The organism is Xylophilus ampelinus (genome assembly GCF_003217575.1).
GTDB lineage: Bacteria > Pseudomonadota > Gammaproteobacteria > Burkholderiales > Burkholderiaceae_C > Xylophilus > Xylophilus ampelinus.
This window is the reverse complement of sequence record NZ_QJTC01000023.1, coordinates 1-56324: the sequence shown is the minus strand read 5'-3', so window position 1 is coordinate 56324 and position 56324 is coordinate 1. Positions and strand designations below refer to the sequence as shown.

51 protein-coding genes and 2 tRNA genes (1 of these 53 running past the window's edge) are annotated in these 56324 nt (G+C 70.7%); 26 read left to right on the top strand and 27 right to left on the bottom strand.

What is annotated here, in order from left to right:
- The 3 genes from DFQ15_RS13915 to DFQ15_RS13905 form a co-directional block, all read left to right on the top strand.
- On the top strand, positions 1–942 hold the 3' portion of the coding sequence (locus DFQ15_RS13915; RefSeq protein ID WP_110466555.1) for an AAA family ATPase. Its footprint begins 72 nt before the window's first position; only the last 942 of its 1014 coding nucleotides appear in the window; the start codon falls outside the window, past its left edge; it ends in the stop codon at positions 940–942.
- Complete coding sequence (locus DFQ15_RS13910; protein WP_110466554.1) at positions 923–1927, top strand: DUF58 domain-containing protein; 1005 nt, start codon at positions 923–925, stop codon at positions 1925–1927. Before DFQ15_RS13915 ends, DFQ15_RS13910 begins: the two co-directional genes overlap by 20 nt.
- A 126-nt stretch (positions 1928–2053) precedes the next feature.
- Positions 2054–3082: a VWA domain-containing protein gene (locus DFQ15_RS13905; protein WP_233504531.1), complete on the top strand. Its 1029-nt coding sequence runs from the start codon at positions 2054–2056 to the stop codon at positions 3080–3082.
- A 110-nt stretch (positions 3083–3192) separates the two neighbouring features.
- On the opposite strand, the gene DFQ15_RS13900 is transcribed toward DFQ15_RS13905, so the two are convergent.
- From DFQ15_RS13900 to hepT, 4 genes are all read right to left on the bottom strand, one after another.
- Positions 3193–3393: a hypothetical protein gene (locus DFQ15_RS13900; RefSeq protein ID WP_110466552.1), complete on the bottom strand. Its 201-nt coding sequence runs from the start codon at positions 3391–3393 to the stop codon at positions 3193–3195.
- Positions 3394–3725: 332 nt separating this feature from the next.
- A complete protein-coding gene (gene lolD / locus DFQ15_RS13890; RefSeq protein WP_110466551.1) occupies positions 3726–4406 on the bottom strand; it encodes a lipoprotein-releasing ABC transporter ATP-binding protein LolD in 681 nt (226 codons plus the stop codon).
- 37 nt (positions 4407–4443) lie between these two features.
- Positions 4444–5697, bottom strand: a complete 1254-nt coding sequence (locus tag DFQ15_RS13885; RefSeq protein ID WP_110466550.1) for a lipoprotein-releasing ABC transporter permease subunit — start codon at positions 5695–5697, stop codon at positions 4444–4446.
- A gap of 35 nt (positions 5698–5732) precedes the next feature.
- The gene (gene hepT / locus DFQ15_RS18155; protein WP_310593144.1) at positions 5733–6584 is read right to left on the bottom strand and encodes a type VII toxin-antitoxin system HepT family RNase toxin; all 852 of its coding nucleotides are present in this window, start codon (positions 6582–6584) and stop codon (positions 5733–5735) included.
- Positions 6585–6719: 135 nt separating this feature from the next.
- On the opposite strand from hepT, the gene DFQ15_RS13870 reads away from it, so the two are divergent.
- Entirely contained in the window at positions 6720–7673 is a 954-nt protein-coding gene (locus tag DFQ15_RS13870; protein ID WP_110466549.1) for a phosphoglycerate mutase, read from the top strand.
- Entirely contained in the window at positions 7670–9445 is a 1776-nt protein-coding gene (gene recJ / locus DFQ15_RS13865; protein ID WP_110466548.1) for a single-stranded-DNA-specific exonuclease RecJ, read from the top strand. The genes DFQ15_RS13870 and recJ overlap by 4 nt, the downstream gene beginning before the upstream one ends.
- Positions 9446–9552: 107 nt before the next feature.
- Here recJ and DFQ15_RS13860 read toward each other — a convergent pair whose 3' ends face one another.
- The 5 genes from DFQ15_RS13860 to argH form a co-directional block, all read right to left on the bottom strand.
- Positions 9553–11058 (bottom strand): Do family serine endopeptidase, encoded by a 1506-nt coding sequence (locus DFQ15_RS13860; protein WP_110466547.1) that lies wholly within the window; start codon positions 11056–11058, stop codon positions 9553–9555.
- 60 nt (positions 11059–11118) lie between these two features.
- A complete protein-coding gene (locus DFQ15_RS13855; protein ID WP_110466546.1) occupies positions 11119–11790 on the bottom strand; it encodes a chorismate--pyruvate lyase family protein in 672 nt (223 codons plus the stop codon).
- A 60-nt stretch (positions 11791–11850) separates the two neighbouring features.
- Positions 11851–13185 carry an ATP-binding protein gene (locus tag DFQ15_RS13850; RefSeq protein ID WP_110466545.1) on the bottom strand — a complete coding sequence of 445 codons (1335 nt, stop codon included), beginning with the start codon at positions 13183–13185 and terminating at the stop codon, positions 11851–11853.
- An 8-nt stretch (positions 13186–13193) separates the two neighbouring features.
- Positions 13194–13853 (bottom strand): response regulator transcription factor, encoded by a 660-nt coding sequence (locus DFQ15_RS13845; protein ID WP_110466544.1) that lies wholly within the window; start codon positions 13851–13853, stop codon positions 13194–13196.
- Positions 13854–13920: 67 nt separating this feature from the next.
- Positions 13921–15342, bottom strand: coding sequence for an argininosuccinate lyase (gene argH / locus DFQ15_RS13840; protein ID WP_110466543.1), 1422 nt, complete (start codon positions 15340–15342; stop codon positions 13921–13923).
- Between the two features lie 53 nt (positions 15343–15395).
- On the opposite strand from argH, the gene DFQ15_RS13835 reads away from it, so the two are divergent.
- The gene (locus DFQ15_RS13835) at positions 15396–16460 is read left to right on the top strand and encodes a sensor histidine kinase (protein WP_110466542.1); all 1065 of its coding nucleotides are present in this window, start codon (positions 15396–15398) and stop codon (positions 16458–16460) included.
- Positions 16461–16505: 45 nt separating this feature from the next.
- A complete protein-coding gene (locus DFQ15_RS13830; protein ID WP_110466541.1) occupies positions 16506–17252 on the top strand; it encodes a LytR/AlgR family response regulator transcription factor in 747 nt (248 codons plus the stop codon).
- A 149-nt stretch (positions 17253–17401) separates the two neighbouring features.
- On the opposite strand, the gene DFQ15_RS13825 is transcribed toward DFQ15_RS13830, so the two are convergent.
- Both DFQ15_RS13825 and DFQ15_RS13820 read right to left on the bottom strand, forming a co-directional pair.
- Positions 17402–18391, bottom strand: coding sequence for a ZIP family metal transporter (locus DFQ15_RS13825; protein ID WP_110466540.1), 990 nt, complete (start codon positions 18389–18391; stop codon positions 17402–17404).
- Between the two features lie 135 nt (positions 18392–18526).
- A complete protein-coding gene (locus DFQ15_RS13820) occupies positions 18527–19426 on the bottom strand; it encodes a dienelactone hydrolase family protein (protein WP_374941031.1) in 900 nt (299 codons plus the stop codon).
- A gap of 160 nt (positions 19427–19586) precedes the next feature.
- On the opposite strand from DFQ15_RS13820, the gene DFQ15_RS13815 reads away from it, so the two are divergent.
- Positions 19587–20504 (top strand): NAD-dependent epimerase/dehydratase family protein, encoded by a 918-nt coding sequence (locus tag DFQ15_RS13815; protein WP_110466539.1) that lies wholly within the window; start codon positions 19587–19589, stop codon positions 20502–20504.
- Between the two features lie 84 nt (positions 20505–20588).
- On the opposite strand, the gene polA is transcribed toward DFQ15_RS13815, so the two are convergent.
- The gene (gene polA / locus DFQ15_RS13810) at positions 20589–23513 is read right to left on the bottom strand and encodes a DNA polymerase I (RefSeq protein WP_110466538.1); all 2925 of its coding nucleotides are present in this window, start codon (positions 23511–23513) and stop codon (positions 20589–20591) included.
- A gap of 114 nt (positions 23514–23627) precedes the next feature.
- On the opposite strand from polA, the gene DFQ15_RS13805 reads away from it, so the two are divergent.
- The 4 genes from DFQ15_RS13805 (at position 23628) to DFQ15_RS13790 (ending at position 26672) form a co-directional block, all read left to right on the top strand.
- The gene (locus DFQ15_RS13805; protein ID WP_110466537.1) at positions 23628–23996 is read left to right on the top strand and encodes a hypothetical protein; all 369 of its coding nucleotides are present in this window, start codon (positions 23628–23630) and stop codon (positions 23994–23996) included.
- Between the two features lie 64 nt (positions 23997–24060).
- On the top strand, positions 24061–25041 hold the full coding sequence (locus DFQ15_RS13800) for a homoserine kinase (RefSeq protein ID WP_110466536.1): 981 nt from the start codon (positions 24061–24063) through the stop codon (positions 25039–25041).
- Positions 25042–25063: 22 nt separating this feature from the next.
- Positions 25064–25891, top strand: coding sequence for a BPSS1780 family membrane protein (locus tag DFQ15_RS13795; RefSeq protein WP_146228753.1), 828 nt, complete (start codon positions 25064–25066; stop codon positions 25889–25891).
- 4 nt (positions 25892–25895) lie between these two features.
- Positions 25896–26672, top strand: coding sequence for a FecR family protein (locus DFQ15_RS13790; RefSeq protein WP_110466534.1), 777 nt, complete (start codon positions 25896–25898; stop codon positions 26670–26672).
- A gap of 48 nt (positions 26673–26720) precedes the next feature.
- Here DFQ15_RS13790 and DFQ15_RS13785 read toward each other — a convergent pair whose 3' ends face one another.
- Positions 26721–29132 carry a UvrD-helicase domain-containing protein gene (locus tag DFQ15_RS13785; protein ID WP_110466533.1) on the bottom strand — a complete coding sequence of 804 codons (2412 nt, stop codon included), beginning with the start codon at positions 29130–29132 and terminating at the stop codon, positions 26721–26723.
- 231 nt (positions 29133–29363) lie between these two features.
- Between DFQ15_RS13785 and DFQ15_RS13780 the strand changes: the two genes are divergently transcribed.
- The 3 genes from DFQ15_RS13780 to DFQ15_RS13770 all read left to right on the top strand — a co-directional run bounded on the left by DFQ15_RS13780 (position 29364) and on the right by DFQ15_RS13770 (position 31628).
- A complete protein-coding gene (locus DFQ15_RS13780) occupies positions 29364–30101 on the top strand; it encodes a hypothetical protein (RefSeq protein WP_233504529.1) in 738 nt (245 codons plus the stop codon).
- Positions 30102–30423: 322 nt separating this feature from the next.
- Positions 30424–31401 carry a GMP reductase gene (locus DFQ15_RS13775; RefSeq protein WP_110466565.1) on the top strand — a complete coding sequence of 326 codons (978 nt, stop codon included), beginning with the start codon at positions 30424–30426 and terminating at the stop codon, positions 31399–31401.
- A 151-nt stretch (positions 31402–31552) separates the two neighbouring features.
- Positions 31553–31628 (top strand) — tRNA-Lys (locus DFQ15_RS13770).
- Here DFQ15_RS13770 and DFQ15_RS17590 read toward each other — a convergent pair.
- Positions 31612–31764 carry a hypothetical protein gene (locus tag DFQ15_RS17590; protein ID WP_199399889.1) on the bottom strand — a complete coding sequence of 51 codons (153 nt, stop codon included), beginning with the start codon at positions 31762–31764 and terminating at the stop codon, positions 31612–31614. The genes DFQ15_RS13770 and DFQ15_RS17590 overlap by 17 nt on opposite strands.
- A 113-nt stretch (positions 31765–31877) precedes the next feature.
- On the opposite strand from DFQ15_RS17590, the gene DFQ15_RS13765 reads away from it, so the two are divergent.
- Positions 31878–33857 (top strand): helicase-related protein, encoded by a 1980-nt coding sequence (locus tag DFQ15_RS13765; RefSeq protein WP_199399888.1) that lies wholly within the window; start codon positions 31878–31880, stop codon positions 33855–33857.
- Between the two features lie 159 nt (positions 33858–34016).
- Entirely contained in the window at positions 34017–34271 is a 255-nt protein-coding gene (locus DFQ15_RS13760) for a helix-turn-helix domain-containing protein (RefSeq protein ID WP_110466532.1), read from the top strand.
- A gap of 247 nt (positions 34272–34518) precedes the next feature.
- Here the strand turns inward: DFQ15_RS13760 and ku are convergent, their stop codons facing one another.
- Positions 34519–35388, bottom strand: coding sequence for a non-homologous end joining protein Ku (gene ku / locus DFQ15_RS13755; RefSeq protein ID WP_110466531.1), 870 nt, complete (start codon positions 35386–35388; stop codon positions 34519–34521).
- A 140-nt stretch (positions 35389–35528) separates the two neighbouring features.
- Here ku and DFQ15_RS13750 point away from each other — a divergent pair, with 140 nt between their 5' ends.
- The 3 genes from DFQ15_RS13750 to DFQ15_RS13740 all read left to right on the top strand — a co-directional run bounded on the left by DFQ15_RS13750 (position 35529) and on the right by DFQ15_RS13740 (position 37750).
- Positions 35529–35858 (top strand): hypothetical protein, encoded by a 330-nt coding sequence (locus tag DFQ15_RS13750; protein WP_146228752.1) that lies wholly within the window; start codon positions 35529–35531, stop codon positions 35856–35858.
- A 200-nt stretch (positions 35859–36058) separates the two neighbouring features.
- Complete coding sequence (locus DFQ15_RS13745; RefSeq protein ID WP_110466529.1) at positions 36059–37219, top strand: SMP-30/gluconolactonase/LRE family protein; 1161 nt, start codon at positions 36059–36061, stop codon at positions 37217–37219.
- Positions 37220–37276: 57 nt separating this feature from the next.
- Positions 37277–37750 (top strand): hypothetical protein, encoded by a 474-nt coding sequence (locus DFQ15_RS13740; protein ID WP_110466528.1) that lies wholly within the window; start codon positions 37277–37279, stop codon positions 37748–37750.
- A 158-nt stretch (positions 37751–37908) separates the two neighbouring features.
- Here the strand turns inward: DFQ15_RS13740 and DFQ15_RS13735 are convergent.
- Both DFQ15_RS13735 and serS read right to left on the bottom strand, forming a co-directional pair.
- Positions 37909–37998, bottom strand: a tRNA-Ser gene (locus DFQ15_RS13735).
- Positions 37999–38014: 16 nt separating this feature from the next.
- Complete coding sequence (gene serS / locus DFQ15_RS13730; protein WP_110466527.1) at positions 38015–39370, bottom strand: serine--tRNA ligase; 1356 nt, start codon at positions 39368–39370, stop codon at positions 38015–38017.
- Positions 39371–39413: 43 nt separating this feature from the next.
- On the opposite strand from serS, the gene DFQ15_RS13725 reads away from it, so the two are divergent.
- The gene (locus DFQ15_RS13725; RefSeq protein WP_110466526.1) at positions 39414–40085 is read left to right on the top strand and encodes a CBS domain-containing protein; all 672 of its coding nucleotides are present in this window, start codon (positions 39414–39416) and stop codon (positions 40083–40085) included.
- Here the strand turns inward: DFQ15_RS13725 and ispH are convergent.
- Positions 40082–41077 (bottom strand): 4-hydroxy-3-methylbut-2-enyl diphosphate reductase, encoded by a 996-nt coding sequence (gene ispH / locus DFQ15_RS13720; RefSeq protein WP_110466525.1) that lies wholly within the window; start codon positions 41075–41077, stop codon positions 40082–40084. The genes DFQ15_RS13725 and ispH overlap by 4 nt on opposite strands.
- Complete coding sequence (locus DFQ15_RS13715) at positions 41074–41547, bottom strand: FKBP-type peptidyl-prolyl cis-trans isomerase (protein WP_110466524.1); 474 nt, start codon at positions 41545–41547, stop codon at positions 41074–41076. Before DFQ15_RS13715 ends, ispH begins: the two co-directional genes overlap by 4 nt.
- Before the next feature lie 122 nt (positions 41548–41669).
- On the opposite strand from DFQ15_RS13715, the gene radC reads away from it, so the two are divergent.
- Both radC and DFQ15_RS13705 read left to right on the top strand, forming a co-directional pair.
- The gene (gene radC, locus DFQ15_RS13710; protein ID WP_110466523.1) at positions 41670–42347 is read left to right on the top strand and encodes a RadC family protein; all 678 of its coding nucleotides are present in this window, start codon (positions 41670–41672) and stop codon (positions 42345–42347) included.
- Positions 42344–43033 carry a Smr/MutS family protein gene (locus DFQ15_RS13705; protein WP_110466522.1) on the top strand — a complete coding sequence of 230 codons (690 nt, stop codon included), beginning with the start codon at positions 42344–42346 and terminating at the stop codon, positions 43031–43033. Before radC ends, DFQ15_RS13705 begins: the two co-directional genes overlap by 4 nt.
- Before the next feature lie 72 nt (positions 43034–43105).
- On the opposite strand, the gene DFQ15_RS13700 is transcribed toward DFQ15_RS13705, so the two are convergent.
- From DFQ15_RS13700 to apbC, 8 genes are all read right to left on the bottom strand, one after another.
- On the bottom strand, positions 43106–43318 hold the full coding sequence (locus DFQ15_RS13700) for a hypothetical protein (RefSeq protein WP_110466521.1): 213 nt from the start codon (positions 43316–43318) through the stop codon (positions 43106–43108).
- Positions 43315–43719, bottom strand: coding sequence for an FKBP-type peptidyl-prolyl cis-trans isomerase (locus DFQ15_RS13695; RefSeq protein WP_110466520.1), 405 nt, complete (start codon positions 43717–43719; stop codon positions 43315–43317). The genes DFQ15_RS13700 and DFQ15_RS13695 overlap by 4 nt, the downstream gene beginning before the upstream one ends.
- A 279-nt stretch (positions 43720–43998) precedes the next feature.
- Positions 43999–46518 (bottom strand): ABC transporter permease, encoded by a 2520-nt coding sequence (locus DFQ15_RS13690; protein WP_110466519.1) that lies wholly within the window; start codon positions 46516–46518, stop codon positions 43999–44001.
- Between the two features lie 162 nt (positions 46519–46680).
- Positions 46681–47568 carry a formate dehydrogenase accessory sulfurtransferase FdhD gene (fdhD, locus tag DFQ15_RS13685; protein WP_110466518.1) on the bottom strand — a complete coding sequence of 296 codons (888 nt, stop codon included), beginning with the start codon at positions 47566–47568 and terminating at the stop codon, positions 46681–46683.
- The gene (locus DFQ15_RS13680) at positions 47565–47891 is read right to left on the bottom strand and encodes a hypothetical protein (protein WP_199399887.1); all 327 of its coding nucleotides are present in this window, start codon (positions 47889–47891) and stop codon (positions 47565–47567) included. The genes fdhD and DFQ15_RS13680 overlap by 4 nt, the downstream gene beginning before the upstream one ends.
- The gene (locus DFQ15_RS13675) at positions 47888–50236 is read right to left on the bottom strand and encodes an FdhF/YdeP family oxidoreductase (RefSeq protein ID WP_110466517.1); all 2349 of its coding nucleotides are present in this window, start codon (positions 50234–50236) and stop codon (positions 47888–47890) included. Before DFQ15_RS13675 ends, DFQ15_RS13680 begins: the two co-directional genes overlap by 4 nt.
- Positions 50237–50270: 34 nt before the next feature.
- Positions 50271–51905 (bottom strand): OFA family MFS transporter, encoded by a 1635-nt coding sequence (locus DFQ15_RS13670; protein ID WP_110466516.1) that lies wholly within the window; start codon positions 51903–51905, stop codon positions 50271–50273.
- Between the two features lie 332 nt (positions 51906–52237).
- Positions 52238–53332 (bottom strand): iron-sulfur cluster carrier protein ApbC, encoded by a 1095-nt coding sequence (apbC, locus tag DFQ15_RS13665; protein ID WP_110466515.1) that lies wholly within the window; start codon positions 53330–53332, stop codon positions 52238–52240.
- Positions 53333–53497: 165 nt separating this feature from the next.
- Here apbC and DFQ15_RS13660 point away from each other — a divergent pair, with 165 nt between their 5' ends.
- The 3 genes from DFQ15_RS13660 to DFQ15_RS17920 all read left to right on the top strand — a co-directional run.
- Positions 53498–54475, top strand: a complete 978-nt coding sequence (locus DFQ15_RS13660; protein WP_146228751.1) for a hypothetical protein — start codon at positions 53498–53500, stop codon at positions 54473–54475.
- A 67-nt stretch (positions 54476–54542) separates the two neighbouring features.
- The gene (locus tag DFQ15_RS13655) at positions 54543–55853 is read left to right on the top strand and encodes a hypothetical protein (RefSeq protein ID WP_146228750.1); all 1311 of its coding nucleotides are present in this window, start codon (positions 54543–54545) and stop codon (positions 55851–55853) included.
- Between the two features lie 232 nt (positions 55854–56085).
- On the top strand, positions 56086–56324 hold a 239-nt coding region (locus tag DFQ15_RS17920; protein WP_233504528.1), incomplete at its 3' end, for a cysteine peptidase family C39 domain-containing protein.

The following is a 56324-nucleotide window of genomic DNA, read 5'->3' as shown; positions in this document are numbered from 1 at the left end:
ATCGTCGTCGGCCAGGACCGGTTCCTGGAGCGGGTGATGGTCGCGATGCTGGCCCAGGGCCACCTGCTGGTCGAGGGCGTGCCGGGCCTGGCCAAGACATTGACGATCAAGACGCTCGCCCAGGCGCTGCAGGGCAGTTTCAAGCGGATCCAGTTCACCCCCGACCTGGTGCCGGCCGATTTGGTGGGCACCCGGCTCTACAACCAGAAGACCGGCGACTTCAGCACCGCGCTGGGCCCGGTCTTCGCCAACCTCTTGCTGGCCGACGAGATCAACCGCGCACCGGCCAAGGTGCAGAGCGCCCTGCTGGAGGTGATGCAGGAGCGGCAGGTGACGATCGCCGGCGAGACGCACCGGGTGCCCGAGCCCTTCCTGGTGATGGCCACCCAGAACCCGGTCGAGACCGAAGGCACCTATCCGCTGCCCGAGGCCCAGGTCGACCGCTTCATGATGAAGGTGCTGGTCGACTACCCGAGCGACGAGGACGAGTTCGTCATCGTCCAACGGGCGATGCAGCCGCCCTCCCCGGTGGTGCCTGTCGCCACCACCGCGCGACTGGCCGAACTGCAGGCCCAATGCCGCCGCGTCTACATCGACCCTTCCCTGCTGCAGTACGCGGTGCGCCTGGTGGCCGCCACCCGCCGGCCGGAAGCGGTGGGCCTGAAGAACTTCGGCCACCTGATCGCCTACGGTGCCAGCCCGCGCGCCACCATCGGCCTGGCCGAGGGCGCCCGGGCCCTGGCGATGCTGCGCGGCCGCGACTACGCCCTGCCCGAGGACATGGCCGACCTGGTGCCCGACGTGCTGCGCCACCGCATGGCCCTGTCGTACGAGGCGCTGGCCGAAGGCACCACCGCCGACGCCCTGATCGCCCGCCTGATGGCCCATGTGCCGGCCCCAGCCAAGCCGCTGCACCACGAATATGAAAAACGCGCCGCCTGAGACCCGGGCCGCGCCGCTGTCCGCCGGCAGCGCCGATGCATCGCTGCGCCGGCTGGAGTGGACCGCGCTGCGCCGGCTCGACGGGCTGTTGCAGGGCGACTTCCGCACCGTCAAGCGCGGCGCGGGCCTGGACCTGGCCGACCTGCGCGAATACCAGCCGCAGGACGACGTGCGCCACATCGACTGGAACGTGACCGCCCGCACCCAGGTGCCGCATGTGCGCATGTTCAACGAAGACCGCGAGATGGCCGCCTGGTTCGTGGTCGACCGCAGCGCGTCGATCGACTTCGGCTCCGGTGCGCGCACCAAGCACACGGTGCAGGTCGAGTTCGTCGGCACCATCGCGCGGTTGCTGACCCGGCACGGCAACCGGGTCGGCGCGCTGCTGGGCGGCGGACCGCGGGCCGAGCGCTGGATACCGGCGCGCGGCGGCCGGGCCCAGGTGCTGCATCTGCTCCACCACCTGCAGTCGACCGGGGCGGCGGGGTCCACGTTGGCGAATCCGGTCCGCCGATCGCAGCAACCGGCGTCGCCACCCGCTGTCAGCGCCCTCGGCCAGTGGCTGGAAACCGCCGCCCGCGCCCTGCGCCAGCGCGGCACCGTCTTCGTCGTGTCCGACTTCATCGCCGAGCCGGGCTGGGAGCGGCCGCTGGCGCGGCTGGCCGAACGGCACGACGTGGTGGCGGTGCGCCTCTTCGACCCGCTGGAGCGCGAGCTGCCCGACATCGGCCTGGTGGCGATGCGCGACGCCGAAACCGGCGAGCAGCTGCTGGTCGACACCCACGACCGGGTGTTCCGCCAGAGCTTCGCCCGCGCCACCGCCGCCCGCGAGGATGCGCTGCACGCCAGCCTGGCCGCGGCCGGCGTCGATACGCTGGAGCTCTCCACCGCCGACGCGCTGGTCGATTCAGTGCTGCATTTTTCCGAACTGCGGCGCCGACGCTCCTGCCAGCGCGGCGCACCCTCGCGCGCGGGCGCGGCCTGACGCGCCGCCCGACCCGACCTTTCTGCCGGCCCACCCATGCCGACCGACACCGCCCCTCTCCCCTGGCTGGACCGCCTCGCCGGCGGATGGGCCGCCGTGCCCCGCCCGGATTTCCTGTGGGCCGAGATGCTCTGGCTGCTGCTGGCGGTGCCGCTGCTGGTGCTGCTGTACGTCTGGCTGCAGGGCCGCCGCCGCGAGCTGGCGGTCCGCTACGCCAGCCTGTCGCTGGTGCGCGAGGCCGCGGGCAAGGGCCCCGGCTGGCGCCGCCACCTGCCGCCGCTGCTGATGCTGCTGGCCTTCACCGCCATGCTGCTGGCGGCCGCGCGGCCGGTGGCGGTGATCTCCCTGCCCTCGCAGCAGCAGACGGTCATGCTGGCGATCGACGTGTCGGCCAGCATGCGCGCCACCGACGTCAAGCCCAACCGCATGGTCGCCGCACAGGAGGCGGCCAAGTCCTTCATCGCCGAGCTGCCGCGCCACGTGCGGGTCGGCATCGTCGCCTTCGCCGGCAGCGCGCAGGTGGCCCAGCTGCCGACACAGTCGCGCGAGGAGCTGGTCCGCGCGATCGACGGCTTCCAGATGCAGCGCGGCACCGCCACCGGCAACGGCATCGTGGTGTCGCTGGCCACCCTGTTCCCGAACAGCGGCATCGACATGTCGGCGATGGGCGCCCGCGACCGCACCGGCCCGCGCGCCGCGCCGCTGGAGCGCGCCGGCGAGCCGCCCCCCGCCGCGCCGCCGCCGCCGGTAGCCCCCGGCTCCTACAGCTCGGCCGCCATCGTGATGCTGACCGACGGCCAGCGCACCACCGGCGTCGATCCGCTGGAGGCGGCCCAGCTGGCGGCCGACCGGGGCGTGCGAGTCTTCACCGTCGGCGTCGGCACCCGCGAGGGCGACATCATCGGCTTCGAAGGCTGGTCGATGCGGGTGCGGCTGGACGAGGACACCCTCAAGGCCGTCGCCGCCAAGACCCAGGCCGAATACTTCTACGCCGGCACCGCGGCCGACCTGAAGAAGGTCTACGACATGCTCAGCTCGCGGCTGACGGTGGAGAAGCGGGAGACGGAGATCTCCGCCCTGTTCGCGCTGGCGGCGGCGGCGCTGGCACTGCTGGCGGCCACCCTGTCGATGTGGTGGTTCCACCGGGTGGCGTGAACCGGGCAACCGGCCCGTTTCAAATAGAAAGTGCCTGTAGCCGGCGTAATACGCCGACCACCCGCTATAAATTCGATAGCAATCGCCCTGGGGCGTTCGGCACGGCGCCGTCAGCCGCCGATCGAGATCTCGCCCTCGTCGGTGTCGTGCCCACCGCCCTGGCGGAGGCCCGGCCGGTCTGCGGCAGCCTTGTCCTTTCCGCTGTCGGCGGTGCCCGGCCGCAGGCTCGGCTTCAGGTCCTTGTCGTCGACGTTCTTGGCTTCGCGGACCTGGTCGTCGGTCGGGAAAATCTGCGGTTCGGATGCGGGCATGGTGGCTCCTCGTGCGGTAGTTCGGTTCGGCTGTACAGCCTAGGACCATCGCCCTGTCGCCGCTTGTCGAGTTGTAAGAGCGGCTAACACAACCCAGCGAAGCGGTTCTGGCTAGGCGCCGCATCGCAGACAGTACGAGTAGTACGACAAGGTGCGGCCACGACGCCAGAAGGGTTGTGTTAGCCGCTCCAAGTGCGGACGCAACCGGCGTTGCGACGGCGGCCTGCATTCGTCCCAGGGACACCGCGGGCCCGGCTCCGCCGGACCGCCGGTGTCGCCCCCTCGCAGGGGGTGCGCGCTGCGACACGCGGTGCGCGCAGCCTGGGCGTGGGCTAATCCTTTACGAATCTGCCCGATACCAGCCGCATCCGCCGGTCGCAGCGCTGGGCCAGGGTGTCGTCGTGCGTCACCACCACGAAGGCGGTGCCCTGGTCGCGGGCCAGCTGGAGCATCAGGGCGAAGACGCCGTCGGCGGTGCTGCGATCCAGGTTGCCGGTGGGCTCGTCGGCCAGCACGCAGGCCGGCTGGGTGACCAGGGCGCGGGCGATGGCCACCCGCTGGCGCTCGCCGCCCGACAGCTCGGCCGGCCGGTGCTGCACCCGGCCTTCGAGGCCGACCGCGGCCAGCATTTTGTCGGCGGCGGCGGCGCAGGCCTCGGGCGACTCGCGGCGAATGCGCAGCGGCATGCCGACGTTGTCGCGCGCGCTGAACTCGGGCAGCAGGTGATGGAACTGGTAGACGAAGCCCAGGTGGCGGTTGCGCATTCGGCCCTGCTCGGCGGCGTCGAGCGTCGCCAGCGGCCGGCCCTGCAGCACGACGGTGCCCGCGCTCGGCGCGTCCAACCCGCCCAGCAGATGCAGCAGCGTGCTCTTGCCGGAGCCCGAGGCGCCGACGATCGCCAGCGTCTCGCCGGCGTGCACGTCCAGGTCCACGCCGTGCAGCACGGTCAGGTCGATGCGTCCTTCGTGGAAGCGCTTGGTCAGGCCGCGGGCCTGGATCACGGGTGTCGGCATGGCGAGAGTTCGGGAGTCGGATTCGGCGCGGCGGGGCTCATTCATAGCGCAGCGCCTCGGCCGGGTTGACGCGGCTGGCGCGCCAGCTCGGGTACAGCGTGGCCAGGAAGGCCAGCACCAGCGAGATCACCGCGATCGGCACGATGTCCGACTGCTGCGGATCGCTCGGCATCCGGCTGATCAGGTAGACGTCCTTGGGCAGGAAGCTGGCGTGGAACAGCTGCTCGAGCGCCGGCACGATCACGTCGATGTTGAACGCGATCGCCAGGCCCAGTGCCAGGCCGCCGAAGGTGCCGATCACGCCCACCATCGCGCCCTGCACCACGAAGATGCCCATGATGCTGCGCGGGCTGGCGCCCAGGGTGCGCAGGATCGCGATGTCGGCGCGCTTGTCGGTCACCGTCATCACCAGGGTCGAGACCAGGTTGAACGCCGCAACCGCCACGATCAGGGTGAGGATGATGAACATCATGCGTTTCTCCAGCTGCACCGCCGAGAACCAGGTCCTGTTCTGCTGCGTCCAGTCGCGGATCAGCAGGTTGCCCGACAGGCTGCCCGCCAGTTCCTGCGCCACGGTGCGGGCCTCGTGCAGGTCCTTCAGGCGCAGGCGGATGCCGCTCGGGCCTTCCAGGCGAAAGATGCGGGCCGCGTCGTCCTGGTGGACCATGACCAGCGCCGAGTCGTATTCGTAGTGGCCCGAGTTGAAGGTGCCCACCACCGTCATCTGCTTGAGCCGCGGCACCACGCCGGCGGGCGTCACCTGGCCGTTGGGCGCCACCAGCGTCACCGAATCGCCTTCGCGCACGCCGAGGGTGTGGGCCAGCTCGACGCCCAGCACGATGCCGAACCGGCCCGGCACCAGCTTCCGCAGCGTCGCGCCCTGATCGGGGCCGAGGTCGGTCACCTCGCCCTCGTGTGCCGGGTCGATGCCGCGCACGATGGTGCCGCGCATGTCCTCGCCCCGCGCCAGCAGCGCCTGGGTGGCGATGAAGGTGGTGGCCCCCGCCACCGCCGGGTTGCGGCGGGCCTCGGCCATGGTGCGGGCCGGGTCGTCCAGCGCCACGCCCCCGGGCGCGACGATCTCGATGTGCGAAACCACCGACAGCATCCGGTCGCGCACGTCCTTCTGGAAGCCGTTCATCACCGACAGCACGATGATCAGCGCCGCCACCCCCAGCGCGATGCCCAGCATCGACACGCCCGAGATGAAGGAGATGAACCCGTTGCGCCGCGTGGCGCGCCCGGCCCGGGTGTAGCGCCAGCCCAGGGCCAGCTCGTAGGGGATTTGCATGGAAGTGCGCAATGCCTCGGTGGAAAAGAGATGTCTTAGAAAGCCGGCGGCGGCCGCGCGGTGTCGCGCAGCAGCAAGGTCTGCGCGAACGCGGTGAAATCCTGCAGGTGGTTCTGGATCACGGCCAGGGTGATCGACAGCTGCAGCTTCTGGTAGTCGTGCACCGCCACGTTGCGAAAGCCCACCATGCGCTGCAGGGACGTGCTCAGCGCGTCGTCGATCGCGCCGGCCCGTGCCAGCAAGGCGAAGACGTCGCGCGCACCCTGCGGAACCCCGATCCGTTCGCGGCGGACCAGGTGCTGGCCCATGTCCAGCGCGGCTTCGCAGGCCCGTTGGATGTTGAGAATCGCGGCGTCCTGCCGGGTGGAGTCGGTCGCGAAGCCGGTCGGATCGTCGGCGTACTCTTCCCGAATACGGACGATGCAGCGCTCGATGGCCGCGGCTCTGTTGAACAGACCTGCATCGCCATAGACGAGCCCCTCGCGTGCGATGTCGGCCAGCAAGCCGGCGCGCGCTTCGTCGAGCGCGGTCTTCTCGCTCAGGACGAAGGCCTCGTACAGGCCGGCGCGCACGTCGGCGGCCCACCAGCGCTCACCGGTGGTCAACACCTGGTACTGCATGACGGTGGTGGCGGCGCGCAGGTCGAGCAGGTCGACTTCGCAACCAGCCAGGCCGACCAGGTCGGACACCAGGTGCCAGAGCAGCACCGGATCGGCATAGCCTTCGACGAGCACCGCCAGGTCCAGGTCGCTCTGCGCGTCGGCGGTGCCGGCGATGCGACTGCCGAAAGCGTAGATGCCGATGGTGCCCGGTACCCGGTCGCGCAGCAGCGCCACGATGGCATCGCGGGGAAGGTCGGCAGTTGGGGTGGGGACGGCGGGCTGCATGGCGGGACGGCCGATTGTCTGCGAATCGGCGGCCGGTTCCGGTGACCGGCTGCAAGCGGCGGTGCCGGCCTTGTGCCCGCCGGGCCATTGCGGTGGGGCGGGCCCGGCGGTCGCCCCGGGCGCGACAATCGGCGGATGCATCTACTGATCCCGTTCGCGGCCGCCGACGCAGAGGGCTGCGCAGCCCAGCGGCGCGGCCTGCGGCTGCCCCACCTGGAGCGGCTCCTGGCCCGCCTCGCCCCCGACGGCACCGACACCGGCGACGAATTCAGCCTGTCGCCGCCGCACGAGCGCGCGCTGGCCGCGCTGCTCGGCATAGCCGATGGAGGCGACGGCCGCATCCCCTGGGCCGCGCAGGCGGTGGCGGCCGAGGGCGGCGACCCGGGCGCCGACGCCTGGGCGGTGATCACCCCCTGCCACTGGCGGGTGGCGCCCGACCACATCGCGATGCTCGACCCGCTGCAGCTGGAGCTGGGCGAGGAGGAATCCCGCGCGCTGCTGGCTTTGATGGCGCCCTACTTCCTGGAAGACGGCATCGCGCTGGACTACGTCGCACCGACCGCCTGGCGCGCCCGCGGCGAGCCGCTGCGCGGCCTGGCCACCGCGTCGCTCGACCGGGTGCAGGGCCGCAGCCTCGACCTGTGGATGCCCGACGCGCCCGCGGCGCGGCTGGTGCGCCGGCTGCAGGGCGAGATGCAGATGCTGCTCTACACCCACCCCATGACCGACGCGCGGGCGGCGCAGGGCCGGCTGGCGGTCAACGCCTTCTGGGTGAGCGGCACCGGCGATCGGCCGGCCACCGCGCGCACCGAGGTGCCGGGCCTGCGGATGCCGCAGGGCCTGCGCCAGGCCGCGCTGCAGGAGGACTGGGCCGGCTGGGCCGCCGCCTGGCAGGCGATCGACGCGGCCGAGGTGCGCCAGGCGCTGGAGACGGCCGAGGCCGGCAGTCCGGTCGCCCTGACGCTCTGCGGCGAGCGCAACGCGCAGCGCTTCGAGGCGCGGCCCCGGGGAGCCTGGCAGCGGCTTTCTCAAGGAATTTCGGGTGTTTTAGGCCGCAAGCCGTCGCTGTTCGCCGGCCTCCAGCTATGAAAATAATAGCAAGGGACATTCCGCTCCGCAGCGCCTGGGCGCTGGAGCAGGCGGGCCTGCACCCGCTGCTGGCCCGGCTCTACGCCGCCCGCGGCGTGCTGCACCAGCACGAACTCGACGACGGCCTGGCGCGGCTGCTGCCGCCGGCCGGGCTGCTGGGCATCGACGCCGCTGCCCGGCTGCTGGCCGACGCGATCGCCGCCGACCTGCGCATCTGCATCGTCGCCGACTACGACTGCGACGGCGCCACCGCCTGCGCCGTCGGCGTGCGCGGCCTGCGGATGCTGGGCGCGCGCCATGTGGACTACCTGGTGCCCGACCGGGTGGTCGACGGCTACGGCCTGACCGCCAGCATCGCCGAGCGGGTGCATGCCCGCGGCTGCGACCTGCTGCTGACGGTCGACAACGGCATCGCGAGCGTCGAGGGCGTCGCCGCGGCGCAGCGCCTCGGCATGCGGGTGCTGGTGACCGACCACCACCTGCCCGGCCCGGTGCTGCCGGCCGCCGACGTGCTGATCAACCCCAACCAGCCCGCCTGCAGCTTCGAGAGCAAGTGCATCGCCGGCTGCGGCGTGATGTTCTACGTGCTGCTGGCGCTGCGCGCCGAGATGCGGCAACGCGGCGTGTTCGATGCGCCCGGCGCCACGGCGCCGCCTGCGGACGGCGCCGGTGCCACCCCGCGCACCGGCCTGCCGCAACCCAAGCTCGACACCCTGCTGCCCCTGGTCGCGCTGGGCACCGTGGCCGACGTGGTCCGGCTGGATGCCAACAACCGCCGCCTGGTCGCCCAGGGCCTGAAGCGCATCCGCAAGGGTGCGATGCCGCCGGGCATCGCCGCGCTGTTCGTCGCCGCCGGCCGCAAGGCCGCGACCGCCACCACCTTCGACTTCGGCTTCGCCCTCGGCCCGCGGATCAACGCCGCCGGCCGGCTGGCCGACATGACGCTCGGCATCGAACTGCTGCTGACCGAGGACCCGGCCCGCGCCGCCCAGCTGGCCCAGACGCTCGACGCGATCAACCGCGAGCGCCGCGAGATCGAGGGCGGCATGCGCGAGCAGGCGATGGCCGCCGCCGAGGCCCTGTTCGACGCCGACGCCGCCGGCGCGGAAAGCCTGCCGCCCGCCTTCTGCGTGTTCGACGAGAGCTTCCACGAAGGCGTGGTCGGCATCGTCGCCTCGCGCCTCAAGGACCGGCTGCACCGGCCCACGTTCGTCTTCGCCGCCAGCGCCGCGCCGGGCAAGGGACACGAGATCAAGGGATCGGGCCGGTCGATCCCGGGCTTCCACCTGCGCGACGCGCTCGACCTGGTGGCCAAGCGCCATCCGGGTGTGCTGCTGACGTTCGGCGGCCATGCGATGGCGGCCGGCTGCACCATCGCGCGGGAGCATTTCGAGACCTTCCGCGACGCCTTGGCGCAGGTGGCGGGCGAATGGCTGGATGCCGCCACCCTCACCCGCCGGCTCGACACCGACGGCCCGCTGGCCGCCGAATACCGGCGCGCCGAAATGGTGGACACGCTGCACCGGGAGGTTTGGGGCCAGGGCTTCGCCGCACCCACCTTCAGCGAGGAGCTGCAGGTGCTCAGCCAGCGCCTGGTCGGCGAGAAGCACCTGGCGCTGAAGCTGCTGCACCAGGGCCAGCCGGTCGACGGCATCTGGTTCGGCCATACCGAGGCGCTGCCGCCCCGGGTGACGCTGGCCTTCCGACTCGATGCGGACGAATGGCAGGGCGTGCGGCGGGTGCGGTTCCTGGTCGAGGGCGCCGACGCCTGAGAAAGTGCGAGAGAACCTACTGCGCAGCCCGATTGCGCAGCTGCGGTTCTTTCGCACTTTCTGTTGCCACCGCAGCGTCCGCCTTCTCCTGCGACCGCCGCGCTCTCTCAGCCCAGGTGAACCGGCACGAAGATTTTGCTGTCGCCGCGCTGCACCAGCAGCGCGACCGACTTGTCGGACTTGCCGACCACCGCCCGCACCTGCTCCACGCTGCGCACCGGCGTGCCGTTGACCGCCAGCAGCACGTCGCCCGCCTGCACGCCGGCCAGCTCGGCCGCGCCGCTCGCGTCCTGCACCAGCAGGCCGCCGGCCACGCCGGCCTCGGCCCGCTCGTCGGGCTGCAGCGGGCGCAGCGCCAGGCCCAGGCGGCCCTGGCCGGCCTCGGCGTCGGCACCGGCCACGTCGGTGCCCTTGGCCTTCATCGGCGCCAGGGTGGCGGTGACCTGGCGGCTGTCGCCCTTGCGCCAGACCTCCATCGTCACCTTGTCGCCGGGCACCGCCAGGGCGATGTTGGCCGGCAGGTCGGCCGACGAGACCACCGGCTGGCCGTTGATCCTGCGGATCACGTCGCCGCTCTCCAGGCCCGCGGCCTCGGCCGGACCGCCCTTCTCGACGCTGGCGACCAGCGCGCCCTCGGGCGTCGGCAGCCTGAAAGAATCGGCCAGCGTCTGGTTCACCTCCTGCACCGCCACGCCGAGCCGCGCATGCTCGACCTTGCCGTGCGCCACGATCTGCTGCTGGACCTTGCGGGCCAGGTCGATCGGGATCGCGAACGACACGCCCTGGTAGCCGCCGGTGCGGCTGTAGATCTGCGAGTTGATGCCCACCACCTCGCCGCGCGCGTTGAAGAGCGGCCCGCCGGAATTACCGGGGTTGACCGCCACGTCGGTCTGGATGAAGGGCACCGCGCTGTCGTCGGGCAGCGCCCGGTTCTTGGCGCTGACGACGCCGGCGGTCACCGTGTTCTCGAAGCCGAAGGGCGAGCCGATCGCCAGCACCCATTCGCCGACGTTCAGGTCGGCCACCTTGCCGAGCGCCACCACCGGCAGGTCGCGGGCCTCGACCTTCAGCACCGCGATGTCGGTCTTGGTATCCGCGCCGAGCACCTTGGCGCGCAGCTCGCGCCGGTCGGTCAGCTTGACGGTGACCTCCTTGGCGTCCTTCACCACATGGGCGTTGGTGAGGATCACGCCGTCGGAGCTGACGATGAAGCCCGAACCCTCGCCGCGCATCGGCACAGCATGCGGCCGGACGCGGCGCCCCTGCACGCCGCCTTGCTGTTGCTGCTGCTGGAAGCGGCGGAAGAAGTCGAAGAACGGATCGTCGGGCAGGCCGTCGGCCTCGGCACCGGCCTCGTCGCGATCGGCCGCCTTGGTGGTGCCGACCACGCTGATGTTGACCACCGCCGGGCCGTAGCGCTTGGTGATGCTGGAGAAGTCGGGCAGCGCGATGGCCGCGCCGGGTGCGGCCGCCAGCACGGCCGGCACCGGCTCGGCCCGCACGTGGCTGTGGGCGAATTCCACCGCGGACACGCCGGCACCGCCGATGGCGCCGGCCGCCAACAGCGCCACGACGAGGCGGGTGGGGGTCTGGGTCAGGGAATCGAGTCGCATAGTCACTCCTGGTGGTCGGATGGGATGCTGCAATGGTGCGATCCGGGCCTTAGACCAGTCTTAGCCTTTCAGGCCGGACTCTCCGCCTTTCGGCCGCCACCGGACCGGACGCGCCCGCGGCTGCAACCCCAGCCGCCCGACGGCGGGCGCCAGGCATTCGGTGAGCAGCAAGGGCGCGCCACGCCGCGCGAAGACCGACACACGGGCCAACACCGACCGGCTTCCCCACGCCTGGCCGGTGGCCTGCTGCCAGCGCCGACGCACGCCCGCCGCGACCCGCGAAGCCGGTGCGAAGCGCACGAAGGCGAAACCCGAGCGCCGGGCCGCGGGCCGCCCGAACAGCAGATCGGCCAGCGCACGGCCGCCCAGGCCGCGCACCGCCTTCCAGCTGCCGCGGGCATGCGGCTGCCGCAGCACCGACCGGGCGAACACCACCGGCATGGCGCCTGCCGACAGCAGCACCTCGCGCACATGACCGTAGCGGCGGCGCGGCCCCCCCAGCCAGGCGGCTTCCGCGGGCAGCAGGCGGAGACGGCCCTGGCGCAGCACCTGCACCGAGACGCTGCCGCCGGCGGCCGCCAGCCGCGCGCTGAGCGAGCCGCCGGTCCGCAGCCACGCGGCCCGGCGGCCCGATGCCGGCTGCGGCAGGCCGGCGTGCCGCACGGCGTGGGTGGGCGTGCCCGGCGTGCGTGCCGGCGGCGGCAGCGCCGGCAGCGGCATGCGGCTACGCATCGCATCCGCCCTGACGCGCAGCACACGGCGACCGCGGTGCCAGCGCCGTGCGCGCCCGCGTCATACCGCCGCCGGCCACAGCACCTCGATCCGCAGCCCGCCCAGCCTCGCGGAGCGGTCCAGCCGCAGCACTGCCCCGTGCCGGTCGGCGATCGCCTTGACGATCGCCAGGCCCAGGCCGCTGCCGCCGGCGGTGGCCTCGGGGCTGCGGAAGAACCGGTCGAACACCCGGTCGCGGTCGGCCTCGGCGATGCCGGGGCCGCTGTCTTCCACCGCCACCAGCAGGCCGGTGCCGGGCTCGGCGCGCAATTCCACATCGACCCGGCCGCCTTCGGGCGTGAACTTGATCGCGTTGTCGAGCAGGTTGCGCAGCAGGATCGCCAGCGCATCGGGGTGCCCGTGCACCGTCGCCGCATCGGCCCGGGGCACGCCCAGGTCGATGCGCCGGGCATGGGCCTGCGGCAGCCACTCGGCCACCGTCCGGCGTACCAGGGCCTGCAGGTCGAGATCGACCGGGGTCGCCACCTGCGCGCTGCCGGCGTCCTGCCGCGCCAGCACCAGCAGCTGGCCGACGAGCGCGATGGCCCGGTCGATGCCCTGCCCCAGGCGCCGGGCGGCGCGATCGCGCGCGGCGTCGTCGGTGGCACGTTGCAGGCCCTGCACCTGCAGCTTGAGCGCGGTGAGCGGCGAGCGCAGCTCGTGCGCCGCATCGGCGACGAAGTTGCGCTGCGCGGCGAAGGCGTCGCGGGTGCGGTGGAACAGCAGGTTCAACTCTTCGACCAGCGGCCTCACCTCGTCGGGCAGGCCGTCTTCGGGCAGCGGGTCGAGGTCGTCCGCCGCACGGCCGGCCACCTGGCGCCGCACCCGCTCCACCGGCGCCAGGGTGCGGGCGATGATCCAGGCCACGGCCAGCATGAGCAGCGGCGCGGTGAGCAGCGCCGGCAGCGTGGCGCGCAGCGCCTGGGCCCGCGCCCGGTCCTGGCGGGCGTCCATGTCCTGCGCGATCTGCACCGTCTGCAAGGGCGTCTGGATCGAGTAGACGCGGTAGCGGACGCCGTCGACGTCGATGTCGGAGAAGCCCAGCACCGCATGCTGCGGCAGCGTGGCCCGGGCCGAGCGGTAGAGCTGCACCCCGTCGGGGCCCCAGACCTGCACCAGCAGGTCGAGGTCGCCGCGCTCGTCCAGGCCCTCCAGCGCGCCGAGCGGCACGTTGCTGCGCAGCGACTGGGCCACCTGCTGCAGGTGCAGGTCGTTGCTGGCGTCGGCCTCGCGCAGCGCGCCGCGGTAGGCGCCGGCCGCCAGCACCGCGCTCGCCACCAGGATGCAGGCCAGCACCAGGCCGAGCAGCCGGGTGCGCAGCGAGCGGGGAGCCAGGCGGTGCAGCAGCGGGACCATCGCGAAACTCAGTCCTTCGGCACCAGGTAGCCCAGGCCGCGCACCGTCTGGATGAGATCGGCGCCCAGCTTCTTGCGCACGCCGTGGATGTAGACCTCGACCGCGTTGCTGCTGACGTCGTCCTTCCAGCCGAAGAGCTTGGCCTCCAGCTGGGTGCGGGAGAAGACCACGCCCGGCCGCGCCAGCATCGGCTCCAGCACCGCCCATTCGCGGGCCGACAGGCTCACCGGCTGGCCGTGCAGCGTGGCCTGATGGGTGGCGGGGTCGAGCGTCACGCCGCGCTGCGAGAAGGTGGGGCCGGCCTGGCCCTCGCCGCGGCGGATCAGGGCGCGGATGCGGGCCAGCAGCTCGTCGGTGTCGTAGGGCTTGACCACGTAGTCGTCGGCCCCGGCATCCAGGCCGGCCACCCGGTCGGCGACCGCGTCGCGGGCGGTGGCGACCAGCACCGGCACCTTGTCCTGGCGGGCGCGCAGGCCGCGCAGCACCTCCAGCCCGTCGCGCCGCGGCAGGCCGAGGTCGAGCAGCACCAGGTCGTAGCGCTCGTTACGCAACGCCGTATCGGCCATGTCGCCGTCGCGCACCCAGTCGACCGCGTAGTGTTCGGCGCGCAGCAGGTCGAGCAGCGCCTCGCCGATCATGGTGTCGTCTTCGACCAGCAACAGCCGCATGCCATTCCCCAGGATTGCACAAAAGCCGGATTCTGCGCGGTGCGGCTGAGGCGGGTCTGAGGCCGCCTCAGCCCAGGCGGGCGCGGTGGCGCGCCACCTGCTGCCGCACCGGCGCCGGCGCGGTGCCGCCCAGGGTGCTGCGGGCGTTGAGCGAGCCGCGCAGGCTCAGCACCTCGTACACGTCGGCCTCGATCTTCGGGTTGAAGGCCTGCAGGGCTTCCAGCGGCAGCTCCGACAGGTCTACGCCCTGGGCGATGGCGGTCTTCACCGCATGGGCGACCGCCTCGTGCGCGTCGCGAAAGGGCAGGCCCTTCTTGACCATGTAGTCGGCCAGGTCGGTCGCGGTGGCGTAGCCGTGCTTGGCGGCGCGCTCCATCGCCTCGGGCTTGACGGTGATTCCGCCGACCATCTCCGCGAAGATGCGCAGCGTGTCCTTGAGCGTATCGACGGTGTCGAACAGCGGTTCCTTGTCCTCTTGGTTGTCCTTGTTGTAGGCCAGCGGCTGGCCCTTCATCAAGGTGATCAGCCCCATCAGGTGGCCGACCACCCGGCCGGTCTTGCCGCGGGCCAGCTCGGGCACGTCGGGGTTCTTCTTCTGCGGCATGATCGACGAGCCGGTGCAGAAGCGGTCGGCGATGTCGATGAAGCCGAAGCTCTGGCTCATCCACAGGATCAGCTCTTCCGACAGGCGGCTGACGTGCACCATCGCCAGCGACGCGGCGGCGATGAATTCGATCGCGAAATCGCGGTCGCTCACCGCGTCCAGGCTGTTCTGGCAGACGCCCTCCATCTCCAGCGTGCGGGCCACCCGCTCGCGGTCGAGCGGATAGCTGGTGCCGGCCAGCGCGGCGGCGCCCAGCGGCAGACGGTTGACCCGCCGGCGGACGTCGGCCATGCGCTCGGCGTCGCGGGCGAACATCTCGACATAGGCCAGCATGTGGTGTCCGAACGACACCGGCTGGGCCACCTGCAGGTGGGTGAAGCCCGGCATGATCACCTCGGTGTTGCGGTCGGCGATGTCGACCAGAGCCCGCTGCAGGTCGGTCAGCAGGCCGTCGATCAGGTCGATTTCGCCGCGCAGCCAGAGCCGCACGTCGGTGGCCACCTGGTCGTTGCGGCTGCGGCCGGTATGCAGTCGTTTGCCGGCATCGCCGACCAGTTGCGTCAGGCGCGCCTCGATGTTGAGATGGACGTCTTCCAGGTCGAGTTTCCACTCGAAGGCGCCGCTTTCGATCTCGCTGGCGATCTGCGCCATGCCGCGCTGGATGCGGGCGTGGTCGTCGTTGTCGATGATGGCCTGCGCGGCCAGCATCTCGGCATGCGCCAGACTGCCGCGGATGTCGGCCTGCCACAGACGTTTGTCGAAGAATACGCTTGAGGTGTAGCGCTTCACCAGGTCGCTCATCGGCTCGGAAAACAGGGCCGACCACGCCTGCGATTTCTTGTCAAGCTGGTTGCTGGAGGATAGCGGGGTAGAGCTGGATGCCATGGAGGTGGTAATAATATGTTACGCGAACAACCGGGCGTGCCGACTGCCTGCTCATGAAAGAACCGCCAATTTTATCGGTGCCTCCACCACCCGTCGCCGCTGCCGCCGCGGCGGCGCAGCCCTTGCCGTCCGGGCCGTTCGATGCCTGCCGGCTGGGCGTGGTGCTGCGTGCGGTGCTGCTGGTGGAGACCGTGGTGGGCACCGGCACGATGTTCGGCGCGGCCGATGCGCTGGACTGGCTCTATCGCCTGGCGACCCTCACCAGCGCGGTGCTGCCCGCCACCCTGGGCTGGCTGCTGGCCGCCTGCAGCCTGCGCCGCCTGCTGGCCCGGCTGAACGCCGCCGGCCAGTACGCCACCAGCGCGGCCCTGGGCGCGGCGGCCGGCATGGCCGCCTGCGGCCTGCATGCCCTGACCCGAATGGACAGCGCGCTGCCGCCGCCCTGGTTCGCCTCGGCCTGCGCCGGCGCGCTGGTGGCGGTGGTGCTGGTGGTGGGCCTGGCGCTGCGCGCCCAGGGCCGCACCCCGGCCGCGGTGACGGCGCAGCTGGCGGTGCTTCAGGCCCGCATCCGGCCGCACTTTCTGTTCAACACCCTCAACAGCGCCATCGCCCTGGTGCGGGCCGAGCCCTCGCGCGCCGAGGCGCTGCTGGAAGACTTGAGCGACCTGTTCCGCCACGCGCTGGTCGAGCACGGCGACTCGACCACGCTCGGCGAGGAGATCGCTCTGGCCCGGCACTACCTGGCGATCGAGCAGGTGCGCTTCGGCGACCGGCTGCGGGTCGAGTGGATGCTCGACCCGGCCGCCGACGGCGCCCGCGTGCCGCCGCTGCTGCTGCAGCCGCTGGTGGAGAACGCGGTGGTCCACGGCGTCGAGGCCACCGGCCACCGCACCCGGGTGCGCGTCTCCACCGAGCGGCGCGGCAGCGTCGTCGTCATCAAGATCCTTAACAGCGTGCCTCCCGAATCGCCGGAACGCCCGGCCAGGGCGCGCGACGGCCACGGCATCGCCCAGGCCAACGTGCATGCCCGGCTGGCCCTGCTCCACGACGTGGAAAGCGATTTCCGTGCCGAGCGCCGCGGCGACGCCTACCTGGTACGCATCCGCCTGCCGGCCTGAGCGCACCGCGCCCCCCTTCCATTCCTCGACCGCACTTCCACGATCATGACTCTCGACATCCTCATCGTCGACGACGAACCCCTGGCGCGCCAGCGCCTGCGCACCCTGCTGGCCGACTGCAGCGCGCCCGCCGCGGCGCATGTGGACGAGGCCGGCGACGCGGCGCAGGCGCAGGCCCTGCTGCAGGCCCGGCGTTTCGACGTGGTGCTGCTCGACATCAACATGCCGGGCACCGACGGCCTGGCGCTGGCGGACACCATGCGCGCGCTGCCGCAGCCGCCGGCGGTGGTCTTCGTCACTGCCCATGCGGAGCACGCGCTGAACGCCTTCGAGCTGGACGCGGCCGACTACCTGACCAAGCCGGTGCGCCTGCCCCGCCTGAAGCAGGCCTTGTACAAAGTCAAGCGCACCACCGGCACCGCGACCGGCCCGGACCCCACGGCCCCGCCGGAGCCGCCGTCGCTGCTGATCCAGGACCGCGGCCGGACCGAACGGGTGCCGCTCGACGAGGTTCTGTACCTGAAGGCCGAGCTGAAGTACGTCACCGTGCGCACCGCCCTGCGCAGCTACATCCTCGACGGATCGCTGCAGGACCTGGAGGAACGCTTCGCGCCCCGCTTCATTCGCATCCACCGCAACGCCCTCGTCGCCCGGCGCGCGGTGCGGGCGCTGGAGCGGCATTACGACGCGGTGGAAGGCGAAGGCTGGGCCGTGCGGGTACATGGCGTGCCGGAGGCGCTGGCGGTCTCGCGCCGGCAGATGTCGGCGGTGCGGGAGGCGCTGTCGCACTGACGGCGCGAGCGATCCGGCGGTGTCCCGACATCGCACGGCCGCAGCCGACCGTCCGATCGGACAGCCCCGGTTTCGAAGGCGAACCGGCCTGGAGCCGGCAAAAGACGCCGGCGTCCTGCTAGGGATTCAGGAGCTTGGCAACGAAAGCACTACCGGCTTGTCGCGGGCGGAGCAAGCCTCCCGGGCGCCGCACCCGATGCGCCCGACGCTCCCCGCTCCGCCGCATGGTCGTGGTCCGCATGGCTTGCGTGTCCGTGGCCCTCGTGTCCATGGCCATGGTCGTGGCCGCCGTGGGCCAGCCGGCTCGCCGCCGTCACCAGCGCGATGCCGGCCAGCAGCCACGCCACCTGGGCGAAGGTCTGGCGGGCGGTCAGGCGCTTCTGCAGCTGGGGGATCAAATCGGCCAGGGCCACGTAGAGGAAACTGCTCGACGCGACCACCAGCAGATAGGGCAGCAGGCCGTGGATCTGGTCGACCAGGAGATGGCCGCCCAGGCCGCCCAGCACCGTCAGGCCACCGGCCAGCGAAACCTTGACCAGGGCGGCGCGGCGGTTGGAACTGGTCTGGCGCACCACGATCAGGTCGCCCATGTGGTGCGGCACCTCGTGCGCCAGCACCGCCAGCGCGGCGACGAAACCCAGGCGGATGTCGGCCGCGAAGGCCGAGGCGATCAGCACGCCGTCGCCGAAGCAGTGGACGCTGTCGCCGGTCAGCACCGCCCAGGCACCGGCGCGCTCACCGTCGGCCGGCACGTGGCGATGGTGGTGGTGCCCGGTGGCGTGGCCTTCGTGGCCGTGGCCCTCGCCGTGGCCGTGCTGCGCATCGGCGGTGTCCGGCCCCGCGCCGTGCTCGTGGCCGTGGTGCCACAGCTCGGCCTTGTCGAGCAAGAAGAAGAACACCAGCCCGACCAGCAGCGTGGCGAACAGCACCTGCGGCGGGACGGCGCTTTCGAAGGCCTCGGGCAGCAGGTGCATGAAGGCCGTCGCCAGCAGCGCGCCGGCCGCCAGGCTCAGCAGGTGACGGGGCCCGACGCCCCCGGGCGCCCGCCCCCCGACGCCCAGACGCAGCAAGGCGGCCGCCACCCACACGCTGCCGATACCGGCCACCAGCGTCCCCACCAAAATTGCTATCAAAGTCATAGCTATAAGTCGTTTTCAAACAAGGGCAAGCGCCCTATTTTTTTCAAAGAATCGCCTGGCAGAAAAAAACCGCCCGGCAAGGCGGGCGGTTTCGCGTACGGCCCGGTGCGGCGGAAGCCACTCCGGGATAGGGCGTCAGACGACGCCGTGGGTCTTGAACCATTCGAGCGCCCGCTTCCAGCCGTCTTCCGCGGCTTCCTTGCGGTAGCTGGGGCGGTAGTCGGCGTGGAAAGCGTGGCCGGCTTCCGGGTACACCACGAACTGCGACGCCTTGGCGGCGGCCGAGCCGGCCGCCAAAGATGATTTCATTTTATCAACAGTATCGAGCGGTATGCCGGCGTCGGCGCCGCCGTAGAGGCCCAGCACCGGCGCCTTGAGGTGGGCGGCCACGTCCACCGGATGGCGCGGCGTCAGGTCGCTGGCCTGGCCCACCAGGCGGCCGTACCAGGCGACGCCCGCCTTCACCGGGCCCTGCGCGGCGTAGAGCCAGGTGATCCGGCCGCCCCAGCAGAAGCCGGTGATGCCGGCGCGCGACACGTCGCCGCCGTGGGCCGCCGCCCACTTCAGCGCACCGTCGAGGTCGGCCATCACCTGCGCGTCGGGCACCTTGGAGACGATCTCGGCCTGCAGCCGCGCCATCTCGGTGATCTTCTGCGGATCGCCCTGGCGGGCGAACATCTCGGGCGCGACGGCCAGGTAGCCCAGCTTGGCCAGGCGGCGGCAGGTGTCGCGGATGTACTCGTGCACGCCGAAGATTTCCTGGATCACCAGGACCACCGGCACGCCGGTCTTGCCGGCCGGCGCGGCGTAATAGCCCGGTACCCGGAAGCCCGCCACCTCGTAGTCGAGGGCACCGACGCGCAGGCCGTCGGCGGGCGTGGAGACCACCGTCTGCGCCACGATCGGCAGCGTGGCGGCGGCGTAGCCCACGCCCAGCGCCGTCTTCAGCGCGGTGCGCCGGCTGGCGCCCTGCTCGGTACTGCGGCCGGGCAGCAGGGAATCGAAGTCGGATTTCATGTCGTCGTCGCGCAGCATCGGTTTCTCCAGGGTTGAAATGAGCCGCCAGTGTAGGCGGCGACCGCGTGTTGCCACGTGCATACGGAGGCGGTCTACATTCGGAATACCTCCCCTGCGCCGGTCGGCGGGTACCGCCCTCGCCTGCCCTTGTCCGATTCGTTCCCGAAAGGCTCCGCCCATGTCGAACATCTTTCTCACCGGCGCGACCGGTTTCGTCGGCCGGCACCTGGCCGCGCGCCTGCGGGCCGACGGACACCGGGTGGTCGAAGGCATCTCGCCGCGCCGCGAGCCCTCCGGCCCCGACCAGTGCGCGGTCGATTTCACCCGCGACCTGTCGGCGGGCGACTGGCTGCCGCGGCTGGCCGGCATCGACGCGGTGGTCAACGCGGTCGGCGTTCTGCGCGACAGCCCGCGCCAGCCGATCGCCGTCCTGCACCGCGATGCGCCGCGGGCCCTCTTCGACGCCTGCGCCCGGGCCGGCGTGCGGCGGGTGGTGCAGGTCTCGGCGCTGGGCGTGGACCAGGGCGACACGCAATACGCCAGCACCAAGCGCGCGGCCGACACGCATCTGCTGGCCGTGGCCGCCCGCGCGCCTACCGACGGAGGCACGGCCCTGTCGGCCTGCGTCGTGCGGCCGAGCGTGGTCTTCGGCAAGGGTGGCGCCAGCAGCGCGCTGTTCATGAACCTGGCGAAGCTGCCGGTGGTGGTGCTGCCGCGCCCGGTGCTGAACGCGCGGGTGCAGCCGGTCGCGGTGCAGGACCTGGCCGAGGCGATCGCCGCCCTGCTCGGCCGTGCCGCCGACCGCCAGGGCGTGGTCGAATGCGCCGGCCCCGAAGCGCTCCCGATGGGCGACCTGGTCGCCAGCCTGCGCGCCCAGTCCGGCCACGGCAAGGCGGGTGTGCTGCCGCTGCCCGAGCCGCTCACCCGGCTCAGCGCCCGGCTGGGCGACCTGGTGCCGGCATCGCCCTGGTGCAGCGAAAGCCTGGCGATGCTGGGCACCGACAACGTGGCCGACGCGACTGTTTTGCAAGGGTTGCTGGAGCGGCCGGCCGTGCACTACCGCGACCTGGTAGCCAGGGCCTGGAACGGGCGGTAGAGCAAGGCGGGCGCGCCAGCGTCCGGTGCGCGCCAGCGGGAAGCGGGCGGAAGCGACGCGGCCGCCACCGGCCGGCCCCGCCGCTCAGTGCGCCTTGTCCCAGTTCGGCCCGAAGCCGATCTCGGCCAGCAGCGGCACCTTCAGGTCGGCCACCTCGGCCATGATGCGCGGCACCGCGGTGCGCACCCATTCCACCTCGGCCTCGGGCACCTCGAAGACGAGTTCGTCGTGCACCTGCATCACCATCTTCGTGCCGCGTTGCTCGGCGTCGAGCACCCGCTGCACCTCGACCATGCTCTTCTTGATCAGGTCGGCCGCGGTGCCCTGCATCGGCGCGTTGATCGCGGCGCGCTCGGCGCCGCCCCGGCGCGGGCCGTTGGGCGAGTTGATCTCGGGCAGATAGAGCCGGCGGCCGAAGACGGTCTCGACATAGCCCTGCTCCTTGGCCGACTGGCGGGTCTCGTCCATGTAGACCTTCACCCCCGAGAAGCGCTGGAAATACCGGTCGATGTAGGCGGCCGCGGCCTTGGTCTCGATGGCCAGCGCCTTCGACAGGCCGAAGCTGCTCATGCCGTAGATCAGGCCGAAGTTGATCACCTTGGCATAGCGGCGCTGCTCGCTGCTCACCTGGTCGACCGCCACGCCGAACACCTCGGCCGCGGTCGCACGGTGCACGTCGATGCCTTCGGTGAAGGCGCGCAGCAGGGCCGCGTCGCCGCTGATGTGGGCCATGATCCGCAGCTCGATCTGGCTGTAGTCGGCGCTGGCGATCACGCTGCCCGCGGGCGCGACGAAGGCCTCGCGCACGCGGCGGCCTTCCGCGGTGCGGATCGGGATGTTCTGCAGGTTGGGGTCGTTGCTGGAGAGCCGCCCGGTGACCGCCACAGCCTGCGCGTAGTGCGTGTGGACCCGGCCGGTGCGCGGCAGGGCCAGCAGCGCCAGCTTGTCGGTGTAGGTGCCCTTGAGCTTCGAAAGGCCGCGGTGCTCCAGCAGCTTGGCGGGCAGCGGGTAGTCCTCGGCCAGCTTTTCCAGCACCTCCTCGTCGGTGCTGCGGGCGCCGGTGGCGGTCTTTTTGACGACCGGCATGCCGAGCTTGTCGAAGAATATCTCGCCCAGTTGCTTGGGGCTGCCCAGGTTGAAGGGCTGGCCGGCGATCTCATAGGCCTCGGTCTCCAGCTGCACGATGCGCTGGCCCAGGTCGTGGCTCTGCGCCTGCAGCACCGCGGCGTCGATCAGCACGCCGTTGCGCTCGACGCGGTAGAGCGCCTCGCTGCTGGCCATTTCCAGGTCGTAGATGCCGCGCAGCGCGTCGTTGCGCTCCAGCTGCGGCCAGAGGGTGCGGTGCACGTCGAGGGTCTGGTCGGAGTCCTCGCAGGAGTATTCGGCGGCCTTGTCGATCGCCACCTGGCCGAAGGGGATCTGCTTGGCGCCCTTGCCGCAGAGGTCTTCGTAGGCGATGCCGCCGCGGCCCAGGTGGCGCTCGGCCAGGCTGGCCAGGCCGTGGGGCTTGTGCACTTCGAGCACGTAGCTCTGCAGCATGGTGTCGTGGGCGTAGCCCTGCACCTCGACGCCGTGGTTGGCGAAGACGTGCCGGTCGTACTTCACATGCTGGCCCAGCTTGGGGCGGCTGGCGTCCTCCAGCCACGGCTTGAGCCGGGCCAGCACCTCGTCGCGCGGCAGCTGGGCCGGGGCGTCGGGGTAGTCGTGCATCAGCGGCACGTAGGCGGCCTCGCCGGGCTCGACGCTCCAGCTGATGCCGACGATCTCGGCGCGCATCTCGTCGAGCGAGGTGGTCTCGGTGTCGATCGCGACCAGGTCGGCGGCCTGCACCCGGGCGAACCAGGCGTCGAAGGCCGGCCAGTCCAGCAGCACGTCGTAGCGCAGGTTGCTGGCGGCCGACGCGGCCGCATCGGCTTGTCCCGCCGGCTCGTCGAACAGGCCGGGTTCCTGGCCGACTTCGCGGCCGGGGCGCCGCTTCTTCCGGCTTTCCTCGATCAGCTCGGGCGGCGTGTCCTGCACGTCCAGCGCGCGGGCCAGGCTCTTGAAGCCGTAGCGTTCGTAGAAGGCCTTGAGCGCCTCGGTCTGCTGGGGCGCCGGCTCGAGTTGGGCGAGCGCCGGCAGGCCCTCGACATGGCCGTCGAGGCTGCAGTCGGTGAGGATGGTGAGCAGTTCGCGGCCCTTGGGCAGCCAGTCGCGCGCGGCCCGCAGGTTCTCGCCGGCCACGCCCTTGATCTCGTCGGCGCGCGCCATCAGCGCGTCGAGCGATCCGTACTCCATCAGCCACTTGGCGGCCGTCTTGGGGCCGACCTTGGGCACGCCCGGCACGTTGTCGACCGTGTCGCCCACCAGGGTCTGGTAGTCGAGCATCAAGGAGGGCGGCACGCCGAACTCGGCCGTCACACCGGCCACGTCGCGCCGCTTGCCGTTCATCGTGTCGATGATGGTGATGTGCTCGTCGACCAGCTGGCTCAGGTCCTTGTCGCCGCTGGAGACGATCACCTCGACCGCCTGGTGCGAGCCGCAGGCGGCCAGGGTGCCGATCACGTCGTCGGCCTCCACGTCGGGCACCACCAGCACCGGCCAGCCCAGCAGCCTCACCACCTCGTGGATCGCCGGGATCTGGCTGCGCAGATCGTCGGGCATCGGGGCGCGCTGGGCCTTGTAGTCGGGGTAGAGCGTGTCGCGGAAGGTGGGGCCGCTGGCGTCGAAGATGCAGGCGACGTAGTCGGCCCGCACCTCGCGCCGCAGCGCCGCCAGCATGTTGACCATGCCGCGGATCGCACCGGTGGCGGGGCTGGACGGGTCGCCCGGTACCGCCCGCAGGTCGGGCATGGCGTGGAAGGCACGGTAGAGGTAGCTGGAGCCGTCGACCAGCAGCAGTGTCTTGCGCGCCGGAGAAGCCGCAGCCGGTGCGGCGGGTGCTGCGGCGGGTGGTGGGGATGCGGCGGGTGGGGATGCGGCTGGCGTGTCGGCTGCGTCCGGCAGCGGGGCGGGGGGGGTGTCGCTCATCGGCCGATTGTGCCTGCCCCCCGGCCGGCGCCGGCGTGCGGATACAGGCGGCGGACCCGCGGCGCACGGGCGAATGGGGGTCACGGCCGTGCGGCCACCGCCTACAATCCGCCGATGCGCGCCGCCACCACCCCCTCCCTTCTCTCGGCCGGCTTCCGGCACTCGCTGGCGCTGGCCGGCCTGGTCTGCCTGCAGGCCTTCGCCCAGGCCCCGGCCGCCGCCCCCGCCCACCTGGCCGACGTGTCGCCGCCCGCCGGTGCCAAGGTCGAGCAGCGGGTCGAGCGGATCCGGGTGGAAGACGGCGGCAGCCGGGTCGACGAGGTGCGCTACGGCGGCCAGACCCAGCGCATCACGGTGCAGCCCAAGGCCGAGGTGCCGCAGTACGAGATCACGCCCACCGAGGGCACCCGCCGCCGGCCCGCCGTGCGCGACGGCGCCGAATCCGACACCGGCCAGCGCGTCTGGCGCGTCATGGGCTTCTGAGCCCGGCCCTCCCGGTCTTCTTCGTCCACGCCGGACACCCGCTCCGGCCCCTCTCCCCGAATCCATGGCCGTATTCACCGAAGTCTCCGCGGACGAGGCACGCAAACTGATGCGCCAGCTGCGGTTGGGCGAACTGCTGGAGCTGCGCGGCATCGCCGGCGGCATCGAGAACACCAACTACTTCGCCACCACCTGGCAGGAGGGCGATGCCGACACGCCCGGCCGCCAGGCCGAGTTCGTGCTGACCCTGTTCGAGCGGCTGACGGCCGAGCAGCTGCCCTTCTACCTGTACCTGATGCAGCACTTGGCGGCCCGCGGCATCCCGGTGCCCGATCCGGCGCCCGACCGCACCGGCAACGTGCTCCACCAGCTCTGCGGCAAGCCCGCCGCGGTGGTCAACCGGCTGCGCGGCGCGAGCGAGCTCAAACCCGGCACGGCGCATTGCCGCGCCCTGGGCGGGATGCTGGCCCGGATGCACCTGGCCGGCCGCGACTTCTCCCGCAGCCAGCCCAACCTGCGCGGACTGGCCTGGTGGAACGAGGTGGTGCCCAGCGTGCTGCCCCACCTGGAGCCCGCCCAGGCGACACTGCTGCGGTCCGAGTTGGCCTACCAGAACCACGTCGCCGCATCGCCCGACTACACGGCGCTGCCGCGCGGCCCGGTGCATGCCGACCTGTTCCGCGACAACGCGATGTTCGACGGCGAGACGCTCACCGGCTTTTTCGATTTCTACTTCGCCGGCTGGGACAGCTTCGCCTTCGACCTGGCGGTGTGCCTGAACGACTGGTGCATCGACTGGGCCACCGGCCTGCAGGACGATGCCCGCGCCGACGTGCTGCTGCAGGCCTACGCCGCGGTGCGCCCGCTGGAGCCGGCCGAGCGCGCGCTGATGCCCGCGATGCTGCGCGCCGCCGCGCTGCGCTTCTGGATCTCGCGGCTGTGGGATTTCCACCTGCCGCGCCATGCCGAGCTGCTGACGCCGCACGACCCGACCCATTTCGAGCGGGTGCTGCGCGGCCGCGTCGATGCCCTCTGCGCCGCCTGAGCCGCGCATCTTCGCCTCCTCCATGCAACTCCATATCGTTCCTGCGCGCGACGGCCTGCAATGGGTCCGCTCCGGCATGCGTCTCTTCGCGCGGCAGCCGCTGTCGCTGGCGGCGCTGTTCCTGTTCATGCAACTGCTCAGCTCGGTGCTGGCGGTGGTGCCGATCGTCGGCGTGGCGGTGGCCCTGGTGCTGACACCGGTGTTCCTGGCCGGCATGGTGGCCGGCGCGCACGAGGCGGGCCGGGGCCGCCCCGCCCGCGCCGGCCTGCTCTTCGCCGGGCTGCGCAAGGGCAGGTCGCGCACCGTCGCGATGCTGCTGCTGGGCGTCTTCTTCGCCTTGGCCTGCGTGCTGGTGATGGGCGCCGCATCGCTGCTGGACGACGGGGGTGCCGCCGGCACCGCCGCGGCCGACGCCCGGATCGACCGCGAAACCCTGATGCGCGACGGCATGCCCGGCTGGCTCGGGTTCACCCTGGCGCTCACCGTGCCGCTGCTGCTGCTGTTCTCGAACGCCGCGGCGCTGGTCTACTGGCACGGCGTTACGCCGGCCAAGAGCCTGTTCTTCAGCCTGGTGGCGGGCCTGCGCAACGCCGGCGCCTTCACCGTCTTTCTGCTGGCCTGGTGCGGGGTGTTCGCGGCCACCGGCATGGCGGTGGGCGTGGTGGCCACGCTGCTGGCGCTGGTGCTGGGCGGGGGCTCGTCGGCGTCGGCGATGCTGACGATCGGCCTGGTGGCCGGCTCGATGCTGGTGATCGCCAGCATGTTCTTCGCATCGATCTATCCGACGTACGTCGCTTGCTTCGGGCCGCCACCCGACGATACTGGCAGGATCCACCACCAACCCGGTTAAGCCGATGCGCCCAGCCTTTCCGCAAGCCCGACCCGACGCGGACGTGTTCTGGTTCCGACGCCGCGATTTTCTCCGCGGTGCCGCGGCCTGGGCCGCCGCCGGCGGCACCGCCGCCCGGGCGCAGGGCCGCGGCAACATCGTCGCGCTGCAGGGCGACGTGCTGCGCAACGGCCAGCGGCTGGCGCCCGACGCCACCATCGTCACCGGCGACACGCTGCGGACCGGCCCCGGCTCCAGCCTGGTCTTCGTCATCGGCGGCGACGCGTTCCGGATGCGGCCCGAATCGCACCTGGTGGTCGAGCGCGGCGCCACGCTGCACACGGTCGGCCTGCTGCGGCTGGCCACCGGCGCTGTCACCAGCGTCTGGAGCCGCGGCCCGCAGCGCGCCATCCTCACACCGACGCTGACCGCCGGCATCCGCGGCACCGGCGTCTACACCCAGGTCTACGGCGGCGAGAACCCGCGCACCTATTTCTGCAACTGCTACGGCACGGTCGACCTGGTGGCAGGCACCGACAAGGTGACCAGCCGCTCCGACTACCACCAGTCCTTCTGGGGCCAGCGCGATCCCGTCGACGGCACTGCCCGGCAGCTGCTGCCGGCGCCCCCGATGAACCATTCCGACGAGGAGCTGGAAGTGCTGGCCCGGCTGGTGCGCCAGCGCACGGCCTGGCAGGTGGCGGGCCGCACCGGCGCGAAGGACGGGCTGGGCCGGCTGGACCCGGTACCGGGCATGCAGCATCCGGCGCTGCAGGCGCGCCCGCAACCCACCGCCCGCTGAGCGGCGCAGGCCGGCGTGCCCGGCGCGCTGCCGGCCGCCGCCTTCGACTCATACCGGCGTGAGCTTGGCCACCGACAGCGCCAGCCACTTCACCCCGTGCCGCGGGAAGTTGACCTGGGCCCGCGCGTCGGCGTCGGCGCCTTCGATCGCCAGCACCGTGCCTTCGCCGAACTTGGTGTGGAACACCTGCATCCCCGCGCGCAGGCCGTGCGACGGCGCCGCCTTCCGCACCGGCACCGGCGGGCTGGCGAAGGACGAGGAATCCGAGGCGAATCGGCCATAAGCCGGCGATCCGCCACGACCTCCTGCTACGGAATTCATAGCTAATCCACTGCCGCCGCCATTGCCGAACCCCTGCTGGCGCGGCGTGATCCACTTCAGCGCCGCCTCGGGCAGTTCCTCGAAGAAGCGACTCTTGAGGTTGTAGCGGGTCTGGCCGTGCAGCATCCGGGTCTGCGAATGGCTGAGGTACAGGCGCTTGCGGGCCCGGGTGATGGCGACGTACATCAGCCGGCGCTCTTCCTCCAGGCCGTCGCGGTCGTTCATCGAGTTCTCGTGCGGGAAGAGGCCCTCTTCCATGCCGCCGATGAAGACGCCGTCGAACTCCAGGCCCTTCGAGGCATGCACCGTCATCAGCTGCACCGCGTCCTGGCCGGCCTGGGCCTGGTTGTCGCCCGATTCGAGCGCGGCATGGGTCAGGAAGGCGGCCAGCGGGCTCAGCGTCTCGCCGGTGTCGGCGTCGGGCGGCAGGGGCATCGGCTCGTCGAGCAGCGGGATGGACGGGTCCAGGCCCTGGCTGGCGGGCGACTGGCGCAGCTCGTCGACCGGCAGCGCCACCGTGTCGCGGCCGAAACCCTCCTGTGTGACGAAGCTCTCGGCCGCGTTCACCAGTTCCTCCAGGTTCTCGATCCGGTCGGCGCCTTCGCGGTCGGCCTTGTAGTGCTCGACCAGGTCGCTGTGCTGCAGCACCAGCTCGACGATCTCGCGCAGCGAGATGCCCTGGGTCTGCTCGCGCATCACGTCGATCCGGGCGACGAAGGCGCCCAGGTTGGCGCCCGCCTTGCCGGGCACGGTGCTCACCGCGTCGTGCAGCGAGGTGCCGGCGGCGCGCGCCGCGTCCTGCAGCTGCTCCAGGCTGCGGGCGCCGATGCCGCGCGGCGGGAAGTTGACGACCCGCAGGAAGCTGGTGTCGTCGTGCGGGTTCTCCAGCAGCCGCAGGTAGGCCAGCGCGTGCTTGATCTCGGCCCGCTCGAAGAAGCGCAGGCCGCCGTACACCCGGTAGGGCATCGCGGCATTGAAGAGCGCGGTCTCGATCACACGGCTCTGGGCGTTGCTGCGGTAGAGGATCGCGATCTCGCGGCGCTGGAAGCCGGGCTCGGTGCCGTTGTCGCGCACCAGCTGCCGGATCTCGTCGACCATCCACTGCGCCTCGGCGAAGTCGCTGGTCGCCTCGAACACCCGCACCGGCTCGCCGGGGCCTTGGGTCGTGCGCAGGTTCTTTCCCAGGCGCCGGGTGTTGTGGCCGATCAGCTCGTTGGCCGAGTCGAGGATGTTGCTGTAGCTGCGGTAGTTCTGCTCCAGCTTGATCTGGTGGTGCACGTCGAACTCGCGCACGAAGTCGGCCATGTTGCCCACGTTGGCGCCGCGGAAGGCGTAGATGCTCTGGTCGTCGTCGCCCACCGCCAGCACGCTGCTGCCGGGGCCGGCCAGTTGCTTCAACCAGGCGTACTGCAGCTTGTTGGTGTCCTGGAACTCGTCGACCAGGATGTGGCGGAAGCGCCGCTGGTAGTGCTCGCGCAGCGGATCGTTGTCCCGCAGCAGCTCGTAGCTGCGCAGCATCAGCTCGCCGAAATCGACCACGCCCTCGCGCTGGCACTGCTCCTCGTAGAGCTGGTAGAGCTCGACCTTCTTGCGGTCGTCCTCGTTGCGCGCCTCCACGTCGCCCGGGCGCAGGCCGTCTTCCTTGGCGCCCGAGATGAACCACTGCGTCTGCTTGGCCGGGAAGCGCTCGTCGTCGACCTTGTACTGCTTCATCAGCCGCTTGATGGCCGAGAGCTGGTCCTGCGTGTCGAGGATCTGGAAGGCCGACGGCAGGTTGGCCAGCTTGTAGTGGGCCCGCAGCAGCCGGTTGCACAGGCCGTGGAACGTGCCGATCCACATGCCGCGCAGGTTGACCGGCAGCATCGCCGACAGGCGCACCGCCATTTCCTTGGCGGCCTTGTTGGTGAAGGTGACCGCCAGGATGCCGCCGGGCGAGACATGGCCGTTCTGCAGCAGCCAGGCGATGCGGGTGGTGAGCACCCGGGTCTTGCCGGAGCCGGCACCGGCCAGGATCAGCGCATGGTCGTTGGGCAGCGTGACCGCAGCGCGCTGCTCCGGATTGAGGCTGGCGATCAAGGGCGATTCGCCGGAGGGGGCGGACGGATGGCGGAGCGCCGTCGGCGGGTTGTGTGGGAACATACCGGCATTGTAGGAAGCGCACCCCTCGCGGCGCCTGCGCCCTCCCCATACCGCAGCGCAGCGCCCCGCGATGTTCCACGCTATCCGGCTCGACACCAGGCCCGACGGGCGCAACCCGCCGTGGAGGTCGCTGCCGCGGATCCTGGTCGGCATTCCCGTCTCCTTTAACCCAGACCGCCCCTTGCATCGCTCCGCGGTGTCGCGGTCGGTCCATTTTGAAAGCAGCGCGCCGTGCGCCTGACGTTTTCCCGGTCGTCCTTCACCCGTTGCGCCGCAGGGTGCGCGGGCATCCTCGCCGGCCTGGCGGGCGTGGTGACGGGCGCGACGGCGCAGACCTTGTGCAACAGCGACGGCGCGCCGGCGCCCCGCGTGCTGCAGGAGCGCTTCCTGGATGCGGACTGCACCGCCTGCTGGTCGGCTGCCGCATCCGGTGCGGTGCCCGGCGCGGCGGGGGCGGCCCGCACGCCGACGCTCGACTGGATCGTGCCGTCAGCCGCCGCGGCCGATGGCGCGGCGATGTCGGCCGCCGCCTTGCCCGAAGCGCAGGCCCGGCTCGACGCGCTGCGAAAGCCGGCACCCTCGGCGCACGAGACGCTGCAGCTGGCGGCGCCGGTCGGCGCGGCGCGGCCGGGCGCACTGCGGGTGGCACGTGGCGCGGCGGTGGCGGACTATGTCGGCGTGTCGATCGCCTGGAATCCGCCCCGCGCGGCGGCCGGGACGGTGACCGCCTGGCTGGTGCTGGCCGAGGCACTGCCGGCCGGCGCGGATGGCTCAGCCGTCGAGCGCCTGCTGGTGCGCGGCGCGCTCACGCTGCGCTGGCAGCCGAAGGCCGGCACGCGGCTGTCGGAAGCGCGGTCGATGCGGGTGCCGGAGACGGCCGACCCCGCGCGGCTGCGGATGGTGGGCTGGGTGGAGGACGGCGGAGGCCGCATCCTGACGGCCGCGGCGAGCGTCTGCAGGTCCAGCTGATCGCCGGAAGATTTGCTATATTTTTTATAGCAAAAAGCCGGCGCCGTTCGCCGGCTGCAGCCCTTTTTCGTTCAGGAATAGCCGGCTGCATCGGCATCGCCGCATAAGGTCTATACGACCGCCGGCCGATGCCGTCGGTCGTGTCTCCCTAAAATCAGCCACCGGGCCCAAGTTTCTTGTCGCCCGGTTTTTCGTGCCCGCGCGACGCGCGGATCGGCGAGGCCCCGCGGCCCTGCCCACGGCGACCGGGAGCGAGCCAAGCGCCCACGCCGCGCGGAAATCCTTCCTCCGGCGATCCTGCAATGGAAGCTTGGACATCGCGATGGAAATATTCGACTACGACAACGTTCTTCTGCTGCCGCGCAAGTGCCGGGTGGAGAGCCGCTCGGAATGCGATGCGGGCGTGGAGCTGGGCGGCCGGCGCTTCCGGCTGCCGGTGGTGCCCGCCAACATGAAGACGGTGGTGGACGCCTCGATCTCGACCTGGATGGCGCAGAACGGCTACTTCTATGTGATGCACCGGTTCGACCTGGACAACGTACGCTTCGTCCGCGACATGCACGAGAAGAACCTCTATGCCTCGATCTCGCTCGGCGTGAAGCAGGCCGACTACGACACGGTCGACCGGATGGTCGCCGAGGGCCTGTTGCCCGAATACATCACCATCGACATCGCCCACGGCCATGCCGACACGGTGCAGCGGATGATCGCGCACCTCAAGGAAAAGCTGCCCGGGGCTTTCGTCATCGCCGGCAACGTCGGCACGCCCGAGGCGATCATCGACCTGGAGACCTGGGGCGCCGACGCCACCAAGGTCGGCATCGGGCCGGGCAAGGTCTGCATCACCAAGTTGAAGACCGGGTTCGGCACCGGCGGCTGGCAGCTGTCGGCGCTCAAGTGGTGCGCCCGGGTGGCCACCAAGCCGATCATCGCCGACGGCGGCATCCGCGAGCACGGCGACATCGCCAAGAGCATCCGCTTCGGCGCGACGATGATCATGATCGGCAGCATGCTGGCCGGTCACGAGGAATCGCCCGGCAAGACGGTCGAGGTCGACGGCGCCCTGTTCAAGGAGTATTACGGCAGCGCCAGCGACTTCAACAAAGGCGAGTACAAGCACGTCGAGGGCAAGCGCATCCTGGAGCCGGTCAAGGGCCGCCTGGCCGACACCCTGGTCGAGATGGAGCAGGACGTGCAAAGCTCCATCAGCTACTCGGGCGGCACAAAGCTGATGGACATCCGCAAGGTCAACTACGTGATCCTGGGCGGCGACAACGCGGGCGAACACCTGTTGATGTAGCCGCACCGTGGGCGGCGATGGAACGAATTCGATGACCCGCTTGCAGTCCTCAAAATAAATGGTGCATAATTTAGGGCTTGCTTACAGTATTCGACTCCACCCAGGTGGCGACAAGCACGGTGAGCGGAATCCGATTTCTCAGGTTTGAAGTGGGCTCTTAGCTCAGTTGGTAGAGCAGCGGACTCTTAATCCGTAGGTCGAGTGTTCGAGTCACTCAGGGCCCACCACCATTTCAAGCGCGACAGCGCTGGAAAGCCCGCTACCGCACAGGTGGCGGGCTTTTTTGTTCTGCGGCACGAACCGTGCATCGGCCTCCAGGCCCGGCAGCCTCCGATCGCCGCGTGCACTGTCGGCCCAGGCCAAGGTCCGGGCCCGGGCCATGGCCCGGGCTCGGCCCGGCGTGCAAACTTTTCGCCAGAGCCGAGAGCCTGCGCGCAACCCCGGCGTTCCATGCGCCCTTTCTGCCCACACATCCTGTGAACCAGCATTCCACACTCCCCACCCACCCTTCGGACGAACCCTCGGCCGAAGCCCTCGCCGCCCAGGTCAAGGAACTCAACGCCCTGCTGGAACGCAGCAAGGCGACGCTCGTCAAGACCGAATCCGCCGTCGCCTACAGCGTCAAGGGCGAAGTGGTCGTCGACGGCCTGCGGGTCCCGTATTCGCTGATCCCGGCGCAGGCGGTGCTGGCGCAGGTCGGCCGCTGGGTCAAGCTGCCGGCGTACAAGCAGGTGGCGCTGCTGGCCTCGCAGCTGAACGAGCGGGTGGCGGCCGACTTCGAGCGCGAGGTCGCCGCCTTCGTGATGAACGCGATCCGCCGCGCCGCCGACCGCGGCGTCGAGACCGGCGACTACTGCTGGGACGCCTTGCTGCGGCCCAAGGAACTGGCGCCGAAAGCCTTCGAACTGGCGATGGACCGGATCGAGGCCGCCGCCGGCCAGCGCACCGCCGACCTTGCAGCCGAGCGCACCCGCCAGTCGATCAACCTGGCGCAGTTCCCGGACACCTTCCATACCGCGGCCGGCATGCGCCGCAAGATCATCGCCCTGCTCGGCCCCACCAATTCGGGCAAGACGCACGAGGCGATGGTCGCGCTCCAGGCCGCCAAGTCGGGCGTGTACCTGGCACCGCTGCGGCTTCTGGCGCTGGAGAACTACGAGCGTCTGAAGGCGGCCAAGGTGCCGGTCGACCTGATCACCGGCGAAGAGCGCCGGATCCAGCCGGGCGCCACCCACGTGGCCAGCACCGTCGAGATGCTCGACACCCACACCCGGGTCGAGGTGGCGGTGATCGACGAGATCCAGATGCTGGGCGACAGCGACCGCGGCGCCGCCTGGACCGCCGCGGTGTGCGGCGTGCCGGCCGACACCGTCTACCTGGTGGGCTCCACCACCGCCCGCGCCGCCGTGGAATCGCTGGCGCGCCGGCTGGGCTGCGAATGCGAGGTGCGCGAGATGCAGCGCAAATCCAAGCTGTCGATGGGCGATAAGCCGCTCGACTCGCTGCGCCAGCTCAAGGCCGGCGACGCGGTGATCGCGTTTTCGCGCCGCGACGTGCTGCAGCTGGCCGAGCAGGTCGCGCAGGCGGGCTTCTCGGTCGCGACGATCTACGGCAACCTCTCGCCCGAAGTGCGGCAGGCGCAGGCCGAAGCCTTCCGCTCCGGCCAGGCGCAGGTGCTGGTCGCGACCGATGCGATCGGCATGGGCCTGAACCTGCCGATCTCGCGGGTGATCTTCACCACCGACACCAAGTACGACGGCACCGAGGACGGCCCGATCCCCACCTGGCTGGTGCAGCAGATCGGCGGGCGCGCCGGGCGCTTCGGCATGTCCGAATCGGGCACGGTGCTGGGCCTGGGGGGGCGGGTGCACAAGGCGATCAGGAAGCAGCTCACCGCCGCGCTGGAGCCGGTGGCGCGCACCGGCTTCTACGTCGCCCCGACGCAGGAGCATCTGCAGCAGATCGAGATGGTGACCCAGGAGAACCGCCTGCTGCAGCTGCTGACGCTGTTCCGCCGCAACATCGACGTGAACGACGTCTTCTTCGTGCCCACCTCGCTCACCGAGCAGCTCGACCGCGCCAAGTGGCTCGACGGCCTGCGCATGCCGCTCCACGAGCGCTTTCTGTTCTCGCTGGTGCCGCTCAGCACCCGGCTGCCCAAGTTCCAGGACCAGCTCTGGACCTGGGCCAACGCGGTGGAGCGCAAGCACCCGTCGACCATCCAGGCGGTGGGCCTGCGCGAGGGCCGCAGCTCGCTGCAGGACGCGGAAGACGCCTGCAAGATCTACTCGGCCTATGCCTGGCTTTCGCAGCGCATGCCCGCGCATTTCCCGGACGGCCCGGCGGCGGTGGAAATGGCGATCGAGGCCTCCGCCCTGGTCAACAAGGTGCTGCGCCAGCAGAACCGCGGCAAGAGCCGCCCGGGCAGGCAGAGCGCGGCCGGCCTGCTGCGCTGAGGCGCGGCCCGTCCGGGTGGCGGGCGTTCACCGCCCCGCCACCGGATGCCATCGCGCCGCGCTGCGCCCCGCACGACAGTGAATGCTATTAAAAACATAGCTACAGGTCGGCGCAGGATAACGGCTGGAGCCTCATACGATCTGAAAGACAATCCCGGCATGGCGCAAGGCAAACGAATCTCCGCGGACATCGGCAGCGATGCACTCGACACGGCCAGGGCGCTGGGTGCTGCGGCCAGACAGGCCCGCATCGCCGCCGGCGAAAGCCAGGCCGCGGCGGGCGCCCGGCTGGGGGTGCATGTGCAGACCATCGCCCGCATCGAGTCCGGCGAGCCGGGCGTGGCCGTGGGGCACGTCCTGGGGCTGCTGGCGCTCTACCGCATCGCGGTGCGGGCAGGGTCGGCCGGCGACTGACGGTTGCGATCACCCGCCCGCGGGACCCGCGCGGCTACGTCGAAGCGCATGACACGCTCTCAAGAAAACACGAGGACGCTCGCGGCAGGTGCCGGGCGACGCAGAAGCCGGGACGCAGTGGCTGTCGGCTTGCTCCAGGGCGTCGGCAGGCCCGTCCCCGGCGGCGACTTCGCAGCCCGATCGCCCGCCCGCCGTTCCCGGATCGGACAGCGCCGCAGCGCACGCGCCGGGACCGGGTGCCCAAGCCTCAGGCGGCCTTCTTCTGCGGCGCCTTCTTCGCGCGCGGGGACTTGGCGGCGGGCTTCTTCGCCGCGGGCTTGTCGCCGCCGCGCAGGCTGCGCTTGAGCAGTTCGGTCAGGTCGATGACCTCACCGCCGCTCTGCGGTGCCTCTTCTTGCGGCTGCAGCACCGTCTCGGTCTTGCCGGCCTTGGCCTTCTTCTCGACCAGTTGCATGACCTGGTGGCGGAATTCGTCCTTGAAGTCGTCCGGGTTCCAAGTGCCCGACATCTCGGACACGAGCTGCCTGGCCATCTTCAGCTCGGCCGCGCTCAGCCCCTTGGCGCCCTCGGGCGGCAGCTCCACCGAATCCAGCGTCTTCACCTCGTCGCCCCAGCGCAGCAGGTTCAGCACCAGGGCCGGGCCGGACGGCACCAGCGCGGCCAGGTGCTGCTTCGTGGAGATGACGACCCGCGCCAGGCCGATCTTGCCGGTGGCGATCAGCGTCTCGCGGAGCAGCGAATACACCCGGTCGCTCTTGCCCACCGGCGCCACGAAGTACGGCCGCTCCAGGAAGATGAACGGCATGTCGGCCGCGTCGATGAAGCGCTCGATGGCGATGGTCTGCGTCGTGCGGGGGAAGACGGCGTCGATCTCGTCGGGGCTGATGACGACGTACTTGCCCTCCTCGTACGCCACGCCCTTGACGATGTCGTCCTTGTCGATTTCCTTGCCGGTGCGCTTGTTGATGCGCTTGTAGCCCACCGGGTCCATCGTGCGCTTGTCGAGCCAGTCGAAATCGACGCCCTGATCCGTCGCGGCGGTATGCAATCCCACCGGAATGTGGACCAGGCCGAAGGTGATGGCGCCCTTCCAGAGCGTGCGGCTTCCAGTTGCCATGGTGTGTTTCCTTTGCCGAACGCCCGGCGGACACCGCAGCCTGGGCGAAATGGCGCGCCGCGCTGTAAGCGAAAGCACGCGGCCCGGGTAGGCAGCGAATGCCGGCGCTGCGCAGCGGCGCGTTCGGCTACGCTCCGCGCATGACACCCTGCCTACGCCACATCGCCGTGCATGCCGAAGAGCCCCACGCCGGACAGTTCGTCTGGGTGCTCTGCGAGCAGGCGGACACCACCACCTGGAACGAGATCCGGCGTGCCGACACCGCCTGCGGCACCTACGAGGAAGCGATGGCCGACGGTCTGCGCGCGCTGCAGGAGCTGGCGGACGACCCGGACACCGGGCCGCGCACCCGCAAGGCGGCGCGCACCGCCGAGCAGAACAAGCGCGGAGCCGACGGCCCCGGCGACGGCGCGCACCGCGAGGGCCCGCCGCACAGGGCATCCGTCTTCGGCTTCGGGCCCGCGCGCTGACCATGCGGCCGCGGCCGCGGCGGCTCGGTCGACCTCGACGTTCTTCGCCTTCACGATGCGGCGGTGGATAACGGCGCCGCGCCGGACGGTCCCAGCCCTGCGCGGCGCAGACGCCGACCTGGGCGGAAGGCGCGGGCTGACATGGGCGTCGACACCGGGCCTCTAGGGTGCAGGCTGTCGCAATCCCGAAGATATCCTCCATGTCGCCCTGCCTGCACGACCGTATCGCGGTCAAAACGATTCCCCTGGCCGCGTGCGCGGCAGCCCTCGCATTCCTGGCGGGCTGTGCCCAGACCGGCCCTTCCGTGAACCGCGAGAGCCCCGTCGCCGGCGTCAATACGCAAAAACTCCAGCTGATGGCCCGGTTCGACCACCAGGTGACGGGCGTGACCGTATCGCCCGGCGGCCGCGTCTTCGTCAACTTCCCCCGCTGGTCCGACGATGCCCCGGTGTCGGTCGCGGAAGTGCTGCCCGACGGCACCAAACGCGCCTATCCCGATGCCGAATGGAACGCGTGGCGCAACGCGCGCAAGGACGAGATGACGGCGAACGACCATTTCGTCTGCGCGCAGAGCGTGGTGGTCGATCGCCAGGGCTTCCTGTGGGCGCTGGATGCCGCCGCGCCGGCGCAAGGCCCGGTCGTGCCGATGGGCGCCAAGCTGGTGAAGATCGACCTGGCGACCGACCAGGCCGTCAAGACCATCCTGTTCGACGAGAAGATCGCGCCCCACGGGAGCTACCTGAACGACGTCCGTTTCAGCCCGGACGGCAGGAGCGCCTACATCACCGACTCCGGCGCGAAGGGCGCGCTCGTCGTGGTCGACCTGGTCCAGGGCACGGCACGCCGGGTGCTCGACGGCCATCCCGCGACGCAGGTGGACAAGACCGTGAAGGTGAAGGCCGACGGCCAGGTGCTGCGGCGCCCCGACGGCCGGGATGTGGCGTTCTCGGCGGACGGCATCGCACTTTCGCCCGACGGCGGCATGCTGTACTGGCAGGCCATCAAGGGCAAGACGCTCTACCGCGTGCCGACGGCGGCACTGACCGACATGGCGGCCCAGCCACGGCTTGCGTCGATGGTCGAGACGGTCGGCGAGAACGGCCCGGTCGACGGCATCCTGTTCGGCCGCGACGGGCGCCTGTTCCTGACCTCGCCCGAAGACGATTCGGTGAAGGTGCGCGACAACACCGGCGTGCGGGTGCTGGTGCAGAGCGCCTCGCTCCGGTGGCCCGACACCTTGTCGCAGGGACCGGACGGAAGCCTGTACGTGACGGCCTCGCGCATTCAGGACATGAACTGGTACAAGCCGGGCAGCCCCGCATCGCTGCCCACCACGCTGTTCAAGATCCGCAATCCCTGACAGCACGAGCGCGACGCGAACCCGTCGAAGAATCCACCGAACCCGAGGACCACCCCCATGAAAAACTACGGCCTGCTGTTCTCCGCCCTGATCGGCGCCGTCGCCAGTGCGCGCTCGATGACGCCGATGGCCACGCTGGCCGCTGCCCGTGTCCTGGGCAAGCCCACGCCCGGCACCCTCGTCCTGCTGGACAAACCCGTCTTCAAGTACGGTGCCCTGGCCATGGGCGTGGGCGAGTTGTTCGGCGACAAGATGAAAACCGCCCCGGACCGCACCGTCTTCCTGGGCCTGTTGGCCCGCGTGATGAGCGCCGGCATCGCGGGCGCCGCCCTCGCCCCACCGGAGCGGGAGCGCGCCGGTGCCGCCGCCGCGGTCGCTACTGCCGTGCCCCTCGCGTACCTGACTCTGGCCGGACGCAAGCGGGCCATGGCGAAGATGGGCCAGACGCGCAGCGGGCTGATCGAGGATGCGCTGGTCGTGGCTGCGGGCATCGCGGTGGTGGCGATCGCGTTGAAGAACGCCAACGATTGAGAGGCCTGCGTCTGCCCTGGCCGGTGGCCGATCCATTGCTGACTGGCGTGTCTCCACCTACCGGTGTACGAGCTTGCCGTCCAGCAACGACGGCAGCCTCGACGACTGCCAGCCAGAACGAAAAAAGCGCCCCGAGAGGCGCTTGTTTCTTATCTAACTGGCGGAGAGGGTGGGATTCGAACCCACGGTGCACTTTCATACACGCCTGATTTCGAGTCAGGTACATTCGACCACTCTGCCACCTCTCCAGTGTCGAAGCGAAGATCATAGCAGACCCGCGCCCGCCTTTTCGAGGTGCTGGGCCTTCAGCACCGCAAGATTGTTCAGGTACGGCCGCAGCGCTTCCGGCACGGTGATCGAGCCGTCGGCGTTCTGGTAGTTCTCCAGCACGGCCACCAGCGTCCGGCCCACCGCCAGGCCGGAGCCGTTCAAGGTGTGCAGGTACTCGTTCTTGCCCTGGGCGTTCTTGAAGCGGGCCTGCAGGCGGCGGGCCTGGAAGGACTCGCAGTTGGAGATCGAGCTGATCTCGCGGTAGGTGTTCTGCGCCGGCAGCCACACCTCCAGGTCGTAGGTCTTGGCGGCGCCGAAGCCCATGTCGCCGGTGCACAGGCTCACCACGCGGTAGGGCAGGCCCAGCGCCTGCAGCACCGCCTCGGCGTGGCCCACCATTTCGTCGAGCGCGGCATAGCTCTGCTCGGGGTGCACGATCTGCACCATCTCCACCTTGTCGAACTGGTGCTGGCGGATCAGGCCGCGGGTGTCGCGGCCGGCGCTGCCGGCTTCCGAGCGGAAGCACGGGGTGTGGGCGGTGAACTTCATCGGCAGGGCCGACTCGGCCACGATCTCGTCGCGCACGAAGTTGGTCAGCGGCACTTCGCTGGTGGGGATCAGGTAGAGCGCGGCGATGTCGGGCACCGGCTCGGCGTCCTGGCCGCCCTTGTTGGCGGCGAACAGGTCGCCCTCGAACTTGGGCAGCTGGCCGGTGCCGCGCATCGAGTCGGCATTGACGATGTAGGGCACGTAGCACTCGGTGTACCCGTGCCGCTGCGTCTGCAGGTCGAGCATGAAGGCGGCCAGCGCGCGGTGCAGCCGGGCCATCGGGCCTCGCATGACGGTGAAGCGCGCGCCCGCGAGCTTGGTGCCCATCTCGAAATCCAGGCCCAGCGGGGCGCCCAGGTCGACATGGTCCTGCACCTCGAAATCGAAGGTACGCGGGGCGGTGCCCCGCGGCGACCAGCGGCGCACTTCGACGTTGCCCGCCTCGTCGGCACCCACCGGCACGCTCTCGTGCGGCAGGTTGGGCACCGCCAGCAGCAGGGCCTGCAGGTCGGCCTGCAGCATCTCCAGGCGGGTGGCGGAGCTGTCCAGCTCGGTCTTGATCGCGGCCACGCGGGCCATCAGGTCGTCGGCGGGTTCGCCCTTGGACTTGCGCTGGCCGACCTGCTTGGAGACGCTGTTGCGCTCGGCCTGCAGCTCTTCGGTGCGGGTCTGCAGCGTCTTGCGTTCGGATTCCAGCGCGGTGAAGGCGGCGGCGTCCAGGAAGGTCTGGGCCGGCTTGCGGGTTTCCAGGCGGGCGATGACGGCGCCGAGATCGCGCCGGAGAAGGGTGATGTCCAACATGGGCCGATTGTAGTTTTGCGGCCCGCGGGCCCGGCGGGCTACGATGCGGGCTGCCCGCGCAGCCCTGCGCATCGACGACCGGAGCGACGCGACCATGTTCTACATCTACGGCCTGAACGGCCGCAGCTACAGCGGACCCGCCGAGGGCCTTGCGCCGGTGGAGCCGGTGCGCCGGGTGCAGGCGCCCGAATCGGTGCGGGTCTTCACCTCGCCGCAGGACGAGAACACGCTGTTCGCCGATCCGCGGCCCCGCGGCGGGCTGGCCCAGGATGCCGTGGCCGCCTACGCCCAGCAGGCCCAGCAGACGGCGGTGCCGCGGGTGGTGCGGCTGGTGTCGGAGCTGATGCAGAAGGACGTGGTGAGCGTGCAGGCCGACGCCCTGCTGGCCGATGCGGCCCAGTGGCTGGCCGACCACCAGATCGGCCAGGCGCCGGTGCGCGACGAGCAGCGGCAGCTGGTCGGCCTGCTGACCCGGGGCGTCCTGCTGCAGGCCGGAGCCGCCACGCCCGACGCCACGGTGCGCGCCCACATGGTCTCGCCGGTGGCGGCGGTGGCGCCCGACACCGACGTGCGCCGCGTGGCCCAGGTGCTGATCGACAGCGGCCTGCCCGGCCTGCCGGTGGTCGAGGCCGACGGCGCCCTCTGCGGCTTCATCGCGCGCGGCGACCTGCTGCGCGCGATGGCGACCGATCCGCCGCTCGATCTCTGGAGCTAGCGGGCCAGCGGAGGAACGGGCTCGTCCAGCCGCAGGCCCTTCGGCAGCGGGAACTTCACCGTTTCCTGGATGCCGTCCATCCGCCGTACCGATACCGCGCCGAAGGCCCGGATGCGCTCGATCACCTGCTGCACCAGCAACTCGGGCGCCGAGGCCCCCGCGGTCAGGCCGACGCGGGTCTTGCCGTCGAACCACCGTTCCTGCAGTTCGTCGGCCGAATCGACCATGTAGGTCTCGGCGCCCAGGCGCACCGCCAGCTCGCGCAGGCGGTTGCTGTTGGAGCTGGTGGGGCTGCCGACGACGATCAGCAGCTCGACCTGCGGGCTCATGATCTTCACCGCGTCCTGGCGGTTCTGGGTGGCGTAGCAGATGTCCTGCATCTTGGGCTCGCGCACCCCGGGGAACCGGGCGCGCACCGCGGCCGAGATCTCGGCGGCGTCGTCCACGCTCAGGGTGGTCTGGGTCACCACGGCCAGCTTCGCCGTCTGCAGGGGCCGCACCCGCGCCACGTCGGCCACGTCTTCCACCAGGTGGATGCCGCGGTCGAGCTGGCCCATGGTGCCCTCGACCTCGGGGTGGCCCTTGTGGCCGATCATGATGAACTCGTAGCCTTCCTTGGCGAGCTTGGCCACCTCGACATGCACCTTGGTGACCAGCGGGCAGGTGGCGTCGAAGATCGAGAAGCCCCGTGCCTCGGCCTCCTGCTGCACCGCCTTGCTGACGCCGTGGGCGCTGAAGACCAGCGTGGCGCCGGGCGGCACGTCCGACAGCTCCTCGATGAAGATCGCGCCCTTGTCCTTGAGGTCGTTGACCACGTAGGTGTTGTGCACGATCTCGTGGCGCACGTAGACGGGCGCGCCGAACTTGGTCAGCGCGTGCTCGACGATGTCGATCGCCCGGTCGACCCCGGCGCAGAAACCGCGCGGCTCGGCCAGCAGGATTTCCTTGACGGCGGCGGGCGGGCTCGCCTGCGGCAACGGCGTATCGCTCATAGAACCCCGATCAGGTGGACTTCGAAGGTCACCGGCTGGCCGGCGAGCGGATGGTTGAAATCGAACAGCACCGCCTCGGGCTCGACCTGCCGCACCGCGCCGGCATAGCTGCCGCTGCCGTCGGGCGTGGGGAACTGCACCACGTCGCCCACGTGGTACTGCTCGTCCGGGTCGCCCAGCCGGGCCAGCAGGGTGCGGGTCACCCACTGCTGCATCTCGGGGTTGCGCTCGCCGAAAGCGGCACCGGCGGGCAAATCGAAGCTGACGCGGGCACCCTCCTCCAGCCCGATCAGCCGGGACTCGACCACCGGCGACAGCTCGCCCGCCCCCATCGACAGCGTGGCGGGCTTGTCGGCGAAGGTGTTGATGATGTCGCCCCGCGGCCCCGCCAGGCGGTAGTGCAGCGTCAGGAAGGAGCCGGGCTGCACGACGGGCACGGCGGCGGAAGGAGAAGTGGGCGCAGAGGACATGGAGGTACCGATAAACTGGCCTCCATTGTAGAAACCCGGGCGCCCCCGCCACGGGGCGCGGGTTTGCCGCCCTGCCCGGCCGCCCGGTGCCGTCTCTGCCACGACCCGAACTCGCTGCCTCCATGCCCGTCAAAGACCTGCCCGCCGATGCGCGACCGCGCGAGAAATTGATCGCCCGCGGCCCTGCGGCGCTGAGCGATGCCGAGCTGCTGGCCCTGCTGCTGCGCACCGGCCTGCCCGGCAAGGGCGTGCTGGCAATGGCGCAGGAACTGCTCGACACCTTCGGCGGCGTGGCCGGCCTGCTGCACACCACCGCGGCCGACCTGCAGCGCATCAAGGGCCTGGGCGGCAGCGCCAAGCGGGCACAACTCGTCGCGGTGCTGGAGCTGTCCCGCCGGGCGCTGGCGCAGCAGCTACGCCAGCGCCAGATATTCGACACCCCGCAGATGGTGGGCGACTACCTGCAGCTGCACCTGGCATCGCGGCCGTACGAGGTGTTCGCGGTGATGTTCCTCGATGCGCAGCACCGGCTGGTGGCGATGGAGGAGATGTTCCGCGGCACCCTGAGCCAGACCAGCGTCTACCCGCGCGAGGTGGTGGTCCGGGCGCTGCACCACCATGCGCAGGCGGTCGTGCTCTCGCACAACCATCCCAGCGGGCAGGTGAGCCCGTCCCGTGCCGACGAGGCCCTCACCCGGACCCTGAAGGCCGCGCTGGCGCTGATCGACGTGCGGGTGCTCGACCATGTGATCGTCGCGCCCGGCCGGTCGTTGTCGATGGCCGAGGAAGGGCTGGTGTGACGCGGCGACCGCAGCAGCGCACCGCCCGCTTCACCGCCGCGTCGCTCCAGGACCTGGCGCCGTTGCGCCGCGCCCTGGCCGAAGACGCCGAGCGCCGCGCGGCCGAAGACGCCGCCCGCCGCGCCGCGCAGGCCCGCCGGCTGGCCGAGCGCGACATGTTCGCGATCGCCGCCGGCTCGGTGCAGCCGCTGCGCGACCGGGGCCGGGCACTGCTGGTGCCCGAGCCGCCGCCGCCGGTCGCGGTGCAGCACCTGCGCGACGAGGCCCGGGTGCTGCTGGAGTCGATCAGCGACGATTTCGACGTCAGCACCCTGCTCGACACCGACGACCAGCTGAGCTTTCGCCGCCCCGGCGTCAACGTCGACGTGACCCAGCGGCTGCGCAAGGGCGACTGGAGCATCCAGCGCCAGCTGGACCTGCACGGGCTGCGCATCGACGAGGCGCGCGAGGCGCTGGGCGACTTCATCCGCAGCGCGCACAAGCAGGGCCTGCGCTGCCTGCGGGTGGTGCACGGCAAGGGCCTGGGCTCGCCGGGCAAGACGCCGGTGCTCAAGGGCCGGGTGCAGGGCTGGCTGGTGCAGAAGAACGAAGTGCTGGCCTTCGTGCAAGCCCGGCCGGCCGAGGGCGGCGGCGGCGCGCTGGTGGTGCTGCTGCGGCCCGCCAAACGCAACGCGACGCACTTTTGAACGAAAAGTATTCGTAGTCTTCGCCGGAAGCCGACCTCCAGCTACACATTCGATAGCAAAGCGATTTTTAGTTCAGCCCGGGCCGACTTCGCCGAGCAGCGCCGGCCGCTCGCAAGGGCCGCGACGCCGCTCCGCTTGGTCGCCCGGGTAATGCAGCGCCTCGGCCACGCCGGGCAGCCGCCGCCGCGCCCACGGCTCGAACCACCGGCCCTCGGGCGTCGACTGCACGCTGCGGGTGCCGGCCCGCTGCGGCAGGTGCCGGCCCGCTGCCGGGCGGGGTCTCACTTGCCGACAACGTCGAGCAGTTCGATCTCGAAGGTCAGCGTGGCATCGGGCGGGATCACGCCGCCCGCGCCGCGCGAGCCGTAGGCGGTGGCCGGCGGGCAGACCAGCCGGGCCTTGCCGCCCACCTTCATCTTCTGCACGCCTTCGGTCCAGCACGGGATGACGCCCTTGAGCGGAAACGAGATCGGCTCGCCGCGCTTGTACGAGCTGTCGAACTCCTTGCCGTCGGCCAGCGTGCCCCGGTAGTGCACCTTGACCGTGCTGTCGGCCGTCGGCTGGGCGCCGGTGCCGACCTTCAGGTGGTCGATCTTGACGCCGGAGGGCAGCGCCTCGGCCCGGGCGGCCAGGGGCAGCACGCAGGCGGTGGAGAGCAACAGGGCGAGAGCGGTGGATGTCTTCATGGTGGCGGTGCGCAGGGGGCGCGGTGAAAAGCTGAGGAGGGCATAGGCTAACGGATGCGTGCCGGCGGCAGGGGCACGGCCTCGGACGGGCGTGCACCCGGTCTTCTCCGCCGATCCATGCGAAGAGGGTGTCGAAAGCGGGCTTGTCCTGGATCTGCATGGTAGGAAGCGGTTCAAAAATGAGAGCGCATGGCCGGGCATCCATGCGGCTTTCAGATGGAAAGGTGCCAGAACCTGCGTACGGCGCCGACCACCAGCTATCGAATTGATAGCATCGATTCAATCGGCCGCCCGCCGCAGCGTCTCGACCACCGGGCGGCGCAGCACGTCGCGCAGGCCCCACCAGCCGGCGGCCAGCGCCAGCACCGCGCCGGCCAAGGCGCCGGCCAGCGGCACCCAGGGCGACGCGGTCCAGGTGAAGTCGAAGGCGTAGCGGGCCAGCGCCCAGCCGACCGCCATCGCCACCGTGCTGGCCAGAAGGCCCGCGAGCAGGCCGACCCCGGCCAGCTCGGCGCGCTGCACCTGCCGCAGCAGGCTGGCGCGGGCACCGACGGCACGCATGATCGCGAACTCCTTGGCCCGCTCCTCGCGGGTGGCGGTGACGGCCGCGAACAGCACCACCAGGCCGGCGACCAGGGTGAAGGCGAACAGGAACTCGACCGCGCGGATCACCTGGTCCAGCACCCGCTGCACCTGCGCCAGGGTGCTGGAGAGGTCGACGTTGGTGATGTTCGGAAACCGGCGCACCAGCGCGTTGTCGAAGCCGGCGGTGGCCGGCGCGCGGTAGGCGGCCAGGAAGGTGGTGGGCACGTCGGGCATCTGCGCCACCGGGTACATCGCGAAGAAGTTGGCCCGCATCGAGCCCCAGTCCACCTTGCGCAGCGAAGTGATCTTCGCCTCGTTCTGCAGGCCGCCGATGTCGAAGCGCAGGGTGTCGCCCAGCTTCAGCTTCAGCGTTTCGGCCAGGCCCTGCTCGACGCTGATCGCGCCGGGCTCGTTGTCGATCCAGGTGCCGGCCACGGTCTGGTTGTGCGGCGGCTCCTCGGCGGCGTAGGAGAGGTTGAACTCGCGGTCGACCAGGCGCTTGGCGCGGTCGTCCGCATAGTCGGCGGGCGCCGTGTCCTTGCCGTTGATGGCGACCAGCCGGCCGCGCACCATCGGGTACCAGTCGTACTTCCGCACGCCGGCATCCTGCAGCGTTTTTTGGAACGCGTCGCCCTGGTCGGGCTGCACGTTGATGACGAAGCGGTCGGGCGCGTCGGCCGGCGTGGCCTGGCGCCAGCTGCCGATCAGGTCGGTGCGCAGCAGCACCAGCAGCACCAGCGCCAGCAGCCCGACCGAGAGCGCGCTGACCTGCACCACCGCGTACACCGGCCGGGCCGAGATCTGCCGCGTGGCCAGCACCAGCCAGCGCGGCGCGGTGACCTCGTTGACGCTGCGGCGCAGCAGCTGCACCGCCACCCAGGCCAGCGCGGCGAAAAGCAGCACCGCGCCGGCGAAACCGCCGACGGCGATCAGCCCCAGCTTCAGGTCGCTGCTGGCCGCCAGCAGCAGCGCGGCGAAGCCGGCCACGCCCACCGCCAGCACGCCGAGGGATGCGGGCTTCAAACCGCCCACGTCGCGGCGGATCACCCGCAGCGGCGGCACCCGGGCCAGCTGCAGCACCGGCGGAAGCCCGAAGGCCAAGAGCAGCGTCAGCCCCATGCCGACGCCGAAGGCCACCGGCCAGAGGCCCGGTGCCGGCAAGGCGCTGTCGACCAGGCCGGCCAGCAGCGCGATGAAGACGTAATGCACCGCGAAGCCGATCGCCACGCCCAGCGCGCTGGCGAACAGGCCCACCAGCGCGAACTCGAAGCTGTAGCCGCGCGCGATGGTGCGCTGGCTCTGGCCCAGCACCCGCAGCATCGCGCAGTCGTCCAGGTGGCTGGCCGCGAAGCCGCGCGCGGCCAGCGCCACCGCCACCGCCGACAGCAGCGCGGCCAGCAGGGAGACGAGGCTGAGGAATTTCTGCGCCCGGTCGAGCGTCTGGCGCATCTGCGGCTCGCCGGTTTCCAGCGACTCCACCCGCATGCCGTGCACGCCGGGCCGGGCCACCGCCGTCTCGGCCCAGGCCGAGAACGCCTTGACCTGCGGATCGGCGCCGGCCACCGCCAGGCGGTAGGTGAGGCGGCTGGCGGGCTGCACCAGCCGGGTCGCGGGCAGGTCGGCCGCGTTGATCATGACCCGCGGGGCGAAGCTCAGGAAGCCGGCGCCGCGGTCGGGCTCGATCGCCAGCACGCGGGCGATGCGGAAGGCCTTGTCGCCCAGCAGCAGGGTGGCGCCCATCGGCAGGCCCAGCGCCTCGGGCACCGAGCCGTCGACCCAGGCCTCGCCCGGGGCCGGCACGGCGCGGGTGGCGGTGTCGGCACCGCCCGGCGCATCGGCCACCCGCAGGCTGCCGCGCAGCGGATAGGCCGCATCGACCACCTTCAGCGCCACCAGCTTGCTGGCGCCGCCCGCGGCATCGGATGCGCGGCCCATGGTGGGGAACGACACGGTGGTGCTGGTCTGCAGCCCCTGGGCGCGCGCCTGCTCGGTGAACGCGGCCGGCGGCGGGTTGTCGCCGACCACCACCGCGTCGCCGCCCAGCAGCTGGCGCGCATCGCGCTGCAGCCCGCCCTGCAGCCGGTCGGCGAAGAAGCCGACCGAGGTGAGGGCCGCCACCGCCAGGGTGACGGCGACGATCAGCAGGCGCAGCTCGCCTGCGCGCAGGTCGCGGCGCAGGGTGCGCCAGCCCAGGCCGAAGAAGGATGTGTCCATGGCCGCGGACCTTAGCGCAAAAGGCAGCGGGGCCCGCCGGGGCGGGGCTTTGCGGACAGCCGGCCGGTGCGGGCTCCGGAATGCGAGAGAAAAGTAGCCGCCGCCGGCGTTTTACGCCGACCACCAGCTATTATTTTTATAGCAAATCGACGGGAGAAGCGTTCAGCCGCCACCGGCATAGCGCAGCGCCCGCGGCCCACGGCACAGGCCCCAGAGCTGCATGCCGGCCTGCCGTGCGATGCCGATCGCCAGCGCGGTGGGCGCCGAGATCGTCGCCAGCACCGGCACGCCCAGACGGGCGCATTTGCGGGCCAGTTCGTAGCTGGCGCGGCTGGACATGACGACGAAGCCCGGCGTGCCGAGCCGCCCGTCTTCGGCCAGCCGGCCCAGCAGCTTGTCGAGCGCGTTGTGCCGGCCCACGTCCTCCAGCACGTCGGTCAGCGTGCCGTCGGGCCGCGCCCAGCCGGCGGCATGCAGCGAGCCGACCTGCGCGTTGAGCGGCTGCAGCGCGGCCAGGCCGTCGAACGCGGCCAGCACGGTGCGGGCGTCGAACGCGGCCAGCCAATCGGGCCGCGGCACTTGCTCGGGCACCAGGTCGAGCGCGGCCAGGCTGTCGATCCCGCAGACGCCGCAGCCGGTGCGGCCCACCAGCGCCCGGCGGCGCTCCTTCAGACGGGCGAAGGCGCGGCTGGCGATCTCCAGGTGCACCTCCACCGCCGGCGTCTCCGGGTCGCCGCCCCCGTCGGGGGCGGGCGCGCAGTCGGCCCGCCGGGTCTCGACGCCGAAGCATTCGGCGCGGGTGTCGAGGATGCCTTCGCTCAGCGCGAAGCCGAGGGCGAAGGCCTCCAGGTCCTGCGGGGTACACATCATCACCGCGTGGGAGATGCCGTTGAAGACCAGCGCCACCGGCACTTCGTTGGCGACCCGGTCCTCGTCGTCGGCGCAACACACCGCGCCGGCCTCCAGCCGCTGGCGCTGCACCTGCGCCGGCAGCAGCGCGGGCGGCAAGGCGGTGCCGTCGGGCGGGAAGGTCGGGGTGCGGTCGGTCATCGGTCGGACTCGGCAGGCGGGTCGGGCACGCCATCGTCGCCGCCCTCGGCCTCGACCAGCCGCCGCACCGCCTCGACGCCGGGCGCCAGCAGCCGCACCATCCACCGCTCGCCGTCGTGCGCCATCTCCACCCAGCCCGGCCCTTGGTGGCTGCCGATGCGGGCGCTGCCCATCATCGCCAGCGCGCGCATCACCACGCTGGCCTCCCGCTGCAGCCGCTTGCCGAGCCAGGGCACCGAGGCGGCCTCGCCCGCCGGCTTCTCGGCCAGCGTCAGCAGCAGTGCCGCGGCCAAGCCTTGCGGCAGCGCGCCGTCGCCGCTCAAGCCGTGACCGCCGCGGCCTCGCGGGTGGAGCCGGTGTCGGCACCGGCGCCGTCGGCCTGCCCCGCATGGTGCGGCACCAGAACCACCGGGATGGACTTCGAGGTCGGCGTGCCGGCCGCCAGCGCCACCGACTCCAGCGGCACAAGCGGGTTGGTCTCGGGGTAGTAGGCCGCCAGGCAGCCGCGCGGAATGTCGTACTGCACCAGCTTGAACCGGTCGGCGCGGCGCTCCTGGCCGTCGTCCCAGACGGTCTGGATGTCGACCCAGTCGCCGTCCTTCAGCCCCAGGGCGCGGATGTCCTCGACATGGATGAAGACGACGCGGCGCTGGCCGAAGACGCCGCGGTAGCGGTCGTCCATGCCGTAGATGGTGGTGTTGTACTGGTCGTGCGACCGGGTGGTGCCCAGGTTGAACACGATGGTGTCGGTGATCCGGGCGCGGGCCTTGTGCACCGGCGTGTCGGTGGGCAGGGCGTGCGCGTAGAAATTGGCCTTCCGCGTGGCGGTGGCCCAGACGCGCTCGGCGGCGGTGTTGCGCAGCTTGAAGCCGCCCGGCACCGCCACCCGGGTGTTGAAGTCCTCGAAGTCGACGAACACCTGCTCGATCAGGTCGCGCACCCGGTCGTAGTCGGCCACCACACCCGGCCAATCGACGCGGCTGCGCGCGCCGAGCGTGGCGTGCGCCAGGCGGGCGACGATGGCCGGCTCCGACAGCAGGTGCTCCGACGCGGGCGGGTTGATGCCCTTCGAGATGTGCACCATGCCCATCGAATCTTCCACCGTCACGCCCTGCGCGCCGCTGTCCTGCATGTCGATCTCGGTGCGGCCCAGGCACGGCAGGATCAGCGCTTCCTTGCCGTGGATGACGTGGCTGCGGTTGAGCTTGGTGGTGACGTGCACCGTCAGGTCGCAGTTGCGCAGCGCCTTCCAGGTCTCGAAGGTGTCGGGCGTGGCCGAGGCGAAGTTGCCGCCGAGGGCGAAGAAGGTCTTGCCGCGGCCGTCGCGCATCGCCTGGATCGCCTCGACCACGTCGAAGCCGTGCGCGCGCGGCGCCTGGAAGCCGAAAACCTGCTCCAGCTTGTCGAGGAGCGCCGCCGGCGGCTTCTCCCAGATGCCCATCGTGCGGTCGCCCTGCACGTTGCTGTGGCCGCGCACCGGGCACGGGCCGGCGCCGGGACGGCCGATGTTGCCGCGCAGCAGCAGCATGTCGACGATCAGCTGGATGGTGGCGACCGAATGCTTGTGCTGGGTGATGCCCATGCCCCAGCAGACGATGGTGCTTTCGGCGTCGCGGTAGAGCTCGGCGGCCTGGCGGATCTGCTCGCGCGACAGGCCCGATTCGGTCACCAGCGCGTCCCAGTTCTCGGCGCGCAGGTCGGCCAGCAGCGCATCGACGCCCTGGGTGTGCTCGGCGATGAAAGCGTGGTCGAGCACCGGCTGGCCGGCGTCTTCCCACTCGACCAGCTGCTTCATCATGCCCTTGACCGCGGCCAGGTCGCCGCCGACCTGCAGCTGGAAATAGTGGGTGCTGATGGGCGTGGAGCCGAGCGTGGCCATCTCCATCTTGCTCTGCGGGTCCTGGAAGCGCTCCAGGCCGCGCTCGCGCAGCGGGTTGAAGCTGACGATCCTGGCGCCGCGCTTGTGCGCCTCGCGCAGCTCGCCCAGCATGCGCGGATGGTTGGTGCCGGGGTTCTGGCCGAAGATGAAGATCGCGTCGGCACGCTCGAAATCGTCGAGCTGCACCGTGCCCTTGCCCACGCCGATCTGCGGCCGCATGCCGCTGCCGCTGGGCTCGTGGCACATGTTGGAGCAGTCGGGGAAATTGTTGGTGCCGTACTCGCGCACGAACAGCTGGTACAGGAAGGCCGCCTCGTTGCTGGCCCGGCCCGAGGTGTAGAAGATCGCCTGGTTGGGGTCGGGCAGGCCGTTGAGGTGCCGGGCGATCAGGGCGAAGGCGTCGTCCCAGTCGATCGGCAGGTAGTGGTCGGTGATCGCGTCGTAGACCATCGGGTGGGTGAGTCGGCCCTGGTCTTCGAGCCAGAAGTCGCTCTGCCGCGCCAGCTCGGCCACGCTGTACTTCGCGAACAACTCGGGGCCGGCGCGGCGGGCGGTGGCCTCGGCCGCGACGGCCTTGGCGCCGTTCTCGCAGAACTCGAAGGTCGAGGCATGGTTGCGGTCGGGCCAGGCGCAGCCGGGGCAGTCGAAGCCGTCGGGCTGGTTGGCCGAGAGCAGCGTTTTGGCGCCCTTGATCGCGATGTCCTGCCGTTGCAGGGCGCGACCCACGGAGCGCAGTGCGCCCCAGCCGCCGGCGGGGCCTTTGTAGAACTCGATTTTCTGTTCGCTCATCGTGGACTCCTTGCGCCCCTCGGGCGCGCTCGCGCTAGCCGAAGAATTTGGCCGCGCTCAACAAAGTTCGATATACACCCCATGCCAGCGGCAAGCCTACTGCAGCCCAGACCAGTGCCACCAGCACGGGGCTGGTGGCGCCGCCGGAGGCACCGCTGCCGGTGCCGACCTCGGACGCCGCGGCCTTCTCGTGCGCCAGCTTCTTCTCGACGGCCAGTTCGTCGTCGGTCATGAACCACCTGTCGGCCAGGGGACGCACCAGCAGGTTGGCGATGAAGCCGATCACCAGCATGCCCACCAGGATGTACATGGTCTGGTTGTAGACCTGCTCGCGCGCAATGCCCAGGCCCAGCTGGTACTCGCGCATGTAGTTCACCACCACCGGGCCCAGGATGCCGGCCGTGGCCCAGGCCGTCAGCAGGCGGCCGTGGATCGCGCCGACGAACTGGGTGCCGAACAGGTCGGCCAGGTAGGCCGGCACCGTGGCGAAGCCGCCGCCGTACATCGACAGGATGATGCAGAAGGCGCCCACGAAGAGCAGCTTGTTGCCCGCGCCGGCCGAGCCGGGGATGCTGGCGTACAGCAGGCCGCCCAGCACGAAGAAAATCGCGTAGGTGAGCTTGCGGCCCAGCTTGTCGGAGATGCTGGCCCAGAAGAAGCGGCCGCCGATGTTGAACAAGGAGAGCAGCGCGGTGAAGCCGGCGGCGATCACGCCGATGGCGGCCAGTTGCGGCTTGTCGAGGTCCGAGTAACGGGCCTGCACGTGGACCAGCGCGCCGCCGAAGACTTCCTGCAGCATCGGCGAGGCCATGCCGATCACGCCGATGCCGGCGCTGACGTTCATGCACAGCACGATCCAGATCAGCCAGAACTGCGGGATGCCCCAGACCTTCGTCACATGCACGTGGCGCTGGGTGATCATCGCGTTGGCCGACGGCGGCGGCGGCGTCCAGCCGGCGGGCTTCCAGCCGGTGGCGGGCACGCGGTAGAGCAGCGCGCCGGCCATCATGAAGACGAAGTAGATCGCGGCCATCGACAGGAAGGTGGGCGCCACGCCGACGTCGGTGGGCGTCGAGAAGATCTTCAGCAGCTCGGCCGCGAGCGGAGAGCCGATCATCGCGCCGCCGCCGAAGCCCATGATCGCCATGCCGGTGGCCATGCCGCGGCGGTCGGGGAACCACTTGATCAGCGTCGAAACCGGCGAGATGTAGCCCAGCCCCAGCCCGATGCCGCCGATCACGCCCGAGCCCAGGATCATCAGCCAGAACTGGTGCAGGTGGATGCCGATGGCCGACAGCGCCATGCCGCCGCACCAGCACAGGGCCGACACCACGCCCGCCTTGCGCGGGCCGGCACGCTCCAGCCAGCCGCCCCAGATCGCCGCCGAGCAACCGAGGAACACGAAGAACAGGGTGTACATCCAGCCGAGGGTCGCGATGCGCCAGTCGCAGCCGCTGGCGAACAGTTCGGCGAAGAAGCTCATGTCCTTGCCGCAGGCCTGCGCGCCGTCGCCCTGGGTGGCCAGGGCCTTCGACAGCGGCAGCCAGAACACCGAGAAGCCGTAGGCCATGCCGATGCACAGGTGGATCGCCAGAGCGGCCGGGGGTACCAGCCAGCGGTTGAAGCCAGGGCCGGCAACGGTGCGTTCCTTGTCCAGGAAGTTCGCCATATGTTCTTTCTCCTCGGTGGGACCCGCATCTCAGCGGGCCGGATTTTTCGGTGCGCGAGTGTCTGGCGACATGAATCCCGGGTCCGATTCGATCTGAAAATGGCCCGATTCAGAAACTGAATCCATTTTATACCGGATGTAATTCGACGGGCAGCAGGCAGAGGGGGATGCCCGCAGGCTGCCCTAGGGCCACGCGGCGCCGCTGTCGCCATGGCACGGGCCGCCGCCGAGGATCGCGCCTCGGCAAGGGCCGCGACGCCGCGGGCGCCTGCCCGCGGGACCCACCCTTCGGGAAAGCCGGGCAGAGGCCCGGCTACCGCGGGCACGGTGCATCAGGTGTCCTGGCTCACCGTGATGGTCGGGAAACGCGCCGAGAAATCCTTGCCGCGGCCGGCCAGCGCCACCGCCACCTTCAGCCCGATGTCGCGGTAGGCGGCGGCGTGCGGTCCGTCGGGCGCGGCGGCCACGGTCGGCGTGCCGCCGTCGGCCTGCAGGCGGATATCGAGCGCCAGCGGCAGCGCACCCAGGTAGTCCATGCCGTACTCGGCGGCCAGCCGCTGGCCGCCGCCCTCGCCGAAGATGTGCTCGGCATGGCCGCACTGGCTGCAAACATGCACCGCCATGTTCTCGACCAGGCCCAGCAGCGGTACGCCCACCTTCTCGAACATCTTCACGCCCTTGCGCGCATCGATCAGCGCGATGTCCTGCGGCGTGGTGACGATCACCGCGCCGGCGATCGGCACCCGCTGGCTCAGGGTGAGCTGGATGTCGCCGGTGCCGGGCGGCATGTCGACCACCAGGTAGTCCAGGCCCTTCCAGTTCGTCTGCCGCAGCAGCTGTTCCAGCGCCTGCGTGGCCATCGGGCCGCGCCAGACCATGGCCTGGTCGGGCTCGACCAGAAAGCCGATCGACATCACCTGGATGCCGTGGGCGATCAGCGGCTCCATCGTCTTGCCGTCCTCGCTGGCGGGCTTCCGGCCGGCGATGCCCATCATGGTCGGCACGCTGGGGCCGTAGATGTCGGCATCCAGCAACCCGACCGTGGCGCCCTCGGCCGCCAGCGCCAGCGCCAGATTGGCGGCGGTGGTGCTCTTGCCCACCCCGCCCTTGCCCGAGGCGACCGCGATGATGTTCTTCACCTCCGGCATCGGCTGCAGCCCGCGTTGCACCGAATGGGCCACGACCTCGGTGCCGAAGCGGATCGCCACCCGCTCGACTCCCGGTACCGCCAGCACCGCGGCCGTGAGGGCCGCGCGCAGCGCCGCATGTCGGCTGGCCGCCGGATACCCCAGCACCACCCGGAAAGACACCTGCGCGCCCTCGACCACCAGGTCCTGGACGGCCCGGGCCGTGAGGAAGTCTTTGCCGGTCCGGGGGTCCACGACCTGTCGCAAGGCCTCGCGCACGGTCTGTTGGGAGAGGGTCATGGGGAAATGGGAAGCTATCGCCGCAAAGTAATCGGGCAGGAAAGTCTAGCGGCTCCCAGGTCGGCGACGAAGGCCTGCGGAAAACGCGACATCCACGGCAAAAACCATCTCGGTCCGTGATGCCCGCTGTTACGCTGCACACCCTCGCAACCAGACATCAAAAATATGTCCATCTCCTATCTTCGCACTTGGTCCACCGCGTTGGCTTTTTGTGTTGCCGGTAGCGCTCAGGCATTTATGCCGGCGCCGGGTCTGTGGGGCATATCCGCCGAATTGAACGGCTCGCCGGGCCGCGGTTTTCAAATCGAGGTGGAAAACGAAGTGGCGGTGCTGTCTTACTACGGCTACCGTGCCGATGGCAGCAGCGTGTTCTATAGCGCCGTGGGCCCGATCAAAGACAACCGCTTCTCGGCACCGCTGATGGAATACCGGGGCGGCACACCGCTAGGTGCGGGCTTCCGCAATGGCACGGAGGCCGGCTCGCCCGGCACGGTCACGCTGGATTTCCGCACCGGCAAGAGCGGCACGATCACGCTGCCGGGCGAAAGCCCCAAGGCCGTGGTGAAGTTCAGCTTCGGCTACCCGCCGACACCGGAGGGTTTGTTCGGCACCTATCTGTTGACCTACGTCGGCCCCAACTTCGTCAATTCGGATTTCTACTCGCTCACCCGCGCGCTCGGTTCGGGCACGTCGACGGGTAGCGGCATCGCCGTCAATCCGGCCGGCAACTTCGGATGCGAGAACCAGACCAGCGGCGCGCTGGCCGGCAGCATTCTGTGTGTAGAGGCCAACAATTCGCCCAACGACGACTACTACTCCTTCAAGATGTCGGGCGACCGAGGCGCAGGCGTGGGCACGTGGCAAGCGGTCCAACAGACCGCGTCGTATTCCTTGTTCGTCACCCGCACCCACACCCGTACCGGGCGTCCCACAGGCATCAATGACAGCACGCCTTCCAGCCTCGACCTGCAGCTTGCGCCGCTGCAGGAAAATCCATCCCCATCGAACGCCCATGGCGACGCCGCCCGGCAGCAAGCCGCTTATCGGATCCAATCCGCGGACGTGACCCTGACCGACGAAGAAACGCGGGCCTTCGCTGCCTGGCGCCAGGACGCGCAGTCTCTGCTGCGGTCGGCCCGCTGAGGCACCGCGCGGCGGGGGCTCGGTGTCCCCGCCATCCTGATCGAACAGGCACCTCGACCCGATGCGCATGAACGCGGACTCGCCCGCCAGCACTGCGGAGCGCCCACCATGGCGATCCCTCGGGACCGTGGCGCTGGCAGGGCTGGTCGGTGCATATCTGGTGCGCACCTGGGGCGGCTATCCGATCTGCCGGATGGACGAGCACCACTGGGCGTTCATCGCGCGTGCCGTGCAGCAAGGCATAGACTGGCCCGTGTCCGGACCGCTCCACTTCTGGACACTGCGGCAGCTCATGCACTTCTCGGACATGTCCCCCGACCGTGCGCTCGCGGTGCTGGGCATGGTGTCCGTGCCGTTGATCCTGGCCGTGCTCTGGGCCGGCTACCGCATGCTGGGCATTACCCGGCCGGCCGATGCGCTGCTCTGTCTGGCGACCAGCACCTATTTTTTGGCTCCCCTTCTGGAAAGCCGGCCCCAGCAGTGGGGCCAGGCGCTGGTGTTTCTGCATCTTTGCCTATGCCTGCGCGCGCTGCGGGACCAGCGACCTTCGTGGCCTTGCATGGTGCTGGCGCCCCTGGTCGCCCTACTGCACATCCTGTCCTTCGCGATCCTGGCGGTCGCGTCATTCGTCCTGCTGGCCGGGGCCTACCTGTCCGGCACACGAAACAGGGCAGGTTTCGCAGGCCCCGTCGTAGGCCTGTCGCTGGGCCTGGTGGTGTTCGTGGTGCCTGGAACGCCTTATGGCGCCATGCTGGCCGACATCCGCCACAGCCAACTGCTCCTCACGCCCTCTGCCGGCATGGTCGCGGGCGGTGCGGCAGTCGCTCTGGCCGTGCTGCTGGCACTCGCCAAGCCGGCATGGCCTCGGCTTGCCCCGGCCGGCCGCCACGCCCTGGAGATACTGGACCGCCATCCCCGATGGGTCCTGGGACTGCTGCTGCTGCCGGCCGCCGGTGCGCTTGGCATGCAGGCGCTGCTCCTGCCGCCCGACGCCTGGAAACCCTACAAGAACCAACCCGCGCTTTTCTTCGTCGCCCAGGCAGGTAATCTGTTGTTTTTGGCTCTTGCTTTGCGCGGCACGGGAGTGGCACGTGTCCACTGGCTTGCCGGAAGGGGCCGGCCGATGCTGCAAGACCTGCTCGGCCTGGCGTCGGCAGGCGGCGTGCTGGCAGCATTGGCGCTGGTCGGCTCGTTCTGGCTGCGGGATACCAACTGGATGCTGCGCGTGTTGAACTACGCAGTCCTGTGGGCTGCTCCGCTGGCGGCACTGGGCATCGCCGACAGCCGCCACACCGCCAGGCTCCGGATCGCATGTTGTGCGGCGGGGGCCGTCAGCCTGGTGGCCACGGTACGCCCGCCCCTGCTGTTCCAGTGCTGAACCGAGCCGCAGGAACGACGCCCCACGAAACCGGCTTCAACACGCGCCGGGTCGGGCTCTGCACTTCCAAACTTACATCGGCCTTACCGCGATTGTAAGTAATTATTATTGTGGCGACGACCACACAATCTCCACGAATCCCGCGCGCATCCGCCATCTTTCTCTAGTGCCCTATTCGATTAACGATTAACTTCGCCCGTCTATTTACACAAGCGACACAAGCTTGCGGGGAATGTCGATGGCGGACGAAGGTACTGGATCGGGTGTTGAGAGCGAGTCGGCAGACGAGGTCACTGGTAATCGCCCGGCATTTTCAGGTAGCACGCTAACAATATCGCGCCGAGACCAGGCACTGGCCGTTCTCTGCACCATCGCGCGCATTCACCAGATAGCAGCCGACCCTGCAACGCTCGCCCACCAGATGGGCTTTCTCCCTTCCGGCGAGCTGTCGTCCTCGGACATGCTGCGGGC

Coding starts and splice junctions, on each gene's coding strand:
- DFQ15_RS13910 (WP_110466554.1), top strand. CDS start 923: ATGAAAAACGCGCCGCCTGAGACCCGGGCCGCGCCGCTGTCCGCCGGC.
- DFQ15_RS13905 (WP_233504531.1), top strand. CDS start 2,054: ATGCTCTGGCTGCTGCTGGCGGTGCCGCTGCTGGTGCTGCTGTACGTC.
- DFQ15_RS13900 (WP_110466552.1), bottom strand. CDS start 3,393: ATGCCCGCATCCGAACCGCAGATTTTCCCGACCGACGACCAGGTCCGC.
- lolD (WP_110466551.1), bottom strand. CDS start 4,406: ATGCCGACACCCGTGATCCAGGCCCGCGGCCTGACCAAGCGCTTCCAC.
- DFQ15_RS13885 (WP_110466550.1), bottom strand. CDS start 5,697: ATGCAAATCCCCTACGAGCTGGCCCTGGGCTGGCGCTACACCCGGGCC.
- hepT (WP_310593144.1), bottom strand. CDS start 6,584: ATGCAGCCCGCCGTCCCCACCCCAACTGCCGACCTTCCCCGCGATGCC.
- DFQ15_RS13870 (WP_110466549.1), top strand. CDS start 6,720: ATGCATCTACTGATCCCGTTCGCGGCCGCCGACGCAGAGGGCTGCGCA.
- recJ (WP_110466548.1), top strand. CDS start 7,670: ATGAAAATAATAGCAAGGGACATTCCGCTCCGCAGCGCCTGGGCGCTG.
- DFQ15_RS13860 (WP_110466547.1), bottom strand. CDS start 11,058: ATGCGACTCGATTCCCTGACCCAGACCCCCACCCGCCTCGTCGTGGCG.
- DFQ15_RS13855 (WP_110466546.1), bottom strand. CDS start 11,790: ATGCGTAGCCGCATGCCGCTGCCGGCGCTGCCGCCGCCGGCACGCACG.
- DFQ15_RS13850 (WP_110466545.1), bottom strand. CDS start 13,185: ATGGTCCCGCTGCTGCACCGCCTGGCTCCCCGCTCGCTGCGCACCCGG.
- DFQ15_RS13845 (WP_110466544.1), bottom strand. CDS start 13,853: ATGCGGCTGTTGCTGGTCGAAGACGACACCATGATCGGCGAGGCGCTG.
- argH (WP_110466543.1), bottom strand. CDS start 15,342: ATGGCATCCAGCTCTACCCCGCTATCCTCCAGCAACCAGCTTGACAAG.
- DFQ15_RS13835 (WP_110466542.1), top strand. CDS start 15,396: ATGAAAGAACCGCCAATTTTATCGGTGCCTCCACCACCCGTCGCCGCT.
- DFQ15_RS13830 (WP_110466541.1), top strand. CDS start 16,506: ATGACTCTCGACATCCTCATCGTCGACGACGAACCCCTGGCGCGCCAG.
- DFQ15_RS13825 (WP_110466540.1), bottom strand. CDS start 18,391: ATGACTTTGATAGCAATTTTGGTGGGGACGCTGGTGGCCGGTATCGGC.
- DFQ15_RS13820 (WP_374941031.1), bottom strand. CDS start 19,426: ATGCTGCGCGACGACGACATGAAATCCGACTTCGATTCCCTGCTGCCC.
- DFQ15_RS13815 (WP_110466539.1), top strand. CDS start 19,587: ATGTCGAACATCTTTCTCACCGGCGCGACCGGTTTCGTCGGCCGGCAC.
- polA (WP_110466538.1), bottom strand. CDS start 23,513: ATGAGCGACACCCCCCCCGCCCCGCTGCCGGACGCAGCCGACACGCCA.
- DFQ15_RS13805 (WP_110466537.1), top strand. CDS start 23,628: ATGCGCGCCGCCACCACCCCCTCCCTTCTCTCGGCCGGCTTCCGGCAC.
- DFQ15_RS13800 (WP_110466536.1), top strand. CDS start 24,061: ATGGCCGTATTCACCGAAGTCTCCGCGGACGAGGCACGCAAACTGATG.
- DFQ15_RS13795 (WP_146228753.1), top strand. CDS start 25,064: ATGCAACTCCATATCGTTCCTGCGCGCGACGGCCTGCAATGGGTCCGC.
- DFQ15_RS13790 (WP_110466534.1), top strand. CDS start 25,896: ATGCGCCCAGCCTTTCCGCAAGCCCGACCCGACGCGGACGTGTTCTGG.
- DFQ15_RS13785 (WP_110466533.1), bottom strand. CDS start 29,132: ATGTTCCCACACAACCCGCCGACGGCGCTCCGCCATCCGTCCGCCCCC.
- DFQ15_RS13775 (WP_110466565.1), top strand. CDS start 30,424: ATGGAAATATTCGACTACGACAACGTTCTTCTGCTGCCGCGCAAGTGC.
- DFQ15_RS13760 (WP_110466532.1), top strand. CDS start 34,017: ATGGCGCAAGGCAAACGAATCTCCGCGGACATCGGCAGCGATGCACTC.
- ku (WP_110466531.1), bottom strand. CDS start 35,388: ATGGCAACTGGAAGCCGCACGCTCTGGAAGGGCGCCATCACCTTCGGC.
- DFQ15_RS13750 (WP_146228752.1), top strand. CDS start 35,529: ATGACACCCTGCCTACGCCACATCGCCGTGCATGCCGAAGAGCCCCAC.
- DFQ15_RS13745 (WP_110466529.1), top strand. CDS start 36,059: ATGTCGCCCTGCCTGCACGACCGTATCGCGGTCAAAACGATTCCCCTG.
- DFQ15_RS13740 (WP_110466528.1), top strand. CDS start 37,277: ATGAAAAACTACGGCCTGCTGTTCTCCGCCCTGATCGGCGCCGTCGCC.
- serS (WP_110466527.1), bottom strand. CDS start 39,370: ATGTTGGACATCACCCTTCTCCGGCGCGATCTCGGCGCCGTCATCGCC.
- DFQ15_RS13725 (WP_110466526.1), top strand. CDS start 39,414: ATGCGGGCTGCCCGCGCAGCCCTGCGCATCGACGACCGGAGCGACGCG.
- ispH (WP_110466525.1), bottom strand. CDS start 41,077: ATGAGCGATACGCCGTTGCCGCAGGCGAGCCCGCCCGCCGCCGTCAAG.
- DFQ15_RS13715 (WP_110466524.1), bottom strand. CDS start 41,547: ATGTCCTCTGCGCCCACTTCTCCTTCCGCCGCCGTGCCCGTCGTGCAG.
- radC (WP_110466523.1), top strand. CDS start 41,670: ATGCCCGTCAAAGACCTGCCCGCCGATGCGCGACCGCGCGAGAAATTG.
- DFQ15_RS13695 (WP_110466520.1), bottom strand. CDS start 43,719: ATGAAGACATCCACCGCTCTCGCCCTGTTGCTCTCCACCGCCTGCGTG.
- DFQ15_RS13690 (WP_110466519.1), bottom strand. CDS start 46,518: ATGGACACATCCTTCTTCGGCCTGGGCTGGCGCACCCTGCGCCGCGAC.
- fdhD (WP_110466518.1), bottom strand. CDS start 47,568: ATGACCGACCGCACCCCGACCTTCCCGCCCGACGGCACCGCCTTGCCG.
- DFQ15_RS13675 (WP_110466517.1), bottom strand. CDS start 50,236: ATGAGCGAACAGAAAATCGAGTTCTACAAAGGCCCCGCCGGCGGCTGG.
- DFQ15_RS13670 (WP_110466516.1), bottom strand. CDS start 51,905: ATGGCGAACTTCCTGGACAAGGAACGCACCGTTGCCGGCCCTGGCTTC.
- apbC (WP_110466515.1), bottom strand. CDS start 53,332: ATGACCCTCTCCCAACAGACCGTGCGCGAGGCCTTGCGACAGGTCGTG.
- DFQ15_RS13660 (WP_146228751.1), top strand. CDS start 53,498: ATGTCCATCTCCTATCTTCGCACTTGGTCCACCGCGTTGGCTTTTTGT.
- DFQ15_RS13655 (WP_146228750.1), top strand. CDS start 54,543: ATGAACGCGGACTCGCCCGCCAGCACTGCGGAGCGCCCACCATGGCGA.